General features: G+C 69.9%; 46 protein-coding genes, 1 pseudogene and 1 riboswitch. Of the genes and pseudogenes, 27 read left to right on the forward strand and 20 right to left on the reverse strand.

Translation table 11 applies throughout. From position 1 onward, the window contains the following. The first annotated feature begins 365 nt into the window (after positions 1–365). From ACFWVV_RS08505 to ACFWVV_RS08525, 5 genes and pseudogenes are all read left to right on the forward strand, one after another. Entirely contained in the window at positions 366–1,244 is an 879-nt protein-coding gene (locus ACFWVV_RS08505) for a M24 family metallopeptidase (protein WP_384342972.1), read from the forward strand. Further along, positions 1,241–3,025 carry an SDR family oxidoreductase gene (locus ACFWVV_RS08510; protein ID WP_384342970.1) on the forward strand — a complete coding sequence of 595 codons (1,785 nt, stop codon included), beginning with the start codon at positions 1,241–1,243 and terminating at the stop codon, positions 3,023–3,025. Before ACFWVV_RS08505 ends, ACFWVV_RS08510 begins: the two co-directional genes overlap by 4 nt. Positions 3,026–3,181: 156 nt before the next feature. Continuing rightward, a pseudogene (locus ACFWVV_RS08515) lies at positions 3,182–3,307 on the forward strand (metal-dependent hydrolase); the annotation flags it as partial. Positions 3,308–3,549: 242 nt separating this feature from the next. After that, positions 3,550–4,569, forward strand: a complete 1,020-nt coding sequence (locus ACFWVV_RS08520; RefSeq protein WP_384342968.1) for a MerR family transcriptional regulator — start codon at positions 3,550–3,552, stop codon at positions 4,567–4,569. Between the two features lie 134 nt (positions 4,570–4,703). Next, the gene (locus tag ACFWVV_RS08525) at positions 4,704–5,267 is read left to right on the forward strand and encodes an RNA 2'-phosphotransferase (protein WP_384342966.1); all 564 of its coding nucleotides are present in this window, start codon (positions 4,704–4,706) and stop codon (positions 5,265–5,267) included. A 107-nt stretch (positions 5,268–5,374) separates the two neighbouring features. On the opposite strand, the gene ACFWVV_RS08530 is transcribed toward ACFWVV_RS08525, so the two are convergent. Then, on the reverse strand, positions 5,375–6,286 hold the full coding sequence (locus ACFWVV_RS08530) for an LLM class flavin-dependent oxidoreductase (protein WP_384342964.1): 912 nt from the start codon (positions 6,284–6,286) through the stop codon (positions 5,375–5,377). A 305-nt stretch (positions 6,287–6,591) separates the two neighbouring features. Here ACFWVV_RS08530 and ACFWVV_RS08535 point away from each other — a divergent pair, with 305 nt between their 5' ends. Continuing rightward, positions 6,592–7,494 carry an HAD family hydrolase gene (locus ACFWVV_RS08535; RefSeq protein ID WP_384342962.1) on the forward strand — a complete coding sequence of 301 codons (903 nt, stop codon included), beginning with the start codon at positions 6,592–6,594 and terminating at the stop codon, positions 7,492–7,494. Positions 7,495–7,681: 187 nt separating this feature from the next. On the opposite strand, the gene ACFWVV_RS08540 is transcribed toward ACFWVV_RS08535, so the two are convergent. The 5 genes from ACFWVV_RS08540 to hisC all read right to left on the reverse strand — a co-directional run bounded on the left by ACFWVV_RS08540 (position 7,682) and on the right by hisC (position 17,001). After that, entirely contained in the window at positions 7,682–9,397 is a 1,716-nt protein-coding gene (locus ACFWVV_RS08540; protein WP_384342960.1) for a GAF domain-containing sensor histidine kinase, read from the reverse strand. Between the two features lie 70 nt (positions 9,398–9,467). Then, on the reverse strand, positions 9,468–13,034 hold the full coding sequence (gene cydD, locus ACFWVV_RS08545) for a thiol reductant ABC exporter subunit CydD (RefSeq protein WP_384342958.1): 3,567 nt from the start codon (positions 13,032–13,034) through the stop codon (positions 9,468–9,470). 71 nt (positions 13,035–13,105) lie between these two features. Beyond that, positions 13,106–14,107, reverse strand: a complete 1,002-nt coding sequence (cydB, locus tag ACFWVV_RS08550) for a cytochrome d ubiquinol oxidase subunit II (protein WP_384342956.1) — start codon at positions 14,105–14,107, stop codon at positions 13,106–13,108. Between the two features lie 16 nt (positions 14,108–14,123). Further along, positions 14,124–15,632: a cytochrome ubiquinol oxidase subunit I gene (locus ACFWVV_RS08555; RefSeq protein WP_384342954.1), complete on the reverse strand. Its 1,509-nt coding sequence runs from the start codon at positions 15,630–15,632 to the stop codon at positions 14,124–14,126. Between the two features lie 268 nt (positions 15,633–15,900). Further along, positions 15,901–17,001, reverse strand: coding sequence for a histidinol-phosphate transaminase (gene hisC, locus ACFWVV_RS08560; RefSeq protein ID WP_384342952.1), 1,101 nt, complete (start codon positions 16,999–17,001; stop codon positions 15,901–15,903). A 371-nt stretch (positions 17,002–17,372) separates the two neighbouring features. Here hisC and ACFWVV_RS08565 point away from each other — a divergent pair, with 371 nt between their 5' ends. From ACFWVV_RS08565 to ACFWVV_RS08575, 3 genes are all read left to right on the forward strand, one after another. Beyond that, complete coding sequence (locus ACFWVV_RS08565; protein WP_384342950.1) at positions 17,373–18,494, forward strand: LacI family DNA-binding transcriptional regulator; 1,122 nt, start codon at positions 17,373–17,375, stop codon at positions 18,492–18,494. Between the two features lie 241 nt (positions 18,495–18,735). Next, complete coding sequence (locus ACFWVV_RS08570) at positions 18,736–20,220, forward strand: metallophosphoesterase (protein ID WP_384342949.1); 1,485 nt, start codon at positions 18,736–18,738, stop codon at positions 20,218–20,220. 176 nt (positions 20,221–20,396) lie between these two features. Beyond that, the gene (locus ACFWVV_RS08575; RefSeq protein ID WP_384342947.1) at positions 20,397–21,236 is read left to right on the forward strand and encodes a hypothetical protein; all 840 of its coding nucleotides are present in this window, start codon (positions 20,397–20,399) and stop codon (positions 21,234–21,236) included. Between the two features lie 163 nt (positions 21,237–21,399). Here ACFWVV_RS08575 and thiC read toward each other — a convergent pair whose 3' ends face one another. Continuing rightward, entirely contained in the window at positions 21,400–23,181 is a 1,782-nt protein-coding gene (gene thiC, locus ACFWVV_RS08580; protein ID WP_384342945.1) for a phosphomethylpyrimidine synthase ThiC, read from the reverse strand. After that, a riboswitch (TPP riboswitch) is annotated at positions 23,174–23,309 on the reverse strand. (Overlaps the previous gene by 8 nt.) Positions 23,310–23,383: 74 nt before the next feature. Here thiC and ACFWVV_RS08585 point away from each other — a divergent pair. Then, positions 23,384–24,883, forward strand: a complete 1,500-nt coding sequence (locus ACFWVV_RS08585; protein ID WP_384342944.1) for a YibE/F family protein — start codon at positions 23,384–23,386, stop codon at positions 24,881–24,883. A gap of 112 nt (positions 24,884–24,995) precedes the next feature. Here ACFWVV_RS08585 and ACFWVV_RS08590 read toward each other — a convergent pair whose 3' ends face one another. The 4 genes from ACFWVV_RS08590 to ACFWVV_RS08605 form a co-directional block, all read right to left on the reverse strand. Then, entirely contained in the window at positions 24,996–25,430 is a 435-nt protein-coding gene (locus ACFWVV_RS08590; protein WP_384342942.1) for an SsgA family sporulation/cell division regulator, read from the reverse strand. A 98-nt stretch (positions 25,431–25,528) separates the two neighbouring features. Then, entirely contained in the window at positions 25,529–26,464 is a 936-nt protein-coding gene (locus ACFWVV_RS08595; protein WP_384342940.1) for an IclR family transcriptional regulator, read from the reverse strand. Positions 26,465–26,713: 249 nt separating this feature from the next. After that, complete coding sequence (locus ACFWVV_RS08600) at positions 26,714–26,950, reverse strand: DUF5326 family protein (RefSeq protein WP_384342938.1); 237 nt, start codon at positions 26,948–26,950, stop codon at positions 26,714–26,716. A 197-nt stretch (positions 26,951–27,147) separates the two neighbouring features. Continuing rightward, positions 27,148–27,465: a cupin domain-containing protein gene (locus ACFWVV_RS08605; protein WP_384342937.1), complete on the reverse strand. Its 318-nt coding sequence runs from the start codon at positions 27,463–27,465 to the stop codon at positions 27,148–27,150. A gap of 72 nt (positions 27,466–27,537) precedes the next feature. Between ACFWVV_RS08605 and ACFWVV_RS08610 the strand changes: the two genes are divergently transcribed. The 4 genes from ACFWVV_RS08610 (at position 27,538) to ACFWVV_RS08625 (ending at position 30,812) form a co-directional block, all read left to right on the forward strand. Then, positions 27,538–27,918: a phage holin family protein gene (locus ACFWVV_RS08610; RefSeq protein WP_384342935.1), complete on the forward strand. Its 381-nt coding sequence runs from the start codon at positions 27,538–27,540 to the stop codon at positions 27,916–27,918. Between the two features lie 4 nt (positions 27,919–27,922). Then, entirely contained in the window at positions 27,923–29,068 is a 1,146-nt protein-coding gene (locus ACFWVV_RS08615) for a cystathionine gamma-lyase (RefSeq protein WP_384342933.1), read from the forward strand. A 285-nt stretch (positions 29,069–29,353) separates the two neighbouring features. Further along, entirely contained in the window at positions 29,354–30,250 is an 897-nt protein-coding gene (locus ACFWVV_RS08620) for a LysR family transcriptional regulator (RefSeq protein ID WP_384342931.1), read from the forward strand. Between the two features lie 70 nt (positions 30,251–30,320). Beyond that, positions 30,321–30,812 carry an NUDIX domain-containing protein gene (locus ACFWVV_RS08625; protein ID WP_384342929.1) on the forward strand — a complete coding sequence of 164 codons (492 nt, stop codon included), beginning with the start codon at positions 30,321–30,323 and terminating at the stop codon, positions 30,810–30,812. Between the two features lie 22 nt (positions 30,813–30,834). Here ACFWVV_RS08625 and ACFWVV_RS08630 read toward each other — a convergent pair whose 3' ends face one another. After that, positions 30,835–32,157: a globin domain-containing protein gene (locus ACFWVV_RS08630; protein ID WP_384342927.1), complete on the reverse strand. Its 1,323-nt coding sequence runs from the start codon at positions 32,155–32,157 to the stop codon at positions 30,835–30,837. A gap of 484 nt (positions 32,158–32,641) precedes the next feature. On the opposite strand from ACFWVV_RS08630, the gene ACFWVV_RS08635 reads away from it, so the two are divergent. The 4 genes from ACFWVV_RS08635 to ACFWVV_RS08650 all read left to right on the forward strand — a co-directional run bounded on the left by ACFWVV_RS08635 (position 32,642) and on the right by ACFWVV_RS08650 (position 36,390). Next, positions 32,642–33,523 carry a GNAT family N-acetyltransferase gene (locus tag ACFWVV_RS08635; protein WP_384342925.1) on the forward strand — a complete coding sequence of 294 codons (882 nt, stop codon included), beginning with the start codon at positions 32,642–32,644 and terminating at the stop codon, positions 33,521–33,523. A gap of 200 nt (positions 33,524–33,723) precedes the next feature. Next, a complete protein-coding gene (locus ACFWVV_RS08640; RefSeq protein WP_384342923.1) occupies positions 33,724–34,182 on the forward strand; it encodes a MarR family winged helix-turn-helix transcriptional regulator in 459 nt (152 codons plus the stop codon). 216 nt (positions 34,183–34,398) lie between these two features. Next, a complete protein-coding gene (locus ACFWVV_RS08645; protein ID WP_384343586.1) occupies positions 34,399–34,794 on the forward strand; it encodes a GNAT family N-acetyltransferase in 396 nt (131 codons plus the stop codon). A gap of 420 nt (positions 34,795–35,214) precedes the next feature. Further along, positions 35,215–36,390 carry a winged helix DNA-binding domain-containing protein gene (locus ACFWVV_RS08650; RefSeq protein WP_384342921.1) on the forward strand — a complete coding sequence of 392 codons (1,176 nt, stop codon included), beginning with the start codon at positions 35,215–35,217 and terminating at the stop codon, positions 36,388–36,390. 399 nt (positions 36,391–36,789) lie between these two features. Here ACFWVV_RS08650 and ACFWVV_RS08655 read toward each other — a convergent pair whose 3' ends face one another. Continuing rightward, positions 36,790–38,223, reverse strand: a complete 1,434-nt coding sequence (locus ACFWVV_RS08655) for a serine hydrolase domain-containing protein (protein WP_384342919.1) — start codon at positions 38,221–38,223, stop codon at positions 36,790–36,792. A gap of 189 nt (positions 38,224–38,412) precedes the next feature. Between ACFWVV_RS08655 and ACFWVV_RS08660 the strand changes: the two genes are divergently transcribed. Beyond that, the gene (locus tag ACFWVV_RS08660; protein ID WP_384342918.1) at positions 38,413–38,685 is read left to right on the forward strand and encodes a hypothetical protein; all 273 of its coding nucleotides are present in this window, start codon (positions 38,413–38,415) and stop codon (positions 38,683–38,685) included. Between the two features lie 94 nt (positions 38,686–38,779). On the opposite strand, the gene dnaB is transcribed toward ACFWVV_RS08660, so the two are convergent. Next, positions 38,780–40,240, reverse strand: a complete 1,461-nt coding sequence (gene dnaB / locus ACFWVV_RS08665; RefSeq protein WP_384343583.1) for a replicative DNA helicase — start codon at positions 40,238–40,240, stop codon at positions 38,780–38,782. Between the two features lie 465 nt (positions 40,241–40,705). Between dnaB and ACFWVV_RS08670 the strand changes: the two genes are divergently transcribed. After that, a complete protein-coding gene (locus ACFWVV_RS08670; protein ID WP_384342916.1) occupies positions 40,706–42,043 on the forward strand; it encodes an MATE family efflux transporter in 1,338 nt (445 codons plus the stop codon). 179 nt (positions 42,044–42,222) lie between these two features. On the opposite strand, the gene rplI is transcribed toward ACFWVV_RS08670, so the two are convergent. The 4 genes from rplI to rpsF form a co-directional block, all read right to left on the reverse strand. Continuing rightward, on the reverse strand, positions 42,223–42,669 hold the full coding sequence (gene rplI / locus ACFWVV_RS08675) for a 50S ribosomal protein L9 (RefSeq protein ID WP_384342914.1): 447 nt from the start codon (positions 42,667–42,669) through the stop codon (positions 42,223–42,225). Between the two features lie 18 nt (positions 42,670–42,687). Continuing rightward, positions 42,688–42,924, reverse strand: a complete 237-nt coding sequence (gene rpsR, locus ACFWVV_RS08680; protein ID WP_003967857.1) for a 30S ribosomal protein S18 — start codon at positions 42,922–42,924, stop codon at positions 42,688–42,690. A 43-nt stretch (positions 42,925–42,967) separates the two neighbouring features. Further along, the gene (locus ACFWVV_RS08685; protein WP_384342912.1) at positions 42,968–43,573 is read right to left on the reverse strand and encodes a single-stranded DNA-binding protein; all 606 of its coding nucleotides are present in this window, start codon (positions 43,571–43,573) and stop codon (positions 42,968–42,970) included. A gap of 74 nt (positions 43,574–43,647) precedes the next feature. Continuing rightward, positions 43,648–43,938, reverse strand: a complete 291-nt coding sequence (gene rpsF / locus ACFWVV_RS08690) for a 30S ribosomal protein S6 (RefSeq protein WP_384342910.1) — start codon at positions 43,936–43,938, stop codon at positions 43,648–43,650. Positions 43,939–44,204: 266 nt separating this feature from the next. Here rpsF and ACFWVV_RS08695 point away from each other — a divergent pair, with 266 nt between their 5' ends. The 3 genes from ACFWVV_RS08695 (at position 44,205) to ACFWVV_RS08705 (ending at position 46,854) form a co-directional block, all read left to right on the forward strand. Beyond that, positions 44,205–44,519 carry a hypothetical protein gene (locus ACFWVV_RS08695; RefSeq protein WP_384342908.1) on the forward strand — a complete coding sequence of 105 codons (315 nt, stop codon included), beginning with the start codon at positions 44,205–44,207 and terminating at the stop codon, positions 44,517–44,519. A 119-nt stretch (positions 44,520–44,638) separates the two neighbouring features. Beyond that, a complete protein-coding gene (locus tag ACFWVV_RS08700) occupies positions 44,639–45,760 on the forward strand; it encodes a lipid II:glycine glycyltransferase FemX (RefSeq protein WP_384342906.1) in 1,122 nt (373 codons plus the stop codon). A 62-nt stretch (positions 45,761–45,822) separates the two neighbouring features. Beyond that, on the forward strand, positions 45,823–46,854 hold the full coding sequence (locus tag ACFWVV_RS08705; RefSeq protein WP_384342904.1) for an alanine racemase: 1,032 nt from the start codon (positions 45,823–45,825) through the stop codon (positions 46,852–46,854). A gap of 154 nt (positions 46,855–47,008) precedes the next feature. Here the strand turns inward: ACFWVV_RS08705 and ACFWVV_RS08710 are convergent, their stop codons facing one another. After that, positions 47,009–48,502: a glycosyltransferase family 87 protein gene (locus ACFWVV_RS08710; protein ID WP_384347632.1), complete on the reverse strand. Its 1,494-nt coding sequence runs from the start codon at positions 48,500–48,502 to the stop codon at positions 47,009–47,011. 156 nt (positions 48,503–48,658) lie between these two features. After that, positions 48,659–51,067, reverse strand: coding sequence for a transglycosylase domain-containing protein (locus tag ACFWVV_RS08715; protein WP_384347635.1), 2,409 nt, complete (start codon positions 51,065–51,067; stop codon positions 48,659–48,661). Between the two features lie 15 nt (positions 51,068–51,082). Between ACFWVV_RS08715 and ACFWVV_RS08720 the strand changes: the two genes are divergently transcribed. The 4 genes from ACFWVV_RS08720 to ACFWVV_RS08735 all read left to right on the forward strand — a co-directional run bounded on the left by ACFWVV_RS08720 (position 51,083) and on the right by ACFWVV_RS08735 (position 54,923). After that, positions 51,083–51,241, forward strand: a complete 159-nt coding sequence (locus ACFWVV_RS08720) for a hypothetical protein (RefSeq protein ID WP_384347638.1) — start codon at positions 51,083–51,085, stop codon at positions 51,239–51,241. A gap of 505 nt (positions 51,242–51,746) precedes the next feature. After that, on the forward strand, positions 51,747–52,424 hold the full coding sequence (locus ACFWVV_RS08725; RefSeq protein ID WP_384347641.1) for a helix-turn-helix transcriptional regulator: 678 nt from the start codon (positions 51,747–51,749) through the stop codon (positions 52,422–52,424). Positions 52,425–52,474: 50 nt separating this feature from the next. Continuing rightward, on the forward strand, positions 52,475–53,557 hold the full coding sequence (locus ACFWVV_RS08730; RefSeq protein WP_384347644.1) for an inositol-3-phosphate synthase: 1,083 nt from the start codon (positions 52,475–52,477) through the stop codon (positions 53,555–53,557). Positions 53,558–53,636: 79 nt separating this feature from the next. Further along, positions 53,637–54,923, forward strand: coding sequence for an MFS transporter (locus tag ACFWVV_RS08735; protein ID WP_384422637.1), 1,287 nt, complete (start codon positions 53,637–53,639; stop codon positions 54,921–54,923). The last annotated feature ends 100 nt before the right edge of the window (positions 54,924–55,023 follow it).

Here is a 55,023-nt window from a genome sequence, read left to right on the forward strand (position 1 = left end):
GAGCGCATGCGCAACCGGCTCGACGACATGCTCATGCTGATCGACGAGATCTCATCCAGCACGATTTAACGCTGGCTCCAGTCAGGATGTCGCATCCGATCACAGTCACTATTTGAAGGTAGGGGCGCGGACCACATGAGTCGTCAACCCAGGCGGTGGTTCCTTCCTCCACCTCTGGTCGTACGAGCCCGTAGGGGCGGCCCGTACCGGAGGTGGACGGGGCTGCTTCCAGCCAACCCCGGGGTGGATTACGCGGGGTTGTCCACAGGGCCTTGTCCACACCCCTTGACGCAGACGCTGGGCATTGTCACATTCATCAATGTCAAGTTACGGACGCGTACCGCTACACGGGACGGACGGGTGGCATGACCTCAGCAGTGATGGGCTCAGCAGCGCCTGCCTCGGCGACAAGGGGCGAACTCACCGCGCACCTGCGGGGGTTCAGGGAAGTCCAGCGCCTGGCCTACGAGTGCGCCGAGGCGGTCGCCGCGCAGCTCAAGCCGGGTGTGACCGAGCGGGAGGCGGCTCGGATGCAGCGGCTGTGGCTGCGGGAGCGCGGGGTGCGCGACTGGTTCCACCTGCCGTTCGCCTGGTTCGGGGACCGTACGGCCTTCACCGGCTTCCGCGTACCGCTCCAGTTCTTCCCGACCAACCGGCGGCTGGAGCCGGGGATGCCGTTCATCCTCGACATGGCACCGGTCCACCGGGGCTTCACAGCGGACGTCGGGTACTCCGGATGCCTGGGGCTGAACCCGGTGCACGACAAGCTGCTGGCCGACCTGGAGGCGCACCGGGAGCTGCTCCTCGCCGAGGTCCGCGAGCGACGGCCGCTCAGGGAGATATACGAGAGCGTCGAGCGGCTCATGGTGCGCCAGGGGTACACCAACCGGCACCGCGCGTACCCGTTCGGCGTCATCGCGCACAAGATCGGCCGGGTGAAGGAACGGGCGTGGTCATCCCAGGTGTTCGGCTTCGGCACCCAGGCGTTGAAGGGGCTGGCCTCGGACGCGTTGCACGGGCACCGGGACGGCTGGTCACCGCTGTGGAGCCCGTACAAGTTCTCCGACCATCCGCCGCAGCCGGGCCTGTGGGCGGTGGAGCCGCACCTCGGCTTCCGGGGTACGGGCGCCAAGTTCGAGGAGATCCTGGTGGTCACCGACTCCAGGGACCCCGAGCAGAGCGCGTTCTGGCTGGACGACGACCTGCCGCACGTGCGGCGCTGGGCCGAGGAGAAGGCGGCATGAGCGTGGGAATCGCGGGACTCGAAGGGGCGCGGGAGCGCCGGGTGCGGACCGGTGGAATCGAGCTGTGCGTCGCCGAGCTGGGAGACACCGCGCAGCCGACCGTTCTGCTGGTGCACGGCTACCCGGACAGCAAGGAGGTGTGGACCGAGGTCGCGACACGGCTTGCGGGGCGGTTCCACGTGGTGCTGTACGACGTGCGCGGGCACGGCGAGTCGTCGGCGCCCAAGCCGCTGCGCGGCGGCTTCACATTGGAGAAGCTGACCGACGACTTCCTTGCGGTGGCGGACGCGGTCAGTCCGGACCGGCCGGTGCACCTGGTGGGACACGACTGGGGATCGGTACAGGGCTGGGAGTTCGCGACGGTCCCGCGGACACAGGGACGGCTCGCGTCCTTCACGTCCATGTCGGGGCCCTCACTGGACCACTTCGGGCACTGGATCAAGAAGCGGATGTCCCGGCCCACCCCGCGAAGGGCGGCCCAGCTCCTCGGCCAGGGAGCCAAGTCCTGGTACGTGTACATGCTGCACACCCCGGTCCTGCCCGAGCTGGCCTGGCGCGGGCCGCTCGGCAAGCAGTGGCCGAAGATCTTGCAACGGATGGAGAAGGTGCCGGCCGACGGTTACCCGACACCGTCGCTGCCCCAGGACGCCGCGCACGGCGCCTGGCTCTACCGGGACAACGTACGGGCGAGGCTGCGCAGGCCACGCGCGGATGCCTACGCCCATGTGCCGGTACAGCTGATCACGCCGACCGGCGACCACTTCCTGTCCCAGCACCTCTACGACGACCTCGATGGATGGGCTCCGCAGTTGGTGCGCCGTTCGCTGCCCGCCAAGCACTGGGTGCCGCGCACCCGGCCCGACCGGCTGGCCTCGTGGATCACCGAGTTCGTCACGGCGAACGAGGACAGTGCGGCCGGGGTGGCCCCGCGAGCCTCGGCGGCGTCCGGACAGTACGCCGACCGCTTTGCCGGCCAGCTGGTGCTGGTGACGGGAGCTGCAAGCGGGATCGGCCGGGCGACCGCCTTCGCGTTCGCCGAGGCGGGTGCGCGGATCGTGGCCGTGGACCGGGACGCGGAGGGGGCGCAGCGGACCGCCGAGCTGGCACGGCTGATCGGGGCGCCGGACGCCTGGCCCGAGGTCGTCGACGTCAGTGACGCGCAGGCGATGGAGAAACTGGCGGCCAAGGTCGCCGGCGACTACGGCATCGTGGACGTCCTGGTCAACAACGCCGGGATCGGCATGGCCGGTTCGTTCATGACCACCACACCGGAGGACTGGAAGAGGGTTCTCGACGTCAATCTGTGGGGGGTCATCCACGGCTGCCGCACCTTCGGCAGGCAGATGGCCGAGCGCGGCCAGGGCGGGCACATCGTCAACACCGCTTCGGCAGCCGCCTACCAGCCGTCCAGGGCCCTCCCCGCCTACAGCACCTCGAAGGCCGCGGTGCTGATGCTCAGCGAGTGCCTGCGCGCCGAACTGGCCGGGCAGGGCATCGGCGTCAGCGCCATTTGTCCCGGCCTGGTCAACACCAACATCACCGCCACCTCCCGCTTCACGGGGGTGTCCGAGCAGGAGGAGAAGCGCCGGCAGAAACGCTCGTCGCGGCTGTACGGGCTCCGCAACTACCCCCCGGAGAAGGTCGCCGAGGCCGTCCTGAGGGCGGTGGTGAAGAACCAGGCGGTGGTGCCGGTGACGCCGGAGGCGCGTGGCGTCCGTCTGATGTCCCGCTTCGCTCCGAAGGCTCTCCGGGCACTCGCACGGATGGAGCCGCCGCTGTGAGCAACGGGGAGAGCGAGGCGAGCGGACGGAAGAGCGGGGCGGGCCGCCCGGACGACCCGGCGAGTGGGACTCGGCGCGCGGTGAGTCGTCCGGAGGGCGAGCGGAGCCACCTCATCGCCGCCCCGCCGGGTTTCCTTCGACTGGCGCGGGACGCCGCTGCACTGGATACCGCGAGAACCCGCCGTCACCCACGTGATCAATGTGCTGCACCTGCTACTGCCGGCCGGGGAGCGCTGGTTCGTACGGGTCTTCAAGGAGGCGCTCCCCGTGGTTCATGACCCTTAACTCCTGCGGCCACTCCTAGGGTTCGTGGGGCAGGAGGCCACACACAGTGGGAGCGGCGACACCCCGGTACGTCCGGCGGTCGTACCATCCGTCACAGGGAGGGTCACTGTGCAAGGCCGTCGCGTACCTGGTGTCCTCGCCCGCGGTACGCGCCGCGGCAGGGGCTGCGGGAAGGGCGGCACTGCGGCCCCGATCCCGTGGCAGAACCGTACAGACCCGTGCGAGGGAGGGGAGCAAGCGTGTCCGGTCGACCGGCCGAGGCCGAGTACCGGATCGAGGACCTGGCACACCTCAGCGGTGCCACGGTCCGCACGATCCGCGCCTACCAGGACCGAGGGCTGCTTCCCAAGCCCGAGCGTCGCGGCCGGGCCAATGTGTACGGCGAACCGCACCTGGCCCGGCTGGGGCAGATAGCCGATCTCCTGGAGCGTGGCTACACCCTGGCCAGCATCAAGGAGTTGTTGGAGGCGTGGGACTCGGGCCGCGGGCTGGGCGGGGTGCTCGGTCTGGTCGCTGAGGTGGGCGGCCCCTGGACCGACGAGGAGGCCGGCCGCATCTCACGCAGCGAACTGGACGAGCGGTTCGGCGGGCAGCCCAACGACGACGCGGTGACCGAAGCCATCGAACTGGGAGTACTGGAAAGGATTCCGGGCCGGGAGAACGAGTTCCTGGTGCCTTCACCACAGGAGTTGGCGGTGGCCGCCGAACTGTACGCGGCCGGGGTACCGCTGAAAGCGATCTCGGGCCACTTGTGGGAACTGCGCGGCCAGGTCGAGCACATCGCGGCAAGGTTCCTGGAATTCACCACCGAGCACGTCTTCGCACGGTATCTGGAGCACCGCCCCCCGACGGACGCAGACGCGACGGAGGCTGCTGACCTGGTACGACGGCTCCGTCCGCTGGCGCAGCAGAGCGTGGACGCGGAACTCGCCAGGGCCATGCGGTTGTTCGCGACGCGCCACCTCCAACAGCATCTGGGTGCCGCGCCGGTGGCGGACACAGAGGTGGAACCGGAGCCGGAGCGGGACAGCGCCCGGCCCCCCACTCCCGAGACCGACAGGGGACCACGCAATTCCCTGCCCGCGGTCGAATCGGTCGCACTTCCGGCAGCAACGATCGCCGCCGTTCGGGCGTTGGTTGGGGAAGAGAACGCCGTGGCTTTCATTGTCGCGTCGGCTGAACGGGAGTTGCACGCGCGCGCCTTGGACACTCTCGCCCCAATCCCCCCTACGATCACAAAGGTTGACGAAACCCCTTAATCTGGACGCTAGTTATCCACAGATCCTGCATTTCTCCTGTGGAAAAGGGTTATTGGCTGTGGATGAGTGTGAACTGCCCTGTGCGCACCGGGAATTCGGATGCGGTCGGTGGTCGGTTCCGCGACCCTGTGGGAATGAATGAACACCGCGTCGTGAAGGTGTCGAAATACCTCTCGAAGCACCTGCGACATCAGCCCGAGCGCATCGGGCTCACCCTCGACGACCACGGCTGGGTGGAGATCGGCACGCTCCTTCGGGCCGCCGACGAGCACGGCTTCCGGATCACCCGCGCCGAGCTGGACCACGTCGTCGCCACCAACGACAAGCAGCGGTTCGCGGTACGGGACGACGACCCCGCGCGAGGCCCCCTGATCCGCGCCAGTCAGGGCCACACTGTCGACGTCGATCTGGCACTCCCGCCGGCCGAGCCGCCCGCGTACCTCTTCCACGGAACCCACCCCCGCGCCATGGCGGCGATCCGCGCCGAAGGTCTGCGGCCGATGAACCGGCACGACGTACATCTGTCGGCCGACCAGGAGACCGCCACCCGTGTCGGGGCCCGCCGGGGACGCCCTGTGATCCTGGCCGTCGGTGCCGGCGCGATGCACCGCGCCGGCCATGTCTTCCGGGTCAGCGCCAACGGGGTGTGGCTCACCGCACAGGTTCCGGTGGAGTTCCTGCGCTTCCCGGCCGGCTGAGCGTAGCGACGGCCCGGCCGTGGAAGTCCAGGCCGTGCGAAGCCCAGGCCGCTCGAAAGCCAGGCCGCTCAGAGGCCAGGCGGCCTCCCAATCGGCCGCTCGGGCCGTCAGCCCAACTGCGCGAGTGCCTCGGTCGCGATCTTCTCGAAGACGGCCGGGTCGGTGGCGAAGTCCGAGTCCGGGATCGGGGCATGGATGACGATCTCCGTGATGCCGAGCTCCGCGTGCCTGCCAGCGAAGTCCACGAAGGCGTCGACGGACGCCAGGGGCCGGTTGCGGTCCGGGGTGAAGCCGGTCAGCAGGACCTTGTCCAGTCCGGCCACGTCCCTGCCGATCTCCGCGCACGCCTTGCCCAGCTTGCCGATCTGGCCGCGGATCGCCTCGCGCGACGCCTCGGGCGTTCCCGTCGCAAAGAGCTTCGGGTCCCCCGTGGTCACCCACGCCTGTCCATGGCGGGCCGCCAGCTTCAGGCCGCGCGGGCCGGTGGCCGCCACGGCGAAGGGCAGCCTCGGGCGCTGCACGCACCCCGGGATGTTGCGGGCCTCATTGGCCGCGTAGAAGGTTCCCTCGTACGTCACCGAGTCCTCGGTCAGCAGCCTGTCGAGCAGCGGTACGAACTCGCCGAACCTGTCGGCACGCTCGCGGGGAGTCCACGGTTCCTCGCCACCGCGCAGCAGGGTCGTGGCGTCGAAACCGTTGCCACCTGCGCCGATGCCGAGGGTCAGCCGCCCGCCCGAGATGTCGTCGAGCGAGAGGAGCTCCTTGGCGAGGGTCACGGGGTGCCGGAAGTTGGGCGACGTGACGAGCGTGCCGAGGCGCATCCGCTCGGTGGCCGCGGCGGCCGCAGTCAGCGTGGGCACGGCGCCGAACCACGGGCCGTCCCGGAAGCTGCGCCAGGACAGGTGGTCGTAGGTGTACGCGGCATGGAAACCCAGCCCCTCGGCGCGCAGCCATTCGTCGCGGCCGCCCTCGTGCCAGCGGCGTACAGGAAGGATCACGGTGCTCAGGCGCAGACTCATGCTCCCGAGCTTACGGCGGCCTCTGCCCCGGCCCCATGGGAGTCCGGGCCCGGTCCGCCCGGGCTGCGGAGATCGAATCGCTGGGTCCTCCTGACGAACCGCGACGACCGTCCGGCCCGTGCCACCGGCCACAACACGCGGGGCGGGACCAGGAAGTGAGACACATCGTAGGCGGGGGCACTGACAACCCCCGGGGAGTTCCGTCGGCCCCGGCCGGCCGCGGGCCGTCCGGTTATCGGAACACCTGCCTCCTCAGATGTGCACCCTTTCGCACGTCCGTGCGCTCCATGCGCGAGGATGAAGGGGTGACCTCAGCTACCGACCCTCTCTCCCGCCCGGCCGCCGCCACCGGGACAGCTCCCGGTGCCACCGGCACAGCCCCCTGGGCCGCCGTCGCGCCCCGTCTGATCGCCACGGACCTGGACGGCACGCTCCTGCGCGACGACAAATCCGTCTCCGCGCGCACCGTCGCCGCCCTGGCGGCAGCCGAGGAAGCCGGTATCGAGGTCTTTTTCGTGACCGGCCGCCCGGCCCGCTGGATGGACGTGGTCAGCGCACACGTCCACGGCCACGGCCTGGCGATCTGCGCCAACGGAGCCGCCGTCGTCGACCTGCACGCGGGCGGCGAGCTGATCGGGGTGTACCCCCTGGAGCGCGCCGACGCCCTCTCCACGGTGGCCGCCCTGCGCGCCGCCGCGCCAGGCACCTCGTTCGCGGTGGAGCTGACCAGCGGCATTCACTACGAGCCGGAGTACCCGCCGTTCCAGTTCGACCCGGCCGCGAGCATCGCCACCGCCGAGGAACTGCTGGGCGGCAACGCCCCCGGCAACGGCGACCCCGTGATCAAGCTGCTGGCGCACCACCCCACGCTCACCCCGGACGACTTCCTGGACCTGGCCAGGGCGACCGTCGGCGACTTCGGCTCGGTCACCCGCTCCAGCCCGACCGCCCTCCTGGAGATCAGCGGCCACGGTGTCTCCAAGGCGAGCACCCTGGCGCGCTGCTGCGCCGAGCGGGGCATCGCCCCGGACGAGGTCGTCGCGTTCGGCGACATGCCGAACGACATCGAGATGCTGGCCTGGGCAGGTCGTTCGTACGCCATGGGCAACGCCCACCCCGCCGTCCTGGCCGCCGCCTCCGGGCGTACGGTCGCCAACAACGAGGACGGCGTCGCGGTCGTCATCGAGCGCATCCTCGCCGGGGAGTGACCGGCACACCGCCTTCCGGGTAAGGAGCGCACTCCCGGAGCGCACTCCTTACCGGCACCGGCACCGGCACTTCAGCGATGCCTCCCCCTACCGGCACCGGCTCCGGCACCGGCACCGGCACTTCAGCGATGCCTCGCCTACCGGCGCACGGAACCTCCGGCGTTGCCTCCCCCTCCCGCCCCGGGTTCTACAGCGGTGCCTCCCACACCACCGCCGTCCCGCCACCCCCCTCGCCCAGCCCCGGCCCGTACGAACTGGAGCCGCCCAGCGCCTCCGCCCTGCGGCCCAGGTTCCGCAGCCCGCTGCGCCTGCCGCCCTCCGGGATGCCGACCCCGTCGTCCGCAACGGTGAGCCGGACCGCGCGCTCGCCGTCGGGCAGGCTCACCGTGGCGTCCACGACGACCTCGATCCGCGAGGCGTCCGCGTGCCGGAAGGCGTTCGACAGGGCCTCCCGCAGTGCGGCGATCAGGTTCTTGCCGGTCAGCTCACCGACCAGCGCGTCCACCGGACCGACGAAGTGATGCGCGGGCTTGAAGCCCAGCGGCACCGCTGCCATGTTGATCTCCCGCAGCACCCGGGTGCGCAGTCCTGACGGCGCCTCGGCAGGGCCCTGCTGGAGTGCGAAGATCGCCGTACGGATCTCCTGGATCGTCACATCCAGCTCGTCCACCGCCTTCCCTACGCCGGTCTGCACCTCCGGCACCACCGACCTGCGCTGAGCGCTCTCCAGCATCATCCCCGTCGCGAACAGTCGCTGGATGACGAGATCGTGCAGGTCACGGGCGATCCGGTCACGGTCCTCGTAGACCGCAAGGCGTTCGCGGTCGCGCTGCGACTCGGCCATCATCAGCGCCAGCGCCGCCTGCGAGGCGAACTGCGTGGCCAGTGTCCGCTCGGCCTCGGTGAAGGGCTTCCTGCCGCGCGCCCGCGGGGTGGCGAGCGCCCCCATCACCCGGCCGCCGCTGTGCAGCGGCAGCAGCATGCTCGGCCCGTACTGCCCGGACATGTCCGTGATCATCCGCGGATCGGTGGCGGCATCGTTCACGAACACCGATTCGCCGCCCATCAGCAGGGCCACGACCGGACTCTCCGCCGGAACGATTCTTCCCAGCGACTCCCCGGGCTGGTCCGCGGAGACCGCGGCGATCTCCAGGCCACCTTCCTCGGCGGGCAGCAGCACCATCCCCGCGGCCGCGTCCGCAAGCCGCCGGGCCTGCTCCGCGACCACGGACAGCGCGTCGTCCACGTCACCGCCGGACAACAGCGCGGTGGTCACCGCCACCGACCCGTCGATCCACCGCTCGCGCTGCCGGGCCGCCTCGTACAGCCGGGCGTTGCCGATGGCGATACCGGCCTCGGTGGCCAGCACCCGCAGCATGTGCAGGTCGTAGTCGTTGAACTCCTCACCGCCGTGCTTCTCCGCGAGGTAGAGGTTGCCGAAGATCTTGCCCTGCACCTTGATCGGTACGCCGAGGAAGGTGCGCATCGGCGGGTGGTGTGGCGGGAATCCCTCGAAGCGGGAGTCCGCCGTCAGGTCCGCGAGCCGAACCGGCACCGGGTTGCGGATCAGCGCCCCGAGCAGCCCCTTGTGACCTCCCGGCAGCTGCCCGATGGCGGCCGCCTGCGCCGCGGTCACCCCGTACGTCACGAAGTCGGAAAGCCCGTCGCCCTCGTCGTCCACCACCCCGATGGCCGCGTACCGTGCGCCGGCCAGCTCCGCGGCGGTCTCGCAGATCCGGTCCAGGGTGGAATGCAGCTCCAGGCCGGTACCCACCGAGCGCATGGCCTCCAGCAGCTGCGGCACGCGCGCGGTGAGCTCGGTCGACAAGCCCTGGAGGCTGCGGGTGGCCTCGGTCGCGGCGTCGAAGGAGTCGTGGGGGACCGGGTCCTGCTGCGCTGACATGCTCTTGAGCCTAGTAAGTCCTATTTGAAGGGGAAAGTCGACCAGTGGATGTTTGCCCCCTTTGCGCTTCCTACGCCACCGGCTCCGCAGCCCTCTCGCGCTCCAGCATCCGCCGCAACGGCCCGTCCTCCACGGCCAGCGACGCGAACGTCCCGCGCTGCACGGCCCGTCCCTCGTCCAGCACGACCACTTCGTCCACGGCCTCCAGCCCCTGAAGCCGGTGGGTGATCAGCACTGTCGTGCGCCCTTCGGTGGCGGCGAGGAGATCGGCCGTCAGCGCGTCCGCGGTCGCCAGGTCGAGGTGCTCGGCCGGCTCGTCCAGGACCAGTACGGGGAAGCCGGCCAGCAACGCCCTGGCCAGGGCGAGCCGCTGGCGCTGCCCGCCGGACAGCCGTGCCCCGTGCTCGCCGACGAGGGTGTCCAGCCCGTCCGGCAGTGCCTCCACCCACTGGCGCAGCCGGGCCCGCCCGAGCGCGTCCAGCAGCTGGGTATCGTCCGCGTCGGGCCTGGCCAGTCTGAGGTTCTCTCGCACCGAGCTGTCGAAGAGGTGCGCGTCCTGGGCACACAGCCCGACGATCTCGCGTACGTCGTCCCCGTCGAGCGAGTCGGCGGCCACCCCGCCGATCGTGTAGGTCCCCGACCCCGCGTCCAGGAACCGCAGCAGCACCTGGGCCAGGGTGGTCTTGCCTGCCCCGCTCACCCCGACGACGGCAACCCTCTTGCCCGCCTCCAGAGTCAGGTCGAACCCGGTGAGGGCATCCCGCCGCTGTCCCGGATAGCTCGCGGACAGCCCGCGTACCTCCAGCGGGAAGAGCACCTCAGGCACCTGCCCCGGCGTCTCCAGCTCCCGTACGGGAACGGGCGCGTCCAGTACTTCGTACACCCGCTCCGCACCGCGCCGCACCCGCTGCCGGTACTGCACCGCCAGCGGCAGCCCGGTCACCGCTTCGAACGCGGCCAACGGCGTCAGCACGACCACCGCCAGCTGCACCCCTGCGAGCCGGCCGTCGGCCACCGCCTGGGCCCCCGCCCAGGCGGCCCCGACCACGGTCAGCCCGCACACCAGCGCCGACAGCCCGCCGCCGAGCGCGGTCGCCGACGCAGCCCGCGAGGCGATCCGGGTGAGCGTCCCGTCCGCCTCCCGTACGGCAGCGAGACGACGCCGGAGCGCCCCCGCCACCGTCAACTCGCCGACGCCACCGAGCAGATCGGCCACCCGTACCGCCAGCGCACCACGTGCCGGAGCCAGCTGCCGCTCCGCCCGCCGCGCCACGCCCCCGCTCACCAGGGGTACCACCACCCCGGCCAGCAGCAGTCCCACCGCCAGCACGGCCCCGGCCTCGGGCAGCATCCAGCCCGTGAAGGCAACGGCGGCGACGCCCACCACGACGGCGGCGCCCACCGGCAGCGCCCACCGCAGCCAGTAGTCCTGCCACGCGTCCACATCGGCAACCAGCCGGGACAGCAGGTCCCCCCGCCGGGTCTCGCGCAGTCCGGCGGGCGCGATCCGCTCCAGCCGCCGGTAGACGGCGACGCGCATGTCAGCCAGCATCCGCAGCACCGCGTCGTGCGACACGACCCGCTCCGCATAGCGGAAGACGGCCCGCCCGATCCCGAACGCCCTGGTCGCGGTGACCGCCATCATCAAATAGAGCACGGGCGGCTGCTCCGAAGCCCGGGAGATCAGCCACCCGGACACCGCCATGAGCCCCACGGCCGAGCCCAGTGCGAGGCTGCCGAGCAACAGCGCCAGCCCGAGTCGCCCTCGTTGCTTGCCCGCGTCCCGCCGCACCCGGCGCAGCACTCCGCCGCGTGTTTCACGTGAAACACCGTCGGCCCGCGCCGTGCCGGCCAGTGCACCGTCACCCAACGCCCTGTCGGCCGGCACTCCGTCAGCCAGAGGCCCGTCCAGCCGTACCCGGTCAGCCGCCGACTCGGACGCCCGCATTCCTGCCGTCCGCTCCACCGCACCACGCGAGGGCGTCACCGCGCCGGAGATTGCCGCGTCCTCGCCGAGGCGCACCACCCGGTCCGCCACCGCCAGCAGCGCCGGCCTGTGCACCACCAGGACGACGGTCCGCCCCACCGCCAGCCGGCGGACGGCCTCCACGATCCCCGCCTCGGTCCCGCCGTCCAGCGAGGCCGTCGGCTCGTCGAGCAGCAGCACCGGCCGGTCGGCCAGGAACGCCCGTGCCAGCGCGAGCCGTTGCCGCTGCCCTGCGGAGATCCCGGCCCCGTCCTCCCCGAGCAGGGTCTCCGTTCCCTGCGGCAGCGCCGCCACGAAGTCGTACGCTCCGGCACCCCGCAGCGCTTCCACCACGTCGGCGTCATCGGCCTCGGGCCGCGCCAGCCGCACGTTGTCCGCGACCGATCCGGCGAACAGATGCGGTCGCTGCGGTACCCACGCCACGCGCTCCCGCCACTTCTCCAGGGACACGGACGCCAGGTCGGTGCCCCCGACCAGCACCCGCCCCTCGGCCGGCGGTACGAACCCGAGCAGGACGTTCAGCAGCGTCGACTTCCCGACACCGCTCGGCCCGACCAGGGCGACCGTCTCCCCCTCGGCGACCTCCAGCGTGGCCGCCTCCAACGAGGCAGCGCTGCGGCCTTCGTGCCGTACGGTCACGCCTTCCACCCGCAGCGCCACGGAGTCCGGGACCTCACCCGAACCACCCTCGGGCAGGGCGGTCTCCAGCACCGCGAAGATCTCCTCGGCAGCCGACAACCCCTCGGCCGCCGCGTGGTACTGCGCTCCCACCTGCCGCAGCGGCAGATACGCCTCGGGGGCCAGGATCAGGATGACCAGCCCGGTGTACAGGTCCAGTTCGCCGTGCACCAGCCGCATACCGATGGTGACGGCGACCAGCGCCACCGACAGCGTCGCCAGCAGTTCCAGGGCGAACGACGACAGGAAGGCGATCCGCAGCGTCTTCATGGTGGCGCGCCGGTACTCGGCCGTGATGGTCCGGATCGACTCCGCCTGCGCCTTGGCCCGGCCGAACACCTTGAGCGTCGGCAGTCCGGCGACCACGTCGAGGAAGTGCCCGGAGAGCCGCGACAGCAGCTTCCACTGGCGGTCCATCCGGGCCTGGGTGGCCCATCCGATGAGGATCATGAAGAGCGGGATCAGCGGCAGGGTCACCACGATGATCGCCGCGGACACCCAGTCCTCGGTCACGATTCGGGCGAGCACCGCCACCGGGACGACGACCGCGAGTCCCAGCTGCGGCAGATAGCGCGAGAAGTAGTCGTCCAGCGCGTCCACACCCCGGGTGGCCAGGGCGATCAGCGAGCCGGCCCGCTGCCCGCCGAGCCAGCCGGGCCCCAGGCCCGCAGCCCGTTCCAGCAGCCGCCCCCGCAACTCGGACTTGACCGCCGCGCTCGCCCGGTGGGCGGCCAGTTCGGTCAGCCAGGCCACCAGGGCCCGGCCGGCCGCGACCGCCGCCAGCAGGAGGAGCGGCGTCCGCAGCCCGCCGGCGTCCGCCCCGTCCTGGAAGGCCCCGACCACCACCTCGGCGATGAGCATCGCCTGGGCGACGACCAGGCCCGCCCCGGCGAGACCGAGGGCCACCACCGCTGCCAGGAAGAAGCGGGTGGCACGGGCGTACCGGAGCAGACGCGGGTCGATCGGTTTCACGTGAAACATCCCCACTGCAGGACGGTCAGGGCCTCAGGGACGGCGCGAACACACCGTCTCAGCGCCGGGCTTCAGTGCGCATCGGCGATGTGCTGCGTACCGATCCGCTTCCTGAACACCCAGTACGTCCATCCCTGGTAGAGGAGCACCAGCGGAGTCGCGATCGCGGCGCACCAGGTCATGATCTTCAGGGTGTACGGGCTGGACGAGGCGTTGGTGACCGTGAGGTTCCAGGCCTCGTTCAGCGAGGACGGCATGACGTTCGGGAAGAGCGTCAGGAAGAGCATGGCGACCGCGGCCGCGATGGTCACGCCCGACAGCGCGAACGACCAGCCTTCGCGCCCGGCAGCGATCAGTGCGATGGCGGCGACCAGCGCGAGAGCCGCGACGATCATCGCGATCAGGCTCTTGCCGTCGCCGTTCTCGGCCTGGGTCCAGATCAGGAAGGCGAGCGCCAGCGCCGCGGTCACGCCGCCCAGCATCACAGCCAGCTTCCGGGCCCGGACCCGGATGTCGCCGACCGTCTTGAGTGCGGTGAAGACCGCGCCGTGGAAGGTGAACAGGGTGAGTGTCACCAGACCGCCCAGCAGGGCGTACGGGTTGAGCAGGTCGAAGAAGTCGCCGACGTACTCCATGTCCCGGTCGATCTTCACCCCGCGCACGATGTTGGCGAAGGCCACACCCCACAGGAAGGCCGGCACCAGGGAGCTCCAGAAGAGCACGTGCTCCCAGTTGGTCTGCCAGCGCTCGTCGGGCCGCTTGTGGCGGTACTCGAAGGCCACCACGCGCACGATCAGACAGAGCAGGATGAGCAGCAGCGGCAGGTAGAAGCCGCTGAACAGGGTGGCGTACCACTCGGGGAAGGCGGCGAAGGTCGCGCCGCCCGCGGTGAGCAGCCAGACCTCGTTGCCGTCCCAGACCGGGCCGATGGTGTTGATGAGAACCCGGCGTTCCTTGCGGTCGCGCGCGAGCAGCTTCGTGAGGACGCCGACACCGAAGTCGAAGCCTTCGAGGAAGAAGTAGCCGATCCACAGAACGGCAATCAGGACGAACCAGACGTCGTGGAGTTGCATGGTGGTCTCTCCTCCCTCAGTACGAGAAGGCCATGGGGCGGTCGGCGTCCTTGCCGTCCCCCCCGATCCTGGTGGGCGGGTTGAGGTCGTTCTCGTCGAGTTCCGGCGGGCCGGCCTTGATGTACTTCACGAGCAGCTTGACCTCGACCACCGCGAGGATCGCGTACAGCGTGGTGAAGGCGATCATCGACGTGAGGACCTCGCCCTGCGAGACACCGGGGGAGACGGCGGCGGAGGTCTTCAGTACGCCGTACACGACCCAGGGCTGGCGGCCCATCTCGGTGAAGATCCAGCCCCACGAGTTGGCGATCAGCGGGAAGAGCATCGTCCACAGCGCGACGATCCAGTAGACCGAGGCGAGCCGGGGGCTCAGTGCCTTCCGCCGGAACAGCACCAGGTTCGGCACTTCGTCCTCGCCGGTCCGCAGCCCCGGTGGGAGCAGGAACTTCTTCCGGGTCAGCCACAGGCCGAGGATCCCGAGCCCGAAGGACGCCATGCCGAAGCCGATCATCCAGCGGAAGCTCCAGTAGGCGACGGGGATGTTGGGCCGGTAGTCGCCGGGCCCGTACTTCTCCTGCGCGGCCTTGTTGAGCTCGTTGATGCCCGGGACGTACTCGGTGAAGTTGTTGTGGGCGAGGAAGGACAGTACTCCGGGGACCTCGACGGCGACCCGGTTGTGGCCCTTGTCGACATCACCGATCGCGAAGAGGGAGAACGGCGCGGGCGCCTCGCCCTCCCAGAGGGCCTCGGCCGCCGACATCTTCATCGGCTGCTGCTTGTACATGACCTTGCCGAGCTCGTCTCCGCTGATCGCGGTCATCAGACCGGCGATCACGACGGTGACCAGGCCGAGCCGCAGCGAGGTGCGCATCACCGGGATGTGCTTCCTGCGTGCCAGGTGGAAGGCCGCGATGCCGACAAGGAACGCTCCGCCGACCAGGAAGGCGGCGGTGATGGTGTGGAAGAACTGGGCGAGCGCGGTGTCCTGGGTGAGGACCTTCAGGAAGTCGGTGAGCTCGGCCCGGCCCCGCTCCTCGTTGATCCGGTATCCGGTCGGGTGCTGCATCCAGGAGTTGGCCGCCAGGATGAAGTACGCCGAGAGGACCGTGCCGAGCGACACCAGCCACATGCAGGCGCAGTGGATCTTCTTGGGCAGCTTGTCCCAGCCGAAGATCCACAGTCCGATGAAGGTGGACTCGAAGAAGAACGCGATCAGGGCCTCGAAGGCGAGCGGTGCGCCGAAGACGTCACCGACGAACCGCGAGTAGTCGGACCAGTTCATACCGAACTGGAACTCCTGCACGATCCCGGTCGCGACGCCCATCGCGATGTTGATCAGGAAGAGCTTGCCCCAGAACTTCGTAGCCCTGAGGTACTTCTCCTTGCCCGTCCGTACCCACGCCGTCTCCAGGCCGGCCACCAGAGCCGCGAGCGAGATCGTCAGGGGGACGAAAAGGAAGTGATAGACGGTGGTGATACCGAACTGCCATCGCGCCAGGGTCTCCGGCGCCAAAGCCAGGTCCACGTCGCCCTCTCCTTACGTCGCCGTTGTCGTCGGCATTTCGCCCCACTTGCCCCACTGATCCCGGGACGAACAGGGACACGCTTGTGAACGCGTTCACATTCACAAGCATTATGTCGCACGCCCATTCGGAGCAGCCAGGGGGGTACCCCCTTCACGACGCGGTGCCCCTGCGAACCTCACACGGCTCGCAGGGGCACCACCCGCCCCACAACACCAGCACCAGCACCAGCACCAGCACCGACAGCGGACCCCCTGCCGCCGGGACGCGCTAGAGCTCCTTGCGGAACGCCGCCGCCGCCCCCAGGAAGAGATCGTTGGCCTCGACCTCGCCGATCGTCACTCGCACACCCTCACCCGCGAACGGCCGCACCACGACGCCCGCCTTCTCACAGGCCGCCGCGAAGTCCGTCGTCCGCTCCCCCAGCCGCAGCCACACGAAGTTCGCCTGCGTCTCGGGCAGCGTCCAGCCCTGTCCGCGCAGTTCCTCGTGCACGCGCGTGCGCTCACCGATCAGTGCGTCCACCCGCTCCAGCAGCGCGCCCTCCGCCCGCAGCGAGGCGACCGCCGCCTCCTGAGCGATCTGGCTCACCCCGAAGGGCACCGCCGTCTTGCGCAGCGCCGCCGCCACCGGCTCGTGCGCCACCGCGAAGCCGACCCGCAGGCCGGCCAGCCCGTACGCCTTGGAGAAGGTCCGCAGCACGGCCACATTCGGCCGGTCCCGGTACAGCTCGATCCCGTCCGGCACCTCCTCCACGCCGTCGCCGGAGCGGATGAACTCCCGGTACGCCTCGTCCAGCACGACCAGCACGTCGCCCGGCACCCGGTCCAGGAACCGCTCGAGCTCCGCCCTGCGCACCACGGTGCCGGTGGGGTTGTTGGGGTTGCAGACGAAGATCAGCCGGGTCCGCTCGGTGATCGCGTCCGCCATCGCGTCCAGGTCGTGCACATCGCCGTCGGTCAGCGGCACCGGCACCGCCGTCGCCCCGCTGACCTGCGTGATGATCGGGTACGCCTCGAACGACCGCCAGGCGTAGATGACCTCGTCGCCGGGGCCCGACGTCGCCTGCAGCAGCGACTGGGCGACACCGACCGAGCCGGTGCCGGTCGCCAGGTGCGAGACGGGCACGCCGAAACGCTTCGCCAGCTCCTCCATCAGCCCCGTACAGGCCATGTCGGGGTAACGGTTGAAGCCGCCCGCCGCCTCGACCGCGCGCTCCATGACACCCGGCAGCGGGGGGTAGGGGTTCTCGTTGGAGGACAGCTTGTACGCCGCCGGGCCTTCGGCGTCCGCGACCGCGGCCGGCTTCCCCGGCTTGTACGTGGGAATGCCGTCCAGCACCGCGCGCAGCTTGGGGCTCGTCTCGCTCACTTCAGGGGCCTCCTCGACCGTACGTACCACCAATGCTCCTCACCTTATGAGGATTGGGCGGCGCTGCGAAGGGGCTGCGGGCCCCGCCCCGGTGAGGGCGTGACGGCCGGGGGGCGCGCCCCCACCACTTGCGTGCGCCGGTGGCTCACGCCGTGGCGCGCGTCCCTCGAACTGGTGAGTTGAGACCTGCCCGCAACCTCTGGCAGGTGCCGGACGCACACCTTCGGCCACCTGCCTCGACAGTGCTACTCCCCCCAACTCCCTTGGGTTCCATGGTCCATGAGGGGCTTGACCCATGCAGAAACGTGCCTGTCAATCGGCGCATATGCGCGCAGGCCAATCGGTCCCCAGCGCCCTACTATCGGCTCGCCATGACAGCAGCAGGGAAGCATCAGGTGAGCCGGACCGAGACACCCCGGCGAGGCAGTCGGTCAGGACGTGCGGGCATCCGGGATGTTGCCGCCGCAGCCGGTGTCTCCATCACGACTGTCTCCGACGCCCTCAACGGCAAGGGCCGGCTCCCGGACGCCACCCGTAGCCACGTCCGCGAGGTCGCCGACCGGCTGGGCTACCGCCCGTCGGCCGCGGCCCGCACGCTCCGTACCGGAAAGTCGGGCCTCATCGGCCTGACCGTCACCACGTACGGGGATGAACCTTTCACCTTCACCGAATTCGCGTACTTCGCGGAGATGGCCAGAGCCGCGACCTCGGCCGCGCTCGCCCGCGGTTACGCGCTGGTCATCCTCCCCGCGTCCTCCCGGCACAGCCCCTTCGACGTGTGGCAGAACGTCGCACTCGACGGGACCGTCGTCATCGACCCGTCCGACGACGACCCGGTCGTCACCGAGCTCATGCGCCAGGGCCTGCCCGTCGTCTCCGACGGCCGCCCCTCCGGGGCCCTCCCGGTCACCGCCTGGGTCGACAACGACCACGAGGCGGCCGTACTCGAACTCCTCGACCACCTCGCCGACGCCGGAGCCCGCCGTATCGGCCTGCTCACCGGCACCACCACCGACACCTACACCCGGCTCTCCACCACCGCTTACCTGCGCTGGTGCGAGCGCGTGGGACAGGACCCGGTGTATGAGTCCTACCCGGCGCACGACCCGTGCGCAGGCGCCGTCGCGGCCGACCGGCTGCTCGCCCGGCCCGACCGCCCGGACGCCGTGTACGGACTCTTCGACCCCAACGGCACCGATCTGCTGGCCGCGGCCCGGCGCTACGGACTGCGGGTCCCCGAGGACCTGCTGCTCGTCTGCTGCTCCGAGTCGACTGTGTACGCGACCACCGAGCCGCCCATCACCACACTCTCGCTGAAGCCCCGGCGGATCGGCACCGCCGTCGTGCAGCTCCTCATCGACGCCATCGAGGGGCTCGACACGGGGCACCCCATCGAGCAGGTGATACCGACCGAACTGATCATCCGTACCTCGTCCCAGCGACGCCCGCCGCGCACCACGGTGAGCGCCCCGCGTTCGCCCTCGGGGGACTGAATTCCGGCGGGCGCCGGGGCGGCGGAGGGGACCGCCCCGCGCCGACGGGAGACCGGCACGGGTACCGATCTCCGCAATCCGGACGAAACAACCGGTGAACTGCCGGTGTACCCGGATTCACCACCCCTGGTGCCTCACACAGCGCGGGCCGCATTCCTATGATGGGCGCACGACACGACGGACCACCGGGACCAGGTGGGATCCCAAGGTGTACGGCGGCGCGACGGTGGTGGAGGGGTCAATGACTCAGGGGGCCGGTCAGGGACCCGCAGTGCGTACGGCGACGTTGCGGGATTTCCGGGTGCCTCCTTACGCCCAGGCTCCCGTCGCGACGTACGACGCCTCGCAGGTGTACGACCAGGAACAGGCGTACGACCACGAGCAGGCACATGCCGGGCAGCAGGCCTACGAGCAGGCACGTCCCGGGCAGCAGGCCTACGGGACGGCGCGGGGTCTCGTTCCCGAGCAGGCGCGGACGGCCGCACCCGCGGTCGCGCCCGAGCCCGACCGCGAGCCGGGGCAGTCCTACGGCACGGAGGGACCGGTGCAGTCCTACAGCCCGGAGGGAGCGGTGCCGTCGTACGGCGCGGAGGGTCCCGTGCAGTCCTACGGCGCCGGGACAGCCGTCCCTTCGTACGGCGCCGAGGGAGCCGTGCCGCCGTCGAACACCGCCGAGGACTCCGTGGCGTCGTACGGCCCGGCGCGACTCGCACAGTCGTACGGCCCGGACGGTGAGCCGGAGCCTGCGGGACCGATCGCCGACGAGGAGCCCGAGGGCTACACGCCCACCCAGCGCGATCTCCCGGTGATAAGCCGCCACGACCGCGGCGGCCCCGGTGACACCCTGCGCATCCCGCAACCCGACTTCCCCTCCGCGCAGGACGGCGAGGGGCTGGGTCCCCTGTTCGTCGTCGGCGATGTGCACGGCTATCTGGTGGAGCTGCTCGACGCGCTGCACGAGCAGGGCCTCATCGACGACGAGGGCCATTGGGCCGCGGGCAACGCCCGGCTCTGGTTCCTCGGCGACTTCACCGACCGCGGCCCGGACGGCATCGGCGTCATCGACCTGGTGATGCGGCTCTCCGCGGAGGCCGCCGCCGCGGGCGGCTACTGCAAGGCCCTCATGGGCAACCACGAACTGCTGCTGCTCGGCGCCCGCCGGTTCGGCGACACCCCCGTCAACTCCGGCGCCGGAACCGCCACCTTCCAGGCGGCCTGGCTGCTCAACGGCGGCCAGAAGCACGACATGGAGCGCCTCCAGGACGTGCACCTCCAGTGGATGGCGCGGCTCGACGCGGTGGTGCTGGAGGACGGTCACCTCCTGACCCACTCGGACACCACCGCCTACCTCGACTACGGCGACACCATCGAGGACGTCAACGACAAGGTCCACGCCATCCTCACGCGCAACGACGCGGACGAGTGCTGGGACGTCTTCCGCAAATTCACCAAGCGCTTCGCTTTCCGTGACGAAGGCGGTGCCGATGCCGTGAGGGAACTGCTGGCCGCATATGGCGGCGAGCGCATCGTCCATGGTCACAGCCCGATTCCGTACCTGCTCGGCGAGGTCGGCGGCGAGGACGCCGGGGACGGAGAGGGCAGCTCGGGGCCGGTGGTCGAAGGTCCGCACGTGTACGCGGACGGACTGGCCATCGCGATGGACGGCGGGGTGACCATGGCCGGAAAGCTGCTGGTCGTGCAATTGCCGTTGAATGACGGAGCGTGACGCGGGAAGTCGTACATCCTACGAACGCGCTCCCTGCGCCGGACCAATTTCCGGAAACCCCCTGTCACCCCGTGACGTAGGCGCTCTACCATCGGGTTATCCGTAGCAGGCTCTCCTCCGTTTCCGCCCAACTGCCCCACCGAAGCGGGCAACCCGGCCCTACGGAGCATCGGGGGATGCACATGAACAGCGTTCCGCATCTGCTGGCCGAGGACCGCCCGGAGTTCGAGCGGACCCTCGACGAAGCACTGCGCACCGTGCACGAACGCCCGGACCTCGCCGCGCTGGAGCAGCGGCTGAACAGCGAGCAGCTGCGCACCGCGGCGCTCAACGCCAGAGAGATAATCGCCGGCCACGCCTCGGCCGAGTACGACCACTACGTCAAGGTGCGCCGCGAACTGCGCGCCCCCGCCCTGCCCGTGGCAGGCGGCCTGCTCCCGCCCGGGATGGGAGAGCACGCCGAGACCTCGGGGGCGGGCGCGGTCGCGGTCGTCGCGGTGCTGACCCCCGTACTGGCCGGGGTCGCCGCCGTGGTGCTGCTGCTCATCGGCTATCTGCTGAGAATGCTCAAGCCCGAACCCGCCGCGGCCGACGCGCTGGTGACCGCCGGCTGGGTGTTCGGCGCGCTGACCGCGGCGGGCCTGCTCGGTGCGGCGATCGGACTGCTCTTCACCGCCCTGCGCAACGGCTCGACCGCGGTCCTGGTCGGCCGCCACGACCGCGGCACCGAGGAGATCGACCGCGCCAGGGAAGCCTGGAAGCACGCCCTGCTGGAACGGGGCATCGTCCCCTTCCTGCGGGACGCGCTCACCCGGCCGTCCGAGCCCGCTGCCGAGTCCGCCCCCGCCCCGCCCCGGCGGACGGGCCGCATCCCCGGCCTGGGCTATTCCCGCCCGGACTTCAGCAGCCCCAGCGAGAACAGCGGCAACAGCAACGGGCACAAGACCCGCCCCAGCTTCTCCAGTCCGGATTTCTCCAGCCCCGACTACGGCGGCCCGGACCACAAACCGGAGTGACGGGAGTGGCCCGGAGCCGCAGATTCCACCGGGATTCAGGGACACCGGGACTCAGGGACACCGGGACTCAGGGACACCGGGGCTCAGGGACGCCGGGGCTCAGGGACGCCGGGACTCAGTGGCGCCGGGACTCAGTGGCGCCGGTGCCCAATGGCGCCGGTGCTCAGTCCGCGATCGGCAGGTAGACCCGGTTGCCCGCGGCGGCGAACTCCTTGGACTTCTCCGCCATGCCCGCCTCGATCTCCTCGGGCGTCCCGCCGTGCTCCCGCCGGATGTCCTGCGAGATCTTCATCGAGCAGAACTTCGGACCGCACATCGAGCAGAAGTGCGCGGTCTTCGCCGGTTCGGCGGGCAGCGTCTCGTCGTGGAACTCCCGCGCCGTGTCCGGGTCGAGAGCCAGGTTGAACTGGTCCTCCCACCGGAACTCGAAGCGGGCGTCGCTCAGCGCGTCGTCCCACTCCTGGGCACCGGGGTGCCCCTTGGCCAGGTCGGCGGCGTGCGCGGCGATCTTGTAGGTGATGACGCCGGTCTTCACGTCGTCCCGGTTGGGCAGCCCCAGGTGCTCCTTGGGCGTCACGTAGCAGAGCATCGCGGTGCCCCACCAGGCGATCATCGCGGCGCCGATGCCGGAGGTGATGTGGTCGTAGGCGGGGGCCACATCGGTCGTCAGCGGGCCGAGCGTGTAGAACGGCGCCTCCTCGCAGATCTCCTGCTGGAGGTCGATGTTCTCCTTGATCTTGTGCATCGGGACGTGTCCCGGGCCCTCGATCATGGTCTGTACGTGGAAACGCTTGGCGATCGTGTTCAGTTCCCCGAGCGTCCTCAACTCGGCGAACTGGGCCTCGTCGTTGGCGTCCGCGATCGAGCCCGGCCGCAGGCCGTCGCCGAGCGAGTACGTCACGTCGTACGCCGCGAGGATCTCGCAGAGCTCCTCGAAGTTCTCGTACAGGAACGACTCCTTGTGGTGCGCCAGGCACCAGGCCGCCATGATCGAGCCGCCGCGCGAGACGATGCCGGTCTTGCGGCGGGCGGTCATCGGCACGTACGCGAGGCGCACGCCCGCGTGGACGGTCATGTAGTCCACGCCCTGCTCGGCCTGCTCGATGACCGTGTCCTTGTAGATCTCCCAGTTCAGGTCCTCGGCGCGGCCGTCGACCTTCTCCAGTGCCTGGTAGAGCGGCACGGTGCCGATCGGCACGGGGGCGTTGCGCAGGATCCACTCGCGGGTGGTGTGGATGTTGCGCCCGGTGGACAGGTCCATGACCGTGTCGGCGCCCCACTGGGTGGCCCAGGTCATCTTGTCCACCTCCTCCTCGATGGAGGAGGTGACCGCGGAGTTGCCGATGTTCGCGTTCACCTTCACCAGGAACCGCTTGCCGATGATCATCGGCTCGATCTCCGGGTGGTTCACGTTCGCCGGCAGCACGGCACGGCCGGCCGCGATCTCCTCCCGTACGACTTCGGGTGCGACGTTCTCCCGGATCGCCACGTACTCCATCTCCGGCGTGATCTCGCCGCGCCGCGCGTACGCGAGCTGCGTCACGGCCTGCCCGTCGCGGCCCCGGCGGGGCTGACGGGGGCGGCCGGGGAAGACCGCGTCGAGGTTGCGGAGCCCGCCGCGCGGCGAGGTGTGCTTGATGCCGTCGTCCTCGGGACGCACCGGGCGTCCGGCGTACTCCTCGGTGTCACCGCGGCCGATGATCCAGTTCTCCCGCAGCGGGGACAGCCCGCGCCGCACGTCCGTTTCGACCGTCGGGTCGGTGTACGGGCCCGACGTGTCGTAGAGCGTCACGTCCTTCCCGTTGGTGAGGTGCACCTGACGGACCGGCACCCGCAGGTCGGGGCGCGAGCCCTCGACGTACCCCTTGTGCCAGCCGGGCTTCCGCTCGGCCCCGGCCGTGCTGTTCTCGCCGTGGGCAGGCGTGCGTGCATCCATGGTGGTCATGAGACCTACTCCCTACGCCGGCATTACCCGGTAACAGGTTCGGCGGTCGACGCAGCCGTGTCCGTACATGGGTGTACGGAGGTCAGCGCCCTCTCAGCCCGGTGCTCCGAGCTCCCGCGTGTACAAAGGTTTGACCCCCACGCTAGCGCCACCCCGGCCGCGCTGAACAGAGGGCCCCTGCCGTTCTTGCGATGATCGTGCGGTGACCCCACCACAGCCGCCCCCGCAGCCGACGCCCCCGCCGACGCCTCAGGGCCCCCCGACCCCACCCGCTCCCGCGCCGGGCCACGGCCACGGTCACAGCCATGGCCACGGCCCGTCCCTCCCCGTCTCCAAGCATCTGCGCAAGGTGATCGCGGCGGTGCTGATTCCGTTCGCCACGGCCGTCCTCGTCGGGCTCGCCGTGCTGTGGCCGGGGGGCGCACCCGCCCACGAGCGCACCGGGGTCGGTTTCGACCGGCAGACCCAGCAGGGCCGGGTCGTCCAGGTGGACGAGATCGACTGCAAGGACGCCAATGTCGCCCAGCAGCCCCCGCAGACCGCCCCTCCCGGTACGGACGACCCCTCCGGACGGCCGTCCCGGGGTAGCTGCAAGAAGGCGACGATCGAGGTCGCCTCGGGGTCGGACAAGGGGCGCACCTTCACCGAGATCGTCCAGCCGGACGCCTCACGGCAGTTGCAGGAAGGTCAGGGTGTGGTGGTCGCGTACGCCCCCGACGCGCCCCGCGAACTCCAGTACTCGGTGACCGATGTGGACCGGAAGCTTCCGCTCGCTCTGCTCGCCGGCATCTTCGCCCTGGCCGTGGTGCTCGTCGGCCGGATGAAGGGGGTGATGGCGCTGATTGCGCTTGTCGCCTCGTTCGCGGTGCTGACCCTGTTCATCCTGCCCGCCATCCTCCAGGGGTCGAATCCGCTGGTCGTGGCGGTGGTCGGGGCAAGCGCCATCATGCTGATCGCGCTCTACGCCTGCCACGGGCTGAACGCCCGGACCTCCGTGGCCGTCATCGGCACGCTCATCTCGCTGCTGCTGATCGGGCTGCTCGGTTCGCTCTTCATCGGCTGGGCGTTCCTGTCCGGCAACATCGACGACAACACGGGCCTGATCCACAGCCTCTACCCGTCGATCGACATGAGCGGTCTGCTCCTGGCCGGCGTCATCATCGGCTCGCTCGGCGTACTCGACGACGTGACCGTCACCCAGACCTCGGCCGTCTGGGAACTGCACCAGGCCGACCCCAGGATGGGCCCGCGCGCCCTCTACCGGGCGGCCATCCGGATCGGCCGCGACCACATCGCCTCCGTGGTGAACACCCTGGTCCTGGCCTATGCGGGCGCCGCCCTTCCGCTGCTGCTGCTCTTCTCCATCGCCCAGAGCAGCGTGGGTACGGTCGCCAACAGCGAGCTGATCGCCGAGGAGATCGTCCGGACCCTCGTCGGCTCCATCGGCCTGGTCGCCTCGGTGCCGGTGACGACGGCGCTCGCCGCCCTGGTCGTCTCGGCGGACCGCTCGGGACCCGGTCGGGGCGGATCCCGGCTGCGGCCCTTTGGCCCCGGGACATCCGGCCGGGGCGCTTCCGGTCCGGCGGCGTCAGGTCCGGGGACCTCCGGCCCGGCGGCCTCCGGTTCCGGGTCATCCGGTTCCGGGTCATCCGTGGTCGCGCCGCCGGTACGGACCGGGCGCGGGCGCCGCAGGAAGACCTGAGGCGGTGGCCGGAAGGATCCCGGCCACCGCCCCCGACGCACCGCCCGCCGGTCTCCCGCGGGGTCACGTGCGTGCCATAAACCTCGCGAACCAGCCTATTCCGGGCCGCACTTCAACCGGCGTTCTCCTCGGCGAGGATGCGGCCCAGCTCGCTTTCCAGGCACCCGGCATAGTCACTCTGCGTGTGCTCCTGGCCGAGTGCCACGAGCTTGTCCGTACGGTCCAGGAACGCCACGAGCGGTGCCGCGCTCGCTCTGAACAGCGCGCGGTCGCCGCCCACCTGGAGCCGGATGTGGACGTCGGCCAGCTCGTCCGGGTCGCTCGGCGAGATGTGCACATCGCCTTCGCCACAGGGCTCGTTGATCCCGTCCACCAGCAGCTCACGCCCGAAAGCCCAGGTCACAGGGGCATCACCGGGCAGATGGAAGGTCAGGCGAATCGCGTACGGGTCCTTCGCCTCGTACATGAGCTCCACCGGAATACGAAAGGAGAGCTCCTCCGAGACGAGGAAGCTCATCATCACCTCTGCCTGAACCGACTCGCGCATCGCCAACCCTGCCGTAGATGAAGTGGCCGAAACAATCGCTTTCGGCCCTCTTGACGCCATCGTGCTGGAAGCAGTAACAGATCACAAGGAGTGAGTTTTCAGATACTGATAGAGAACATGAGCGAACGGACCACCTCGCTGATTTCATAGCGCAGCCGTTCGACCGCCGGCCCGAGCCTGGCTTCGTGCGCGAGGGGTACGGATACGGCCATCACGGCGGCCGTCTGTCCGATGGTGAGGGGAATCCCCGCGCAGACCGTGCCGAGCGCGTACTCCTCGCTCTCCCACATCGTCTGCATCCGCTCCACCGCGGCGAGCCGTTCCAGCAGGGCCGTGTCGTCCCGCACGGTGAAGGGAGTGATCGCTTCGACGGGGTGCCTGGCGAGGTGGTCGAGGCGGGAGCGGGTGTCCAGCTGGGACAGCAGGCACTGGCCGATCACATGGGCGTGCGCAGTCTCGCGGAAGTCCGCCCACTCCCCGACCGCGGGAATATCGGTGCTCTCGGCGAGGGCCGCCAGTTCGATCTCGCCCTCGCGATAGACGGCGAAGTACACGGCCACGCCGAGCGTGTCGCGCCAGCGCTCCATGGTTTCGACGACCACGTCGCGGCGGAGTTGCCCGGCCCCTGCGCACCCGAGGCGGCTCGCGGCCGCACCGAGCACGAAAACACCCTGCTCACGACGGAGATATCCCTCGTGGGTCAGGGTGCGCAGCAGGTGGTACGCGGTGGGCAGCGGCAGCCCGGCCTCGCGGGCGAGCTGCTTGGCGGGCGCGCCGTCGGGGTGCGCGCTGACGGCCTCCAGCAGACGCAGGGCGCGCTGCACGGATCCGATCAGGGTGGGTGCGGGGCCGTCGGCGGGGGCGGGCGGATGTGCCGGCGCGGGCGGTTGCGCCTGTGCGGGCGGTTGTGCCGAGGCCGGCGGTTGTGCCGGGGTCGGCACAACGGCTGCTCGTGCTGCCGAGGGGGTGGTGCGGCGGGTGGGTGGGGTGGCCGGGCGAGCGGTGGCTCGTGCGGTGGGCTGGGCCGTGGCCATGGGGCACTCCCGGGGTCCCGAGGGGCAGTGCCGCCGCCGGAAAGCGGGAGTCCCGGGTGGCGGCAGCGGTTTTTCACCCTAACTGCCGTGCCCGGGGGCTCAGTTGTTTTCACGTGTCAGGTTCCCCCCGGCGGGCTAATGCCCGTACGGGCTGCTGACCCGCCCCGCGGCCGGGGCGGGTCAGGTCGCACCCCCTGGAGGGACCGCGGCACCGTGCGCCCGGGGTACCTCCCCAGCGGTCGCGCGAGCTCACCAGTCGCGCGAGGAGGAACTGCCCGGGGAGCTGGAGGAGGACGGCAGGAACCGCCGTACGACGTAGATCAGACCGCCCACCAGGGCGACGAGCAGCAGCAGCTTGAACAGCAGGCCGATCAGCGTGCCGATCGCGGCCAGGATCGTGCCGCCGAACACCAGCAGGACGAGGGCCGGAATCGCGACCCACTTCACCCAGCCCGGCAGGCCCGTGAACATCTCCCGTGCAGCCATTGTCTTGCCTCTCCCTCGGTCCGGGCCCTGCCCGGTGCGGCGGTGGGTCCCTTGGTTTCCCTGGCTTCGATGCTAGGCGGGGAACCACCCCCGGCAGGGGGCTCGCAGCCCTTGAAGACCCCTGATCCACCCCCTAGGGAACCCGGGGTGTTTCACGTGAAACCGTCGGGGGACGCCGCCGGCCGGGGAGGGCCCGTTCAGCTCTCCGGCGGGGAGAACACCACCAGGACCCGCAGGTCCTCCGAGATGTGGTGGAACTTGTGCGGCACGCCCGCCGGTACGTACACCACACTGCCGCGCGCGACCTGTGTCGTCTCCGTGCCGACGGTGATCGCCGCCCGGCCGCTCACGACGAAGTAGATCTCGTCCTCGTGGTGCGGCTGCTGCGGGTCGCTCTCGCCCGCACCGAGCGCGTACAGGCCGGCGGACATGTTCCGTTCCTTGAGGAACTGCAGATACGCGCCGTCGTTGGCGGCGCGTTCCGCCTCCAGCTCGTCCAGTCGGAATGCCTTCATGCCCGTCCGCTCCTCAAGGGGTGCCAGTGTCCTGCCTGCCTGACACCGATCATGTCTGCCACGATCAGACACATGATGAATTTGCTAGTCAAGACGATCGCCAACGCGGTGGCCCTCTGGGTGGCCGTGTGGCTGGTCGACGACATCAAGCTCACCGGTGCCGACACCGGCCACAAGGTGGGCACGCTCATCGTCGTCGCCCTTCTCTTCGGACTGGTGAACGTGCTCGTCAAGCCGGTGGTGCGGCTGTTGTCCTTCCCGCTGTTCGTGCTCACCCTCGGCCTGTTCACACTGGTGGTGAACGCCCTGATGCTGCTGCTCACGTCGTGGCTGGCCGACACGTTCGACCTGGCCTTCCACGTCGAGGGATTCTGGACGGCCGTCATCGGCGCCCTGATCATCAGCATCGTCTCCTGGGCGCTCAACCTGGTACTGCCCGACGGAAAGGACTGATCCGATGCCGATATCCGACGAGGACGGCGACGGCACCCGGGCGGTGCGCGCCGGTCTGCCCGATGCCGTCGCGTACGAGCCGACCCTCCCCGGCCCGGTCTTCGCCGCGCACTTCCACCTGCCCGGCGAACCCACGGGCCCGTACACCTACGGCCGCGACGAGAACCCCACCTGGACCCATCTCGAGCGCGCCATCGGCGAGCTGGAGGCACCGGACGGAACCCCCGAAGGCCCGGCACACACCACGGTCTTCGCGTCCGGCATGGCCGCCGTCTCCGCGGTACTGCTCTCGCAGGCGCGGACCGGCGACACGGTGGTCCTCCCCGACGACGGCTATCAGGCACTGCCGCTCGTACGGGAACAGCTGGAGGCATACGGGGTACGAGTGCGGACCGCGCCCACCGCGGGCGACGCGCAGATCGCCGAGCTGGCCGGCGCGAAGCTCCTGTGGATCGAGTCCCCCTCCAACCCGGGGCTCGACGTGTGCGACATCCGCCGACTCGTCGACGCCGCCCACGAGGCGGGGGCCCTGGTCGCCGTCGACAACACCCTGGCCACCCCGCTCGGACAGCGCCCCCTCGACCTGGGCGCCGACTTCTCGGTGGCCAGCGGCACCAAGGGGCTGACCGGGCACGGCGACATTCTGCTCGGGTACGTGACGTGCCGGGACGCCGAGCGGGCGGCGTCGGTACGGCGATGGCGCAAGGTCGTGGGGGCGATCCCCGGTCCGATGGAGGCGTGGCTCGCGCACCGCTCCCTGGCCACGCTCCAGCTGCGGGCCGACCGGCAGGGCGCGAGCGCACTGGCCCTGGCCACCGCTCTGCGCAGCCACCCGCGGGTGAGTGGGCTGCGCTACCCCGGGCTCCCCGAGGACGCCGCATACCCCGTCGCCTCGCGGCAGATGCGGCGGTTCGGCTGCGTGGTGTCCTTCACGTTGCCCGACAAGGACTTCGCCGAGAGGTTCCTGGCCGCGCTGCGGCTGGTCGACGACGCCACGAGTTTCGGCGGAGTGCGTTCCACGGCCGAGCGACGCGGACGGTGGGGCGGGGACGCCGTACCCGAGGGGTTCATCCGCTTCTCGGTGGGCGCGGAGGACGTCGAGGACCTGATCGTCGACGTCCTGCGGGCACTCGATGCGGCAGCCAATTAAGTAGCTGCGCGTAACTGTGGTGTGCAGGACGGACGGTCCGAACCTCCCCCCTCGTGGCTCGGACCGTCCCGGTTCTGCGCGCGAAGAACCGCCTGCACAAGGCTAGTTGACTCTGCGTCAGTGTCCAATCACGCTAGCGACAGAGACCTATCGACATATTTATACTGCGTCTTCGGGCACACCGGCGGGGACCGGACCACGGTGCCTGGACGGCGGGACGAGACGGAACAGCCATCCGTCCTCACCACCCGACGGCCGAGCACCGCGCAACGCGGAAGGCATGACATGGACCTGGCCCTGCTGCGCACCTTCGTCACGGTCCACCGGGCCGGCTCCTTCACCCGGGCCGCCGCGCTCCTGGGGCTGTCCCAGCCCGCCGTGACCGGCCAGATACGCACCCTGGAGCGGCAGCTGGGCCGTCCGCTGTTCCTGCGCCGGGCCCGGGGCGTCACCCCCACCGCCATCGGTGACGAGCTCGCCCACCGGGCCGCACCCCACCTGGACGCCCTTGTCGAGATCACCGAGCGCGGACTCGACGACAACTCCGGCGTGCGCACCCTGCACCTGGCGGGCCCGCCGGAGTTCACCTCTCTGCGCGCCCTGCCCGCGCTGTCCCCGCTCACCGCCCAGGGACTGGCGCTGCGGGTGTCCTTCGGCAGCTCCGAGGAAACCTTGGAGGGGCTCGCCGCGGGCCATCACGACCTCGCCCTCACCACCGACCGCCCGCGGGGCGGGCTGCTGACTGCCACCGCTCTGTGCGACGAGGAGCACGTCCTGGTGGCCGCACCGCGCTGGGCCAAGCACCTCACCCCGGAACTGCTCGCCGACAAGGGGGCCGTCGTACTGGAACAGCTCCCGGTGGTCGAGGTGCACGAGAGCCTGCCGCTCGTCGCCCGTTACTGGGCCGCCGTCTTCGACACCCCGCCCGCGGCGGCCGGCACCGTCATCGTTCCCGATCTGCGCGCCGTACTCAAGGCCACCGCCGCGGGTGCGGGCCTGGCGGTCCTGCCCCGGTACCTGTGCGAGGACGAGCTCGCGGCCGGCGAGGTGGTGGCGCTCCACGAGCCGGCAGTGCCTCCCCTGCGCACCTATTTCCTGGCGGTGCGCGCCGGCACACTCGCGCATCCGCACATCGCGCGGGCACACGAATGGCTGCTGCGTGCCGCGGGGGACTGGTGCTGAACGCCCCCTCGCCGGGGGACAACCGGGGCGCGGGAGTTTCGGAGGGGCCCTGGCGGGCCACGTTATTGCCATGACCGAACGTCCCGTGGTCAAGCGCACCGCACGCGCCGTCCTCCTCGACGGCGACCACCTCGTCCTCATCAAGCGCACCAAGCCCGGCGTCGACCCGTACTGGGTGACCCCGGGCGGGGGAGTGGAGCCCGGGGACAGCTCTGTCGTCGACGCCCTGCACCGGGAGGTGGACGAGGAGCTCGGAGCGAAGGTCACCGATGTGGTGCCCTGCTTCGTCGACACCGTCGAGCAGACCGCGGGCGACGCCGGAGAGGGGGCCGTCGCCGGGGTCAAGGTGCAGCACTTCTTCGTCTGCCGACTTGAGTCCATGGACCCCGCCCTGCGGCACGGGCCCGAGGTCGACGACCCGCTCGGCGAATACGAGATCGTCCGGGTGCCCTTCAGCAGGGTCGGTATCGCGGCCGTCCACCTCGTGCCGCTGTCACTGCGCCACTACCTCGACGGAAACATCGAGGGCGTGCGGGCACTCCTGGCTCCGGACCTGGGCTAGCGGCCACCGGCCACTGCCCGGGCTAACGCCCGCTCGGGACCCGTCGGTCCGGCCCCTGGCCCCCCGCGACCACGAGCTCCTCGACCGCGTCGTGGCGTATCCGGTCGCCCGGTATACCGGCCGTCCGCAGCGCGTCGAGTCCACTACGGATCATGCCGGGCGGTCCCGACAGGTAGGCGTCGTACGCGTTCCACGGGCCGAACTCGCGTACCGCGTCGGGGAATTGCGCACGGTCGTCGATCACCGGCCGCACCGACAGCCAGGAGTGCGACTTCTGCAGGCGCAGCATGGTGTCGATGTCGTACAGGTCGAAGTCGGTACGGGCCCCGTAGAACACCTCGACCGGGCGCCGCTCTCCGTGCTCGGCGACATCCTCCACCAGCGCCTTGATGGGCGCGATGCCGGTGCCGCCGCCGATGCACAGCAGCCCGCTGTCCGTGGTGTGGTCGACCGTCATTGACCCGGCCGGCGGTCCCAGCCGCAGTACGTCCCCCGGTCTGGCCCGGTGCACCAGCGCGTTCGACACCCAGCCCGCCGGAACCGCCTTCACGTGCAGGGTGAGCAGACCGTCCGCCCGGGGGGCCGCGGCGAAGGAGTAGTGCCGCCAGATCCGCGGCCACCACGGTGTCTCCAGGCTCGTGTACTGACCTGCCAGGAACGGGTACGGCTGGTCCGGGCGCAGGGTGACGACCGCGATGTCGGGGGTACGCAGGTCGTGCGCCACCACCTCGGCGTGCCACCAGGCAGGGGAGCGCAGTTCGCTCTCCGCCGCGGCGTCGATCATGATCTGCGAGATCGCCCGGTACGTACGCACCCACGCGTCCTCGGCCTCCTGGTCCCAGGTCACCGGGGCGTACCGGGCGAGCGCCCCGATGAGGGCCTCGCCGACGGCCGGGTAGTGGGCGGCCTGGGTGCCGTACTTGCGGTGCCCTGCTCCGAGGTTCTTCAGGTACTCGGTCAGCACCCTGGGGTTGTCCATGTGCTCCGCCGCAGTGAGCAGCGCCTTGAACAACCGGTCCCGCTGGGTGTCCATCGCGGGCGGGAACATCTCGCGCAGGCCCGGATACCGGGTGAACAACAGCGCGTAGAAGTACGAGGTCGCCCGGTCCGCAACCGGTTCGAGCTCGGCCAGCGTGCGGCGCACCCGCAGCGCGTCCGGAGAGGGTTCGGGGGGCGCGGGAGCCGCTGCGGGCAACCCCATGTCCATGGGGGCCCCGTCGCCGGCTCTGCTCACCGGATCTGCCGTACCGCCGCTGCGGCTGCTTCCCGTCGGGCCGCCCTGGCCGTCACCGACCGCCGTGCCACGGGGGCCGGCCGGTACGGCGGTGGTATTCGGAGCATCCATTCCGTGCCTCGCCTCGAACGTCATGTGGTCGCGCTACTCCCTCATTGAGAACAAGGCGGAAAGGCTGCGCGCGTCGACCTCGGACTGCTTCTCGGCCGCAGCTCCCGTCGTCGCAGCGTGTCAGTCCGTACCTCGAATTGGCCGAAGACCGGGAAGTCCGGGTTTCCGGTCTCTCCTTCCCTCTAGGCTGCCTTCCGCCCATGCCTGCACCCCGCCTGTGGCCCTGCGGCCCGGGAGCGCCTTCCCTGGAACGCGGGCACCATTCCCCCGGGCCCGCACTCGGAGCAGGCTGTGATGTTTCTCGTGAAACACCCGGCAAAGGAGGGTTGCGCCCCCATTGGCCGCGGCGGGCCGAGCCGATTCACCACGCACGGCGACTGCGTTCACCTGGTGTACGGGCCGACTTCAGCGGCGATGTTTCACGTGAAACGGGTTCCGGTAAAACGGTGGACGAACGATCTCCGCATCCGACAGCCTGGCCACCATGCCCTCGCCGCTCGCCGAACTTCCCGTCCGTCGCCTCACCCTGCGGGACCTCGCCGCCTGTGCAGACCTCAGCGAGGAACACGGTCGGCCACGTACCGAGCGCACCTGGAGTCTGCTGCTCACCGCCGGCACCGGGTACGGCATCGACGCCCCGGACGTCCCAGAAGGAAAGCGACTCCTCGCCGCCTGCACCCTCACCGCCTACGGGCTCGAAGCCCCGCACGCTCCCTCGTACGCGGTGCTGGGCATGCTCCTCGTCTCGCCGCGCCACGAGCGCCGCGGCCTCGGCAGCCGCATGGCCCGGCACGCCCTGGCCCAGGCGGGCAGGGCCTACGTCGCCCTGTATGCACCCGCATCCAGCGACGGGTTCTACGGACGGCTCGGCTTCACCGTCGCGGGCCGGTCCGACACGTTCCGGGGACACTTCCGCCCTTCCGGTCCGTCGGCCTCGGTCGCCACCCGCCCTGCCACTCCCGACGACCTCGCGGCGATCATCCGCCTGGACACCAAGGTGTTCGGCCACGACCGCACCGCCATGATCGCGAGGCTGCCCGCCTTCGCCGACCGGATCCGCGTGGCCGAGGACAAGGACGGACTGCTGGGCTACGCGGCCCTCTGGCCCGAACGGGACGTCGACACCGTAGGCCCGTTGATCGCCCGCGACACTGATACCGCAAAGGCCCTGGTCGCCTCCCTCGCCGACGACACCGGCCATCCGCTGCGCATCGACATCGACACCCGCCACGCCGAGCTGAGCGACTGGCTGCGGGCCGGAGGGCTCGCCAGGGTCTCCTCCAGCGCCACCATGTCGTACGGCGCCTCCGCCCTGCCGGGGGATCCCCGTCGCCGCTTCGCTCCGCTGGCGACCGCGGCGGGCTGAGGCCCCGACCGGAAGCGGTCCCCGCCTCGCAGCCGGGGCCGCGCACCACGAGCGGTGGGCCCGGAACGGGCGACTAATTGCAGGCGCGGGATATTGCGCTCGTCGCCTATCCTGGAGACCAGGCACAGCCTGACTGGCCGCTCCGCAGACCGCGGGACCATTTGCTCCGCACGCCGGAGACGGGGACGAGGAGAGAACCGATGACCGCGACCGATCCGGCACTCACCGCCCTCGCCCAGGGCTGGTGCGCCCTGTCGCTCCTGCACAGCCGCATCGAGACGCACATCGAGAAGGCGCTGCAGGCCCGCCACGACCTCAGCGTCCGCGAGTACTCCCTTCTCGACGTCCTCAGCCGCCAGCACAACGGACCCGGCGGCCACCTCCAGATGCGCCAGGTCGCCGAGGCCGTACTCCTCAGCCAGAGCGCGACCACCCGCCTGGTCACGCGCCTGGAGGACCGCGGACTGCTCACCCGCTACCTCTGCGACACCGACCGGCGCGGCATCTACACGGACGTCACCGACGCCGGACAGGTCCTCCTCACGCAAGCCCGCCCGACTCATGACGCCGCCCTGCGCGAAGCGCTCGCCGCCGCTGCCGAGAACCCCGAACTCGCCCCCCTGGTACGCACCGTGAAAGAACTGCGCACACCCGCCTGAGCTGCGTAATCTGCGGTCATGACCGCTACGAACGGCCCGTCGGCCACCCCGCACGGCACCCCCGCCGCTACGGACGCCCCGTCCACTCCCCCGGATGTTCCGTCCGCTCCCTCGGATGCTCCGGCAGATGTCCGGGCGGATCCCCAGGCGGGCCCCACAGCCGACGCCCTCGTCATACGCCCGACGGCCGAGGGTGACCTGCCCGCGATCGTGGCGATGCTCGCCGACGACCCGCTCGGCGCCCAGCGCGAGTCCCCCGACGACCTCGCGCCGTACCGCGACGCCCTCAGGCGGCTCGACGCCGACCCCAACCAGCGGCTGGTCGTGGCGGAACGCGCCGGCCGCGTCGTCGGCACGCTTCAACTGACGTTCGTCCCCGGCCTGTCCCGCAAGGGCGCCACCCGCTCGATCATCGAGGCCGTGCGCGTGCACGCCGACGAGCGCGGCAGCGGCCTCGGCACCCGCTTCATCGAGTGGGCCGTCGAGGAATCCCGCGCCCACGGGTGCCAGTTGGTGCAGCTGACCTCCGACGCCACCCGCAAGGACGCCCACCGCTTCTACGAACGCCTCGGCTTCACCCCCTCCCACGTCGGCTTCAAGCTGGCGCTCTGACGCCGCTCGCCCGGGCGGCCGGGGGACCCGAAAGCGCCCGCGATCCTACGCAGGCCCGGCGCATGGGGGAACGCGAGCTGGGGCGCCACCCGGCGAAGCCGTGCGACCCTCCACGCCAGGGGCGGAGTGGTTACCTTTCGCTGTGCACCGGGCCCCGGTGGTGTGGTCACCTGCCGCCGTCCACCGGGCCCCGGTGGAGCGGGCCCCGCCTGGCCTCGGTGGAGCAGCCCCCCGCCCCAGCGTGCCCCGCCCGAGCAGGCGCACCCGGGCTCCGCCTGAGTAGCCCGGGCCTCCATTTCGGTGACACCGCACGATCGCCCCCCACCCGAGCCGCACGCGTCTCCGCTCCCGTCCCTCCGCCCCCAGGCCGCACGCACCTCCGCTCCCGTCCCTCCGCCCTCGCACACCAGGAGTCCGCCCGTGCCGCCCCGTCCCACCCTCACCATCCAGGAACGCCGCAGCCGACTCGCCCGCCGCCATCTCCTGACCCCCGCCACACGCGTCACCACCGCTGCCGCTGTCGCCGACGCGCTGGTGGCCCTCCACGCCTCCGACGCCGCCACCGTCTTCCTCTCGACTGCGGCCCGGACAACCTCCTCGTCCCCGGCGGCCCTGGAGCGCGAGATGTACGAGGACGTCGCCCTCGTCCGTCTGCTGTCCATGCGCAACACCCTCTTCGCCGTCTCCCGGGAACTCGCCCCCTACGTCGACGCATCCACAGCCCGTGCGATTGCAGCCAAGGAGCGCAAGACCCTCCTGAAGCACTTCGCCGAGGACGGTGGCGGACTGGACGCCGACTGGCTGGCCGACGCCGAAGCCGAGGTGCACACCCTGCTCGCGCAGCACGGCAGCGCATCCGGCAGCGAACTCTCCGCCGCTTCGGCAGCCCTCCAGACCAAGATCACCGTCTTCCCCGGCAAGAAGTGGGAGACCGTCCAGGGTGTTGCCTCGCGCGTACTGCGCGTGCTGGCCGCCGAGGGCCACATCCGCCGCGACCGCCCGCGCGGCTCCTGGACCTCCAGCCAGTTCCGCTGGACGGCGGCCGAGCCCTGGCCCGAACTGCCCGCCGCCGAAGCGAAAGCGGAACTGGCCCGCCGGTGGCTGCTGTCGTACGGGCCCGCCACCGAGGCCGACCTGAAGTGGTGGACGGGCTGGAGTCTCGCGGACGTACGCAAGGCCCTGTTGGCGTGCACCGCCGAAGAGGTGCGCCTTGAGGACGGCCGCCCGGCCCATGTCGCACCGGGTGACACCGGACCCGAGCCCGAAACGGAACCCTGGGCGGCGCTCCTCCCTGGCCTCGATCCGAGTGCCATGGGCTGGGCCGACCGAGACTTCCAGCTCGATCCGGAACTCCGCACACCCCTCTTCGACCGGTCGGGCAACATCGGTCCGACGGTGTGGTGGCAAGGCGAGATCGTCGGCGGCTGGGCGCAGCGCCCGAACGGCGAGATCATCTGGCGCCTGCTGGCCGACCGGGGCACCGAAGCCGCCCCGGCAATCGAAGCGGAAGCGGCCCGCCTCAGCACATGGGTGGCCGGGGCCCGGGTCACGCCTCGGTTCCGCACGCCATTGGAGCGCGAGCTGTCCGCCACCTGATCACCGAACCGGCGAAAGCGGAACTCGTTGGCACGAAACCGCGCCCCCCGATCGGTCGGGTGGGCGGGCAGTGGGCGGACCCGGCGGCCGGGCGCCCCGGCGACCCGGCGGACCACAACTTCCCTCCCTGACCGGTCCGAACAGCCCGCACGGCCCGCACAGCCCGCACAGCCTGCACGGCACCGTCCGATCACGACCGACCGCACCCGCCCTGACCGGCCCGCACGACCTGCACGGCACCGTCCGAACCGACCGACCGCACCCGCCCCAGAACGCAAGCTCTACCTCGCGAACCGCCAACCGCCACTCCCGACCCGCGAATGGCGAACCGCGGTCCGAGAACCGTCGCGATCCCCGAGCCCCCCGGTCCCCCGATCCACCAACCGACCTCGCCGGACCTCAGACGACCCCGCGCCACCCCCGCTCGTCCACACCCCCCGGAACCGGAGCCTCCGGGTCGTAAGTCTGCCGTGTGAAGACGAAGGATCCGAGGTCGAGGTGACTGACCGCCCCGCCTTCCGGCCGACGCACCACCCGCAGCGTCTCCCCCGCGTAGTACCCGTCGCGCCCGACCCATGTCCCGTCCGGTCGCACCCGGAACCGCGAACCCCGGCCCGCGCCACCGCTCAACGGCTCCAGCGAGAGCTCGCGCCCGGGCAGCAGCCGCAAGCCGTAGGCGGTCGTGCCCCAGTACCAGGCCCCGGTCAGCTCCAGCAGCTCCCTGTCCAGCTCACCGTCAGGCAGCGGCCGCCACTCCTCCGGAATGCGAGGCTCGGCCTCCGCGACGATCCCCACGAGCTCCGCCGTCACTCGCCCCACCGGCACCCCTGACGTCGCATTGGCCAGCACCGCCGCGACCACGCCGTCCGTCACGCTCGCCCACATCCCGGCCACGAACCCCGGCAGCGAGCCGCCGTGGCCCACCAGCTCACGCCCGCCCACGTGCAGCACCTGAACCCCGAGCCCGAAGGTCGCTCCCCATTCCCCGCTGCCGAGCGGCCCGGCCGGGGCCCTCATCTCCCGTACCGATTCGGCACTCAGCACCCGGTCGTCGCCCTCCGCCAGGAAGGCTCCGAAGCGGCACAGGTCGCCGACCGTCGACCACAACTGCCCCGCGGGGGCCATCAGCCCCAGATCCACCACCGGTTCCGGAAGCAGTACATCCGCCCACGGGTGCACCGCCCACCCCTCCGCGTACGGCGCCTGCGGCTGAGCGCTCGTCCGCGTCAGCCCCAGCGGCCCGGTGATCTCCTCCCGCACCGCATCCGCCCACGGCACACCACGCACCGCTTCGACGAGTGAACCGAGCAGCGTGTAACCGGGGTTGGAATAGTGATGCACCCGTCCGGACGGGTGCGGACGCGCCTCTTGGCCGTGTACGTCGCCCAGTACGTCGGCCAACTCGGGGCGCAGGTCACCGGGGGTGCGCTCCCACCACGGTCCAGGGGTCTCCGCTGCCAGGCCCGCGGTGTGACCGAGGAGCTGGAAAAGGGTGACATCGCCGACGCCGGTACCCGGCAGGTGCTTCTCCAGCGGGTCCGCGAGATCCAGCAGCCCCTCGTCCCTCATGCGCATCACCAGCACCGCGGTGAAGGGCTTCGTGATGGAACCGATCCGGTACTGCGTCTCGGAGCCGGCCTGCTGCCCCTCGGACGAGGCCCCCCGCTCGCCGCTCCACACCACCCGCCCCTCCCGTCGCACCGCCGCGCTCAGCGACGGTGTCCGGCCCTCGGACTGGGCGACGGCGATCCGGTGCAACAGGGCCCGGCGGGTGCTGGGCAGCAGAGGAGGTACGTCGGGGTGGTCGGACAATGCGTTCGCAGAAGAAACCATGTGCCACAACTACCTCCTGGGACCCACCTCGTCGAGCTGATTGCGCTCGCCCGAGTACGGAGCGCGCCCACCATCCGGCGCCCCGCCCACCGAGCTGGGTCCGCCGACTGTGGCTCTCCGGCGCGGACCCGGTGGCGTGGGGCCGGGCCGGGCCCAACTGCCCCGTCAGGTGACGTCAGCGACGGGTCGGTGAAGGACATCTCCGGCGCCCACCTCACCTACCGGATCCACCCCGACCACGCCGAACTGGTCGACGAGGTGATCGACTGGTACGAGATCACGTTGGCCGGCCTCGAACGCGCAGTGGTGCCGAGCGCAGCGGACGACTACCGCCGCCAAGGACTGGCACGCGCGCTGCTCGTGCACGGGATGCGGCGGGCGCGGGCCGCCGACGCTCGGCACATGACGGCCGCCTGCCAGGGCGCCCCAGGACACCCCGGGCGCGCGGCCCCTACTACGTGACTACAGCGTGGAATTCCGCGAGTTGGCCCGCGACGTACCCGTCATCAAGCCCGCAGGCCTAGCCCTGCCCGTAGGACGCCCGCCCTCCGCCGGGTCAGGTCTGTGCCATGTCCACGAAGCGCGAGTAGTGGCCCTGGAAGGCCACGGTGATCGTCGCTGTCGGACCGTTACGGTGCTTGCCGACAATGATGTCCGCCTCGCCGGCCCTCGGTGACTCCTTCTCGTAGGCGTCCTCGCGGTGCAGCAGGATCACCATGTCCGCGTCCTGCTCGATCGAGCCGGATTCACGCAGGTCGGAGACCATCGGCTTCTTGTCGGTGCGCTGCTCGGGGCCACGGTTCAGCTGGGACAGCGCGATCACCGGTACCTCAAGCTCCTTCGCCAGCAGCTTCAGGTTTCGCGACATGTCCGAGACTTCCTGCTGGCGGCTCTCGCTGCGCTTGGAGCCACCGGCCTGCATCAGCTGCAGGTAGTCGATGATCACGAGCTTGATGTCCTGCCGCTGCTTGAGCCGTCGGCACTTGGCGCGGATCTCCATCATCGACAGGTTGGGCGAGTCGTCGATGAACAGAGGGGCCGCGGACACATCGGGCATCCGGCGGGCCAGCCGCGTCCAGTCGTCGTCCGTCATTGAGCCGGAGCGCATGTGGTGCAGGGCGACCCGCGCCTCCGCAGACAGCAGACGCATCGCGATCTCATTGCGGCCCATTTCGAGCGAGAAGATCACGCTGGCCATGTTGTTCTGGATCGAACAGGCGCGGGCGAAGTCCAGAGCGAGGGTCGACTTGCCCATGGCGGGCCGGGCCGCGATGACGATCATCTGGCCCGGGTGCAGGCCGTTGGTCAGCGAGTCCAGGTCGGTGAAGCCGGTCGGTACGCCGGACATCTGCCCGCTGCGGGAGCCGATCGCCTCGATCTCGTCGAGCGCACCCTCCATGATGTCGCCGAGCGGGGCGTAGTCCTCCGAGGTGCGCTGCTCGGTGACGGCGTAGATCTCGGCCTGCGCGGAGTTGACGATCTCGTCGACGTCGCCGTCGCCCGCGTATCCCATCTGCGTGATCTTCGTACCGGCCTCGACGAGACGACGCAGCACCGCCCGTTCGTGAACGATCTCCGCGTAGTACTCGGCGTTGGCCGCCGTGGGCACCGACTGCACCAGCGTGTGCAGGTACGGGGCGCCGCCGACCTTGGTGATCTCACCGCGCTTGGTCAGTTCGGCGCTGACCGTGATCGGGTCGGCGGGCTCGCCCTTCGCGTACAGATCGAGGATCGCCAGGAAGACGGTCTCGTGGGCGGGCTTGTAGAAGTCGTGGCCCTTGAGCACCTCGACGACGTCGGCGATGGCGTCCTTCGAGAGCAGCATGCCGCCGAGCACGGACTGCTCCGCGTCCAGGTCCTGCGGCGGTACGCGCTCGAAGCCACCCCCTCCGCCGCCGTCCCAGCCACCGCTGTCGGAGCCGCGGTCGTGCCGGTCGTCACGCCCCCGGCCGTCGCCACCACGCTTACGGGCGGGCAGACGGTCACCCGGACCGCTGTCGGCCCAGGGGTCGTCCAAGGGCTCGGAAATCGTCACCGGGCCCACCTCCTCCCGTCCGCTCCGCGGACCTCGCTGTGCCACTCTTTCTTACGGCACGGCTCTGACAAATGAGACGCCCGACTTCCGCTTCCGGCACAACAAGTGGGACGGGAAGACAGGGCGGGCGCCGGTCCACGGTAGGCCCGCGGGCACCGTCAGCCAATCTGGTTATCCACAGGGTCTGTGAGCAACTCGCCCGTTGCTGTGGAGAACTCCCCAGAACCTGTGCACGGAACGGGGGACAGTGCTGTGGACAAGTTCACAGACCTTCCCACGCAACGCCCCTGACCTGCGGAAACGCCATCCACCGGCTGTGGGGGAGAAAAACTTTCCCCCCGGGCGCAAGATCGCTGCAAACAGCCCACGCACTGACTCCGAAAACGGCCATCCGTAAGGGTCCTAGACCCATTGCATCTCTTACCTGTGGAAGATTAGGTTGAGCGCATGACCCAGGCTCCCGCGGCAACGAAACCAGGCCGCCGTCGGCACGACCGTGAGATTCTCGCGCTCGCGCTCCCCGCCTTCGGCGCACTCGTCGCCGAACCCCTCTTCCTGATGGCCGACAGCGCCATCGTGGGCCACCTCGGCACCCCGCAGCTCGCCGGACTCAGCATCGCCTCGGCGCTGCTCACCACCGCCGTCAGCGTCTTCGTCTTCCTCGCCTACGCCACCACCGCGGCCGTCTCCCGCCGCGTCGGCGCCGGGGAGATGGCCGCGGCCATCCGCCAGGGCATGGACGGAATCTGGCTCGCCCTGCTCCTCGGTGCCCTGGTGATCGCAGCGGTCCTGCCCACCGCCCCCGGTCTCATCGACCTCTTCGGCGCCTCCGACACGGCCGCCCCGTACGCCATCACCTACCTTCGGATCTCCAGTCTCGGCATCCCCGCCATGCTCGTCGTCCTGGCAGCCACCGGTGTCCTGCGCGGCCTCCAGGACACCAGGACCCCGCTGTACGTGGCCATCGGCGGCTTCGTCGCGAACGGCGTGCTCAACGTGCTCCTGGTATACGGATTCGACCTGGGCATCGCCGGTTCCGCCTGGGGCACCGTGGCCGCGCAGTGGGCGATGGCCGCCGTCTACCTCGTGGTGGTCGTCCGGGGGGCCCGCCGCCACAGCGCCTCGCTGCGCCCCGACGCCGCCGGAATACGGGCCTCGGCCCGGGCCGGCGCTCCCCTCCTCGTCCGCACGCTGTCCCTGCGCGCGGTGCTGATGACCGCTACCGCGGTCGCGGCCCGCCTCGGGGACGCCGACCTCGCGGCCCACCAGATCATCCTCACCCTGTGGACGCTGATGGCATTCGCCCTGGACGCCATCGCCATCGCCGGGCAGTCGATCATCGGTCGCTATCTGGGCGCCGGGGACAAGGAGGGTGCCCGTGCCGTCTGCCGTCGCATGGTCGAGTGGGGCATCGCCGCCGGAGTGGTGCTCGGCATCCTGATCGCGCTCTCCCGCCCCCTCTTCGTGCCGCTCTTCACCAGCGACCAGGCGGTGCGGGACACCCTGCTGCCCGCGCTCCTGGTGGTCGCCGTCAGCCAGCCGGTCTCTGGGGTCGTCTTCGTGCTCGACGGGGTCCTGATGGGCGCGGGCGACGGCCGCTACCTGGCCTGGGCCATGATCGCCACACTCGCGGTCTTCGCTCCCGTAGCGCTACTCGTACCCGCCCTGGGCGGTGGTCTGACCGCACTGTGGTGGGCGATGACGCTGATGATGACCGTCCGGATGGCCACCCTGTGGTGGCGGACCCGCTCGGGCCGCTGGATCGTCACGGGCGCCACCCGCTGAGACCCCTCGGCGTTCGAGGGCCATGTTTCACGTGAAACATGCCTTTCGCGAGGAACGTGGAGCACTTCCTGGGAGCGTGCACGCGAAGCACTACCCAGGATCGCGAGAAGGGCCGCACCCCGAGGGGTGCGGCCCTTCTTTCTGCTCAGACCTGCTCAAGCAGAGGTGGTGTGCTGCACTCAGGCAGCAACGACCTCGACGCCGAGCTTCGCGGCCACGTCGTCGTGCAGGCGCACGGAGACCTGGTGCGAACCGAGGGTCTTGATCGGGGCGCTGAGCTCAACGCGGCGCTTGTCGACCTTCGGGCCACCGGCGGAGACGATCGCGGAAGCGACGTCGGCCGGGGTCACGGAGCCGAAGAGACGGCCGGCGTCGCCGGAGCGAACAGCCAGAACGACCTTCGTACCCTCGAGCTTGGCCTTGACCTCGTTGGCCTGCTCGATGGTCGCGATCTCGTGGATCTTGCGGGCGCGGCGGATCTGCGCCACGTCCTTCTCGCCACCCTTGGTCCAGCGGAGCGCGAAGCCACGCGGAACCAGGTAGTTGCGAGCGTAACCGTCCTTGACGTCGACGACGTCGCCAGCGGTACCGAGGCCGGAGACCTCGTGGGTCAGGATGATCTTCATCTGTCGGTCACCCTTCCCTTATCGCGCGGTGGACGTGTAGGGCAGCAGCGCCATCTCACGGCTGTTCTTGACAGCCGTGGCGACGTCACGCTGGTGCTGCGTGCAGTTGCCGGTGACGCGGCGGGCACGGATCTTGCCACGGTCGGAAATGAACTTCCGCAGCATGTTCGTGTCCTTGTAGTCCACGTACTGGGTCTTGTCCTTGCAGAACGCGCAGACCTTCTTCTTAGGCTTGCGCACAGGCGGCTTCGCCATGGTGTTTCTCCTGTGTGATCAAGAAGTGGGAGTTCGAGCTGCCCTAGAAGGGCGGCTCGTCCGAGTAGCCACCGCCGCTGCCGGAGTTGCCGGAGCCGCCGGAGTTTCCACCCCAGCCACCCCCGCCCTGCTGCGGCTGTCCACCGGCCGGCGCGCTGGAGGCCCAGGGGTCGTCGGAGGGTGCTCCGCCGCCCTGCTGGCCGCCACCGGAGCCGCCGCCCCAGTTGCCGCCGCCACCCTGCTGCTGACCGCCACCGCCGCCGTACCCACCCTGGCCGCCGCGACCGGTGGTCTTGGAGACCTTGGCCGTGGCGGTCTTGAGGCTGGGGCCGACTTCCTCGACGTCCAGCTCGTAGACCGTGCGCTTGATGCCCTCACGGTCTTCGTAGGACCGCTGCTTCAGCCGGCCCTGCACGATGACGCGCATGCCTCGCTGGAGCGACTCCGCGACGTTCTCCGCCGCCTGACGCCAGACCGAGCAGGTGAGGAACAGGCCATCGCCGTCCTTCCACTCATTGGTCTGCTTGTCGAAGATGCGGGGAGTGGACGCGACACGGAACTTCGCGACCGCCGCACCGGACGGGGTGAAGCGCAGCTCGGGGTCGTCGACGAGATTGCCGACGACCGTGATGACGGTCTCGCCTGCCATGGGTGAACCTCTCGGCGGGGATTGCTGCTGGCTGCTGTGGTGCTACTCGGGCCCGATTACCGCTGAACCGAAGTTCAGTGGGTCTCGGGGCGGAGGACCTTGGTCCGGAGGACCGACTCGTTCAGGTTCATCTGTCGGTCGAGCTCCTTGACGACCGCAGGCTCGGCCTGCAGGTCGATGACCGAGTAGATGCCCTCGGGCTTCTTCTTGATCTCGTAGGACAGACGACGACGGCCCCAGGTGTCGACCTTCTCGACCTTTCCGTTGCCCTCACGGACGACGGAGAGGAAGTTCTCGATCATGGGGGCGACTGCGCGCTCCTCGAGATCGGGGTCGAGGATGACCATCACTTCGTAGTGACGCATGTGGAACCCACCTCCTTTGGACTCAGCGGCCACGGTCGTTCCGTGGCAGGAGGGTCGTGATGCGTACGCAACGGTATCCACTGCCACTGACAATCCCGCGGGAGAAGCCCACGGATCGTTTTCTGGCAGGGGGGACACCGGTGCAGACCGTCCAGAGTACCCGTAGAGAGGCTTCCGGTTGAAATCGGGCCGGGAGGGGCCGCAATCTGTACTCATCGGGGTGTGAGCGGCGCTACAGTGCGCCGCCTTCTGCCAGGAGGTGCCTCATGGCACAGGCCATGCGACGTGATTCGTCCATCTCTCTCTTCGCGACCGACGGTAAGCCCCACCCGCTCCAGGACACGCTGATGGCGGTGACGCTGGTCCTGGGCGTGCTGGCGCTCGTCACGGCGATGTTCCACGACCTCCACCTGCTGAGTTCCTGGGCGGGGCTGGTCGGGATCCTCACCGGCGGCTACGGAATGTTCGTGTCCGCGACCACCCGCGAGCGGTTCGTCATCATCGTCGGTCTGGGCGCCTCCGCCGTCGGCTTCTTCCTCGGGATGGCGCACGGCGGACTGTTCGGCGGCGTCCTGGGCTGACCGCGGCGCTGCCCCGGCCCCGCACGGCCAGACGGGGCGCTCCTTCGGCGCAGTAGGCTTCGGCGCGAGAGCCGGAGCCCCTGACCCCATGGGGACACAGCTGCCGAGGAGTGCCCCGCATGACGAGCCTGACCCTGAGGACCATCAGCCGAGAGCAGCATCTGGCCTACATCCAGAGCCTGCCCGCGGCGAGCCACATGCAGGTCCCGGCATGGGCCGACGTGAAGGCGGAGTGGCGCTCGGAGAGCCTGGGCTGGTTCGACAGGACCGGCGAACTGGTCGGCGCCGGCCTGGTGCTCTACCGCCAACTCCCCAAGATCAAGCGCTACTTGGCGTACCTTCCCGAGGGCCCGGTGATCAACTGGTACGCCCCGAATCTGGACGACTGGCTCCAGCCGATGCTGGCGCACCTGAAGCAGCAGGGTGCGTTCTCGGTGAAGATGGGCCCCCCCGTGGTCATCCGCCGCTGGAACGCGGCCGCCATCAAGTCCGGTATCCAGGACCCCGATGTGAAGCGGTTGCGCGACGTCGAGGCCTCGCACATCGAGCCGCGTGCCTTCGAAGTCGCGGACCGGCTGCGCAAGATGGGCTGGCAGCAGGGCGAGGACGGCGGCGCCGGTTTCGGTGACGTCCAGCCGCGTTACGTCTTCCAGGTACCGCTGGCCAACCGGTCGCTGGAGGAGGTCCACAAGGGCTTCAACCAGCTGTGGCGGCGCAACATCAAGAAGGCTGAGAAGGCCGGCGTCGAGGTCGTCCAGGGCGGGTACGGCGACCTGGCGGAGTGGCAGCGGCTCTACGAGATCACCGCGGTCCGCGACCATTTCCGCCCGCGCCCGCTGGAGTACTTCCAGCGCATGTGGTCGGCCCTCAACACCGAGGACCCCAACCGGATGCGGCTGTACTTCGCCCGGCACAACGGGGTGAACCTGTCCGCCGCGACAATGCTCGTGGTCGGCGGCCACGTCTGGTACTCCTACGGTGCCTCCGACAACATCGGCCGCGAGGTCCGCCCGTCGAACGCGATGCAGTGGCGGATGCTCCGTGACTCTTACGCCATGGGCGCCTCGGTCTACGACCTGCGCGGCATTTCCGACTCCCTGGACGAGACGGACCATCTCTTCGGTCTCATCCAGTTCAAGGTGGGCACGGGTGGCGAGGCCGCCGAGTACCTCGGCGAGTGGGACTTCCCGCTCAACAAACTGCTCCACAAGGCGCTGGACATCTACATGTCGCGCCGCTGACCTCGGGCGCACGTCTTCTCCATCCACATACGGCAGCAACGGGAAAGGTTCCGGACCGGCTCATGGCGCTCACTCTCTACGTCGACACCGCGCGCTGGCGGGCGCACCAGAAGGCCGTGATCGAGCAGTTCCCGGGCCTGGTTCCGGTCTGCAAGGGCAATGGCTACGGCTTCGGCCACGAGCGCCTCGCCGAGGAGGTCACCCGCTTCGGGTCGGACATCCTCGCGGTGGGGACGACCTACGAAGCGGCCCGCATCAAGGACTGGTTCAGCGGGGACCTGCTGGTGCTCACCCCGTTCCGGCGGGGTGAGGAGCCGGTTCCGCTGCCGGACCGGGTGATCCGTTCGGTGTCCTCCGTGGACGGGGTGCACGCGCTCGTGGGCGCCCGCGTCGTCATCGAGTGCATGAGCTCGATGAAGCGGCACGGGGTGAAGGAGGCCGAACTCGCCCAGCTGCACGCGGCCATCGAGGACGTACGGCTGGAAGGCTTCGCGCTGCACCTGCCGCTGGACCGCACGGACGGGTCCGACGCGGTCGAAGAGGTCATCGCATGGATGGACCGGCTGCGGGCGGCCCGTCTGCCGCTGCACACCATGTTCGTCAGCCACCTCAAAGCCGAGGAACTCGCACGGCTCCAGCAGCAGTTCCCGCAGACCCGGTTCCGCGCGCGGATCGGCACCCGGCTGTGGCTGGGTGACCACGAGGCGACGGAGTACCGCGGAGCGGTGCTCGATGTGACACAGGTGTCCAAGGGCGACCGGTTCGGCTACCGCCAGCAGAAGGTGGCCTCGGACGGTTGGCTGGTGGTCGTCGCGGGCGGTACGTCGCACGGGGTGGGCCTGGAGGCGCCGAAGGCGCTGCACGGGATGATGCCACGGGCCAAGGGGGTCGCCCGGGCCGGTCTGGCCACGGTGAACCGCAATCTGGCGCCGTTCGTGTGGGCGGGCAAGCAGCGGTGGTTCGCGGAGCCTCCGCACATGCAGGTGTCGATCCTGTTCGTGCCCTCGGATGCGCAGGAGCCGAAGGTGGGCGAGGAGCTGGTGGCTCACCTGCGGCACACCACCACTCAGTTCGACCGGTTGGTGGACCGTTAGAGCGTCGTGTTTCACGTGAAACGGCCGCCTCGTTTCACGTGAAACACAGAGAACGGGGTGAGAACGGGGGAGGGCCGCCCGCACGGACAGTGCGGGCGGCCCTCCCCCGTTCCGAGGGGCGCGTTCCAGTCCCGAGAGGAGTGGCCCGCAGGGCTCAGTCCGCCACGGCACTGCCGCCCTGCGCGGTGCCCCACTGGACGCGGGGCCCCTGGACCTGCTGGGCGGCGTGCCGGGGCGCCCGTGCCGTGGCACCGAGCGCGAAGACGTCCGGGGCCCTGTCGAGCACTCCGCCGGACGGATCGTCGGAGCCGTCGCGCCGTACGACGTCCCGTTCCGGCAGCAGGATGTCGCGGACGATGACGGCGCAGAGGTACAGGGTGCCCAGCAGGTGCAGGGCAATGGCGAGGTGATAGCCGTCGCCGGGCAGTCCCTGGTGCTTGTCGCCGCTGGTGGTGTAGGCGAGGTACATCCAGATCCCGAGGAAGTACATGACCTCGCAGGCCTGCCAGACGAGGAAGTGCCGCCAGCGGGGGAGGGCCAGGGCGGCAAGGGGGACGAGCCACAGGACGTACTGGGGGGAGTACACCTTGTTGGTGAGGATGAAGGCGGCAACGACCAGGAACGCGAGCTGGGCGAAGCGCGGCCGGCGCGGTGCGGCGAGGGTGAGCCAGCCGATGCCGGCGCACATCAGGACCATCAGCAGCGTGGCGTAGGAGTTGACGTCCTCGACCTTGAACGAGTGGCCGGTTCGCTGGGTGATGATCAGCCAGAAGGAGCCGAAGTCGACCTGGCGTTCCTGGCTGAAGGTGTAGAACTTCTTCCAGCCTTCGGGCGCGAGCAGCATGACCGGCAGGTTCACCAGCAGCCATGAGCCGGCGGTACCGAGTACCGCCGCCCCGAGCTCCCGCCATCGCCCGGCCCGCCAGCAGAGGAGGAACAGGGGCCCGAGGAGCAGCACGGGGTACAGCTTGGCGGCGGTCGCGAGCCCGATGAGGATGCCGAAGGCGAGGCTCCTGCCGCGTGACCACATCAGCATCCCCGCAGCGGTCAAGGCGATGGCGAGCAGGTCCCAGTTGATGGTCGCGGTGAGCGCGAAGGCCGGGGCGAGGGCGACGAGCAGGCCGTCCCAGGGGCGCCTGCGGTGGGTGCGGGCGACACAGACGGCGATCACGACGGCGCAGGCCATCAGCATGCCGCAGTTGACGAGCCAGTAGATCTGTTCGCGGTATTGCAGGGTGCCGTCCGTGGGGGTCAGCCAGGAGGCGACTTCCATGAACAACCCGGTGAGCACCGGGTACTCGAGGAAGTTCATGTCGCCCTGGAGCCGGTCGAAGTAGGGCACCAGGTTCTCGGAGAAGCCGCGGCCGACGAAGAGGTGCGGGATGTCGGAGTAGCAGGCGTGGGTGTACTGGGAGCTGGCTCCCTGGAACCAGGCCCAGTTGTAGCAGGGCAGCTTCTGCACCATGCCGAGGGCGAACATGCCGATCATCACGAGTGCGACGACCCGTACGGGAGTCAGCCGGCTGCCGCCCGTCCGAGCCCACCGGCCGATGGGACCCCCGATCAGCTCGCTGCCCGCGGCGGCGATTTCGTCCTGCCTCGTGGGGGGTACGGGCCGGTCCTCGTGCACGCTCGTCATGCGGGACATCCTGCCGTACGGGCCTGTGCCCGGCGGGGGCGCCGCCACAACCGGCTTCACACGCGGCGTAGTGGGCGCACGAGGAGGGCCGCCGCACCGGTCTCGGTACGACGGCCCTCGGGTCATTACGCGGCTGTCCTTACGTGCTGCGGCACCTGAGGTGCGCTACTGGTTGCCGCCCAGGAGGCCGCCGTTGCCGTTGCCTCCGTTGGGGCCACCGTTCTGGCCACCGTTGTGCGCGCCTTCGGTCGGGGGCGGCGGTTTGGTCTCACCGCCGCCGATGTCCCCTACTCCGCCGTCGCCGGCTCCGCCGTTGGCGTCACCCGGGTCGTGCTTGCACTCCCAGTCCCACGGGTCGCACTCATCACCGCCGCCGCCACCGGGAGGCGTCTTGCCGGGGGTCGGCGGGGGCGGAGTCGTCGGAGACGGGGTGTTCTCGGGGGTCTTCGTCGGGGTCGGCTCCGGGGTCTTCGTCGGCGTGGGCTCAGGGCTCTTGGCGCCGCCGCCGTAGAGGGTCTCGCCGATGGGCTCCGGTTCGGGGAAGGCCGTCGGCTTCGTGCCCTTCAGAGCATCGGCCATGTAGTCGTGCCAGATCTCGGAGGGGAAGGAGGCACCGTGGATCTCCCTCTCACCACCCGTGCCGAACATCTCCAGGAACGCGCGGTTCTTGTTGTCGGCGTTGTCGTCCATCCGGTACATGTCGATGGCCGTGGACAGCTCGGGCGTGTAGCCGACGAACCAGGCCGACTTGTTGCCGTCGGTGGTACCGGTCTTGCCCGCCACCTCACGTCCCGGGAGCTTGGCGTTGCTGCCGGTGCCCTTCTCGACGACGTTCTTCAGTACTTCGGTGACGTTGTTGGCGACGTTCTCGTCGATACCTGCGGTCCTGGACGTGGGCTCGTACGTCCAGATGTCTTCCCCGTCTTTTTCGACCCTCGTCACCGAGTACGGCTCGTGCTGCTTGCCGCTGGCCGCGAAAGTGGCGTAGGCGCCGGCCATCCGGATGGCGCTCGGGTCCGAGATGCCGATGGAGAACGACGGATTCTCTCCCTTGGCGAGGCTGGATTCCAGAAGGCCGGCGTTGATGGCCGTCTCCCGCACCTTGTCGATGCCCACGTCCATGCCGAGCTGCACGTAGGGTGAGTTGGCGGACACCCGCATCGCTTCACGCAGGTCTATGGCCCCGTACGACTCGTGTCCGTCGTTGGTCTGGAGCCACTCCAGGCCCTTCTCGTTGCGCCAGATACTGCCGTCGTAGTTCTTGATCTTCAGCTTGTTGTCACCGTTGTAAATGCTCTTGGGCGAGACGAGGGTGCGCTGGCTGCGGTCCTGGTTCCTGGGACCGCTCGGGTTGCGCTTGCCGTACTCCATCGCGGCGGCCAGCACAAACGGTTTGAACGTCGATCCGACCTGAGCACCGGTCTGGTCGGCGTTGTTGGTGAAGTGCTTCGTCGCGTCACTGCCGCCGTAGACGGCGACGATCTTGCCGTTCCTGGGGTCGACCGAGGCACCGCCGAACTGGACGTGGGGGTCGGTCTTGGGGCGCTTCTTGGGGTCGATCTTCTTGTCGTAGACGCTCTTCACGGCCTTCTCCAGCCGCGCCACCTTGGCTTTGTTGAAGGTGGTGTAGATGTGATAGCCGCCCTTGGAGAGCTTCTCCGCGTCGATCCCCTGGGTGTTCTTGTTGATGAAGTTGGCCTTGGCGAGATCGACCAGGTATCCGATCTGGCCGCTCAGCACAGCGTCCTTCTTCACCGGAACTACTGTCGGGAACTGCGGGTACCTATCCCGCTCCGCCTGGGACAGACGTCCGTCCTTCACCTCTTCGTTCAGGATCCAGGCCCACCGGTCCTCGGCCCGCTTGCGGTTCTTCTCCGGGGTTGCCTCGGGGTCGATCGCCGTCGCTCCGGCGGGGTCGAAGTAGGTCGCGCCCTTGAGCACCGCCGCCAGGAAGGCGCACTCACTGGGGTTGAGCCCTTCCGCGTCCTTGTTGAAGTACGCGCGGGCCGCGGCCTGCAGGCCATAGGCGCCCCGTCCGTAGTACGAGACGTTGAGGTAGCCGGCCATGATCTTGTTCTTGTCCAGCTCGTCGCCCACCTTGATGGAGATCATGAGCTCCTTGAACTTACGCGTCAGCGTCTGTTCCTGGCCGAGCATCGAGTTCTTCACGTACTGCTGCGTGATCGTCGAACCACCCTGCGTGTTTCCTCCTATAGCCATCTTGGCCACGGCTCGCAGGATGCCGACGGGGTCGACGCCCGGGTCCTCGTCGAACGACTTGTTCTCCGCCGACTTCACGGCGTTCTGCATCGCCGGGGGGATCTTTTCGAAGGGCAGTTCCTGGCGGTTGATTTCCCCACCGGTAGCCACCATGGGCTTCTTGTCGTCCCAGTAGTAGACGTTGTTCTGCGCCGTGGCGGCCGCATGCACCTGGGGGATTTCCACCCGGGCGTACGCGATGCTCCCCGCCGCCAGCACGGCACCGACGAAGCCGATGCACAGCCCCGCCACCTGCTTCCACGACGGCACGAACCTCTTCCACCCGTACTTGGTGGAGCGCGGGTAGTCGATCAACCTCTTCTTCTGCGGTTGACCGCCCCTCCCGCGGCCGCGGCCCGGGCCCTCGTGATCGCCCCGCTCACCGCCGCCTCCTCCGCGCCGGCCGCCTCCGCCACCCCCGCCCCTCTGGGCAGCACGGCGGGCCTCAGCCCTTCCTCCGTACGGACGTTCCTGGTCGTACGAACCTGACGGCGACCCGACGGCGTGGCCCCGGGGCGACGGAGCCCCACGACGGCCTGAAGGTTGCTGGGCGGCTTTCCTGGCCGCGGCACGTCCGCCGCCTTGAGGCTGCGGAGGCTTGCGACGGTGCTCGCTCATCGAACGATTACTCCTCGGGCAGGCGAGATCGCCTGGAAGCGGCAGCTGAGTTCCGGTCCCCCCGAAATGCGGACGCGCCCTCCCACGGGCCCGTCCGTACTGCGACCGGGAACACGACGCCCCCTCGCGTCATGCGGCTCCCGGTGTTTTGCATGCCGCACAGACTACGCACGCTCAAAACCCTCCCAGTGCCGATGTTCACCCCAAATCAGGCAAGTTGCTTCCCACGAATTGATGATGTGACACCGGTCACCATGGCTGGCCTTGTCGCAGGCGGACGGCCGTTCTATCGTCTGGATGTATCGAGTCGATACATCAGCTCGGCATAAGTGCCGGACAGTGAACGGGACTCACGGACAGCGGCGGGAGGCGAAGGATGAGCAGACGCTCCGGCATCCTCGAATTCGCCGTGCTCGGTCTGCTCCGCGAGTCCCCGATGCACGGCTACGAGCTGCGCAAGAGGCTCAACACCTCGCTGGGCGTCTTCCGGGCCTTCAGCTACGGCACGCTGTATCCGTGCCTCAAGTCGCTGGTCGCCAGCGGCTGGCTGATCGAGGAACCGGGCAGTGCGCCCGAGGACGCGCTCGCCGCCTCACTCGCGGGGCGCCGCGCCAAGATCGTCTATCGGTTGACGGCGGAAGGTAAGGAGCACTTCGAGGAGTTGCTGTCGCACACCGGCCCCGACGCCTGGGAGGACGAGCACTTCGCGGCTCGTTTCGCCTTCTTCGGGCAGACGGAGCGCGAGGTGCGGATGCGGGTCCTCGAAGGGCGTCGCAGTCGGCTGGAGGAGCGCCTGGAGAAGATGCGGGCCTCACTGGCCCGTACTCGCGAGCGCCTCGACGACTACACGCTCGAACTCCAGCGACACGGCATGGAGTCGGTGGAGCGAGAAGTGCGCTGGCTGAACGAGCTCATCGAGAGCGAGCGGGCGGGCCGGGACCAACGCCGGCCCGATGACCGCACAGCCGGTGACCAGACATCAGGTGAAACGGGCGGCATGCCCCGGCACAGGGGGACCACCCCGCCGGACCCGTCCGACGGCACCGCCAACTGAGGCCCTGCACTCCGCAGGCCTCGTCGAGAACACACAGGGAGCAACCGTCAATGGGTTCGGTTCGCGTAGCCATCGTCGGCGTGGGCAACTGCTCTGCGTCGCTGGTCCAGGGCGTCGAGTACTACAAGGACGCCGACCCGGCCACTCGCGTGCCCGGTCTGATGCACGTTCAGTTCGGTGACTACCACGTCAAGGACGTGGAGTTCGTGGCCGCGTTCGACGTCGACGCCAAGAAGGTCGGCCTCGACCTCGCGGACGCCATCGGCGCCAGCGAGAACAACACCATCAAGATCTGCGACGTGCCGCAGACCGGCGTGACCGTCCAGCGCGGCCACACCCTGGACGGCCTGGGCAAGTACTACCGCCAGACCATCGAGGAGTCGGAGCAGGAGCCGGTCGACATCGTCCAGGCCCTCAAGGACACCCGGGCCGACGTCCTCGTCTGCTACCTGCCGGTCGGGTCCGAGGACGCGGCGAAGTTCTACGCCCAGTGCGCCATCGACGCCAAGGTCGCCTTCGTCAACGCGCTTCCGGTCTTCATCGCCGGCACCAAGGAGTGGGCAGACAAGTTCACCGAGGCGGGCGTCCCGATCGTCGGCGACGACATCAAGTCGCAGGTCGGCGCCACCATCACGCACCGCGTCATGGCGAAGCTGTTCGAGGACCGTGGCGTGCGCCTGGAGCGCACCATGCAGCTGAACGTCGGCGGCAACATGGACTTCAAGAACATGCTGGAGCGCGACCGCCTGGAGTCCAAGAAGGTCTCCAAGACGCAGGCCGTCACCTCGCAGATCCGCGACCGCGACCTGGGCGAGAACAACGTCCACATCGGCCCCTCGGACTACGTGGCCTGGCTGGACGACCGCAAGTGGGCGTACGTCCGCCTTGAGGGCCGTGCGTTCGGCGACGTCCCGCTGAACCTGGAGTACAAGCTGGAAGTCTGGGACTCCCCGAACTCGGCGGGCGTCATCATCGACGCGGTGCGCGCCGCGAAGATCGCCAAGGACCGCGGCATCGGCGGCCCGATCCTCTCCGCCTCCTCGTACTTCATGAAGTCCCCGCCGGTCCAGTACTTCGACGACGAGGCCTACGAGAACGTCGAGAAGTTCATCAAGGGCGAGGTCGAGCGCTAAGCTCCGCCGCGCTGTTCAGGAGGGGCCCCGGGTTCTTGCCCGGGGCCCCTCCTCGTTTCGGTGTGTGACCCTTGCTCGCATGTCCGTCGTGCGTGATCTGCGTGTCCTGCTGCGCCTGCCCGACTTCCGGCGCCTGCTGACCGTGCGGCTGCTCTCCCAGTCCGCCGACGGCGTATACCAGGTGGCCCTCGCCGCGTACGTCGTCTTCTCCCCGGAGAAGCAGACCTCGCCGGCCGCGATCGCCTCCGCCATGGCCGTGCTGCTCCTGCCCTACTCCGTCGTCGGCCCCTTCGCGGGTGTCCTCCTCGACCGCTGGCAACGCCGGCAGGTGTTCCTGTACGGGAATCTGCTGCGCGCCGTCCTCGCCGCCGGAACCGCCCTGCTGATCGTCGGCTCGGCACCGGACTGGATCTTCTACGCGTCCGCACTCTCGGTCACGGCCGTGAACCGCTTCGTGCTGTCCGGGCTTTCCGCCGCCCTGCCACGCGTCGTGGACGACGAACGCCTGGTCGTCGCCAATTCCCTGTCACCGACCGCGGGCACGCTCGCAGCCACTGTGGGCGGAGGGCTGGCCTTCGCCGTGCGCCTGCTGGGGTGGGAATCCGACGCCGCGGTCGTCCTCCTGGGTGCCGGGCTCTACCTCTGCTCCGGCCTGGCATCCCTGCGCATGGACCGTGCACTCCTCGGCCCCGACCGCGAGCTGATCCAGCCCCGCCTGGGTGCCGCCCTCACCTCCACCGCACGCGGCCTCACCGACGGCCTGCACCATCTGCGCCGCCAGCGCCCCGCCGCCCGCGCCCTGGCCGCGATGACCGTGCTGCGCTTCTGCTACGGCGCGCTGACCGTGACACTCCTGATGCTGTGCCGCTATGCCTGGGCAGGTGATCCGGGCTCCACCGACGGACTGGCCCTGCTCGGCCTCGCGCTCGGCATCTCCGGAGCCGGATTCTTCGTCGCCGCGCTGATCACCCCCTGGGCCGTGGGCCGACTGGGCACCTACGGCTGGATGGTCGTCTGTGCGGGGTGCGCGGCCCTTCTCGTACCGGCGCTGTGGCTGCCCTTCTCACCGGCGCCGGTCCTGATCGCCGCCTTCGCCCTGGGACTCGTCAGCCAGGGCTCGAAGATCGCGACGGACACCGTGGTGCAGTCCTCGGTGGACGATGCCTTTCGCGGCCGGGTCTTCTCGCTCTACGACGTGCTGTTCAACGTCGCGTTCGTGAGCGCCGCAGCGGTGGCGGCCCTGGTACTCCCGCCCGACGGCCGGTCGGTCTCCCTGGTGGTCGGTGTGGCGGTCCTCTACGCCGCGGTGGCACTCACGCTGGCGTTCTGCCGCCGGAACGCGCAGGGCGGGCGTTGTTTTACCTGATACAAACCCCCCCCCGGCACGAAATTTTAAAGGTAAAAAAATGCGCACCCCACCCCCCCCCCCCCCACCCTGTGCGCCCCCACCGCCCCATCGGCCACCA

The organism is Streptomyces sp. NPDC058663, from assembly GCF_042716745.1.
In the GTDB taxonomy this organism is placed as follows: domain Bacteria; phylum Actinomycetota; class Actinomycetes; order Streptomycetales; family Streptomycetaceae; genus Streptomyces.

Excerpts from the sequence above, each read along its gene's own strand:
- ACFWVV_RS08595 (WP_384342940.1), bottom strand. The coding sequence starts at position 26,464 with ATGGCCACGGCCCAGCCCACCGCACGAGCCACCGCTCGCCCGGCCACC.
- ACFWVV_RS08705 (WP_384342904.1), top strand. The coding sequence starts at position 45,823 with ATGGCGCTCACTCTCTACGTCGACACCGCGCGCTGGCGGGCGCACCAG.
- ACFWVV_RS08635 (WP_384342925.1), top strand. The coding sequence starts at position 32,642 with ATGCCCTCGCCGCTCGCCGAACTTCCCGTCCGTCGCCTCACCCTGCGG.
- thiC (WP_384342945.1), bottom strand. The coding sequence starts at position 23,181 with ATGACCACCATGGATGCACGCACGCCTGCCCACGGCGAGAACAGCACG.
- ACFWVV_RS08670 (WP_384342916.1), top strand. The coding sequence starts at position 40,706 with ATGACCCAGGCTCCCGCGGCAACGAAACCAGGCCGCCGTCGGCACGAC.
- ACFWVV_RS08710 (WP_384347632.1), bottom strand. The coding sequence starts at position 48,502 with ATGTCCCGCATGACGAGCGTGCACGAGGACCGGCCCGTACCCCCCACG.
- ACFWVV_RS08615 (WP_384342933.1), top strand. The coding sequence starts at position 27,923 with ATGCCGATATCCGACGAGGACGGCGACGGCACCCGGGCGGTGCGCGCC.
- ACFWVV_RS08655 (WP_384342919.1), bottom strand. The coding sequence starts at position 38,223 with ATGGTTTCTTCTGCGAACGCATTGTCCGACCACCCCGACGTACCTCCT.
- ACFWVV_RS08645 (WP_384343586.1), top strand. The coding sequence starts at position 34,399 with ATGCTCGCCGACGACCCGCTCGGCGCCCAGCGCGAGTCCCCCGACGAC.
- ACFWVV_RS08530 (WP_384342964.1), bottom strand. The coding sequence starts at position 6,286 with ATGAGTCTGCGCCTGAGCACCGTGATCCTTCCTGTACGCCGCTGGCAC.
- ACFWVV_RS08600 (WP_384342938.1), bottom strand. The coding sequence starts at position 26,950 with ATGGCTGCACGGGAGATGTTCACGGGCCTGCCGGGCTGGGTGAAGTGG.
- ACFWVV_RS08605 (WP_384342937.1), bottom strand. The coding sequence starts at position 27,465 with ATGAAGGCATTCCGACTGGACGAGCTGGAGGCGGAACGCGCCGCCAAC.
- ACFWVV_RS08565 (WP_384342950.1), top strand. The coding sequence starts at position 17,373 with ATGACAGCAGCAGGGAAGCATCAGGTGAGCCGGACCGAGACACCCCGG.
- ACFWVV_RS08525 (WP_384342966.1), top strand. The coding sequence starts at position 4,704 with ATGAATGAACACCGCGTCGTGAAGGTGTCGAAATACCTCTCGAAGCAC.
- ACFWVV_RS08735 (WP_384422637.1), top strand. The coding sequence starts at position 53,637 with ATGTCCGTCGTGCGTGATCTGCGTGTCCTGCTGCGCCTGCCCGACTTC.
- rplI (WP_384342914.1), bottom strand. The coding sequence starts at position 42,669 with ATGAAGATCATCCTGACCCACGAGGTCTCCGGCCTCGGTACCGCTGGC.
- ACFWVV_RS08730 (WP_384347644.1), top strand. The coding sequence starts at position 52,475 with ATGGGTTCGGTTCGCGTAGCCATCGTCGGCGTGGGCAACTGCTCTGCG.
- ACFWVV_RS08590 (WP_384342942.1), bottom strand. The coding sequence starts at position 25,430 with ATGCGCGAGTCGGTTCAGGCAGAGGTGATGATGAGCTTCCTCGTCTCG.
- ACFWVV_RS08640 (WP_384342923.1), top strand. The coding sequence starts at position 33,724 with ATGACCGCGACCGATCCGGCACTCACCGCCCTCGCCCAGGGCTGGTGC.
- ACFWVV_RS08625 (WP_384342929.1), top strand. The coding sequence starts at position 30,321 with ATGACCGAACGTCCCGTGGTCAAGCGCACCGCACGCGCCGTCCTCCTC.
- ACFWVV_RS08570 (WP_384342949.1), top strand. The coding sequence starts at position 18,736 with ATGACTCAGGGGGCCGGTCAGGGACCCGCAGTGCGTACGGCGACGTTG.
- ACFWVV_RS08505 (WP_384342972.1), top strand. The coding sequence starts at position 366 with ATGACCTCAGCAGTGATGGGCTCAGCAGCGCCTGCCTCGGCGACAAGG.
- ACFWVV_RS08725 (WP_384347641.1), top strand. The coding sequence starts at position 51,747 with ATGAGCAGACGCTCCGGCATCCTCGAATTCGCCGTGCTCGGTCTGCTC.
- ACFWVV_RS08700 (WP_384342906.1), top strand. The coding sequence starts at position 44,639 with ATGACGAGCCTGACCCTGAGGACCATCAGCCGAGAGCAGCATCTGGCC.
- ACFWVV_RS08510 (WP_384342970.1), top strand. The coding sequence starts at position 1,241 with ATGAGCGTGGGAATCGCGGGACTCGAAGGGGCGCGGGAGCGCCGGGTG.
- ACFWVV_RS08630 (WP_384342927.1), bottom strand. The coding sequence starts at position 32,157 with ATGGATGCTCCGAATACCACCGCCGTACCGGCCGGCCCCCGTGGCACG.
- ACFWVV_RS08610 (WP_384342935.1), top strand. The coding sequence starts at position 27,538 with ATGATGAATTTGCTAGTCAAGACGATCGCCAACGCGGTGGCCCTCTGG.
- ACFWVV_RS08685 (WP_384342912.1), bottom strand. The coding sequence starts at position 43,573 with ATGGCAGGCGAGACCGTCATCACGGTCGTCGGCAATCTCGTCGACGAC.
- ACFWVV_RS08540 (WP_384342960.1), bottom strand. The coding sequence starts at position 9,397 with ATGTCAGCGCAGCAGGACCCGGTCCCCCACGACTCCTTCGACGCCGCG.
- ACFWVV_RS08575 (WP_384342947.1), top strand. The coding sequence starts at position 20,397 with ATGCACATGAACAGCGTTCCGCATCTGCTGGCCGAGGACCGCCCGGAG.
- ACFWVV_RS08695 (WP_384342908.1), top strand. The coding sequence starts at position 44,205 with ATGGCACAGGCCATGCGACGTGATTCGTCCATCTCTCTCTTCGCGACC.
- ACFWVV_RS08620 (WP_384342931.1), top strand. The coding sequence starts at position 29,354 with ATGGACCTGGCCCTGCTGCGCACCTTCGTCACGGTCCACCGGGCCGGC.
- rpsR (WP_003967857.1), bottom strand. The coding sequence starts at position 42,924 with ATGGCGAAGCCGCCTGTGCGCAAGCCTAAGAAGAAGGTCTGCGCGTTC.
- rpsF (WP_384342910.1), bottom strand. The coding sequence starts at position 43,938 with ATGCGTCACTACGAAGTGATGGTCATCCTCGACCCCGATCTCGAGGAG.
- cydB (WP_384342956.1), bottom strand. The coding sequence starts at position 14,107 with ATGCAACTCCACGACGTCTGGTTCGTCCTGATTGCCGTTCTGTGGATC.